This window comes from Photorhabdus noenieputensis, from assembly GCF_018448935.1.
GTDB classification, from domain to species: domain Bacteria; phylum Pseudomonadota; class Gammaproteobacteria; order Enterobacterales; family Enterobacteriaceae; genus Photorhabdus; species Photorhabdus noenieputensis.
In genome coordinates, this window is the sequence record NZ_RCWC01000040.1 from 1 (window position 1) to 54400 (window position 54400).

The following is a 54400-nucleotide window of genomic DNA, read 5'->3' on the forward strand; positions in this document are numbered from 1 at the left end:
ACCGCAGTCAACTCGGTTTTTTATTGGAAATCGTCGCTGGCCTAATTGCTTATACATTCCAACCTAAAAAACCGAGCTTGAATTTACGGGATTGTGATATCGCTATTTTTAAACGAAGCTGAGGTTAGTTATTGTCAACTCATTGACAATTATCACTTTGCAAGTCCCAATTTTAATTTTATTAAGAAATTTTACACCAAGAATAAAAATATTAATTGGTATCGTGTTAATTGCCATAGCTCAAATCATTTTTGCATTCTCACCTATTAATACAGTTTATTATCTCTGTGTCGCAACTGTCATTCTGAGTTTTGGGGAAATAATTGCCATACCTACGTTTAATGTCGAAGTTGATAGGCTCACCCCTCACCATTTAAGAGGAGCTTTTTTTGGTGCTTCCAATATGTCAAGTATCGGAGCAGCTTTAGCACCTATTTACGGAGGGATCATGCTTGATTTATTTAATGCTACTCTGCTGTTTTCATTATTATCCCTAATTAGCTTGATAACTCTATTGATTTATTATACTTTTTTAATCAAAAAAAATAATTAATGGTGGATGTATGAATTGCAATTTTGATGTTGTATTCGATCGTTCTGTTTTTTCATCCACTCAATGGATATACCCTCAAGACCCACTGTATACCGATAACAAGCCAACACCATTATGGGTAGTAGCTTATCAACATTAAATGCGATTACAGACTGGCCAAAAAACAGGTATGACTGGACAATTGAACCTGACTGGATTGTTCAGATCACACATATGGTTGCCAGTAAGAACATGAGGCAAATCGCTCTTACGGGCAAATTTTATTGTCTCTCTGCACCAGTCACAATGCCTGAGCACATGCCCAAGCGGAGCTCCATGCCCACTGGAAGTTATAGCCACCAAGCCAGCCGGTGACGTCTACTACTTCGCCAATAAAATAGAGTCCTTTTACTTGGTTAGCTTCCATCGTTTTGGATGAAAGCTGGTGAGTATCAATACCTCCCATCGTCACTTCGGCGGTGCGATAGCCCTCCGTACCGTTGGGTTGTACCCGCCATGATTGGAGGTTAGCGGCCAACTGTTTTTGCTGATTTGGGTTCAGTTGTTTAAGAGCAATATCTGGGATTTGGCCGAGTGTTTGCAGGCTCTCTGTCAGCCGCTTTGGTAATAATTTTGCCAAAGCATTTTTTACGCTTTGGTTTGGGTGAGAACTCTGTTCCTGCTCCAGAAAAGCTTCCAAATCACTATCTGGAAGTAAGTTAATACTTACAAACTCTCCTGGTTGCCAGTAACTGGAAATTTGTAAAATTGCTGGGCCAGAAAGTCCTCGGTGGGTAAACAGAATATTTTCTTTGAACAGAGTACCGTTTTCGGCGGTGACAATAGCGGGAACGGATACACCAGAGAGCACATGAAGTTGCTCCAGTAGCGGTTTATGCAGAGTAAACGGTACAAGGGCGGCGCGGGTTGGCAAAACTTTCAAGCCAAACTGTTCTGCAATCCGATAACCAAAAGGAGTTGCTCCAAGACCAGGCATAGATAATCCACCGGAAGCGATAACAAGTGAGCGTGTACTTACTTCTTTTCCGTTAACGATGATAACGAAACCCTGCCCATTTTTTTCTACCTGGCTAACTTCACTGCGCAGGCGAATAGTAACCTGACCGGTTTCACACTCTTTCAGCAACATATCAACTATCTGTTGGGCGGAATCATCACAGAAAAGCTGCCCCAGTGTTTTTTCATGGTAAGCAATGCCATGACGTTGAACCAGTTCGATAAAATCCCATTGTGTATAACGGGCCAGAGCAGACTTGCAAAAATGAGGGTTAGTAGAAAGATAAGCTGATGGTTCTGTGTACATATTAGTGAAGTTGCAACTCCCACCACCGGACATCAAAATCTTACGCCCGGCTTTTTTACCGTTATCCAGAACAAGTATCCGTAAACCGAGCTGTCCCGCCTGAGCTGCACAGAACAAACCCGCTGCACCGGCACCAATAATCACTGCATCAAATTTTTCCACTGTTTTTCTCTTTATGACCAAATAATTTAGTGGGGAATTGCCCCTAATATGTTGCATTTTTGATAAGTTTGTGGGGGAAAAAGCCCCTTATAACTTAAAATTGTCAATTTTTTAAAAGATATGTAATTTAATGATATATAAGGAGTATTCCTATTTCTTATTGTTATCTAGTTGTCATGAAATCAAAAAAAGTTCATATTTCACTTCCCCCGCTAGCATTTGTCACTGATAATGCGCCGCGTTCATGTCCAACTAACTGGCTTAACGTTTATGCTACATCTTTTTACTGGCCTGGATTTTCACACCAGCCTAATGTTAGTACTGGCACTACTGTTTGTGCTATTTTATGAAGCCATTAATGGCTTTCATGATACCGCGAATGCGGTAGCAACAGTTATTTATACCCGTGCTATGCGAGCACAGTTCGCCGTCGTGATGGCTGGGGTATTTAACTTCTTTGGTGTTCTTCTTGGTGGATTAAGTGTCGCTTACGCGATTGTACATTTGCTTCCAACCGATCTTCTTCTCAATGTCAGTTCTGCTCATGGCCTTGCTATGGTGTTTTCCATGTTGCTGGCTGCGATTGTCTGGAACCTTGGGACTTGGTATTTCGGTTTACCTGCATCCAGTTCTCATACCCTGATTGGTTCTATCATTGGTATCGGTTTGACCAATGCCATCGTAACCGGTTCTTCTGTGGTTGATGCGTTGAATGTGCCGAAGATGATACAGATTTTCCTGTCGTTGATCCTCTCTCCTTTAATCGGGTTGATCATCGCCGGGGCAATTGTGTTTCTGTTGCGCCGTTACTGGAGTAGTACCAAGAAGCGTAAGCGTATTCATCTGACTCCCGCTGAACGTGAAAAGAAGGATGGTAAGCGTAAGCCCCCTTTCTGGACACGTACAGCGCTGATTTTGTCTGCGGTAGGCGTAAGCTTCTCTCATGGGGCGAATGATGGTCAGAAGGGTATCGGTTTGATTATGTTGGTGCTAATTGGTGTAGCTCCAGCGGGATTTGTCGTAAATATGAATGCCAATGGCTATGACATTGCCCGTACCTACGACGCCATTACTCACCTGCAACAATATTATCGGCAGCATGGTTCAGCGTTATCCCATGCAATTGAGCTGGCACCATCAATTGCTGTTTCGGAAGATGAACCGGAAGGGCGATTCCATTGTGATATTACGCGTGCTGTTGTTGTTCTTAATCAGACAGAAAGCTTATTAAAAGGCATTCAGAGCTACAGTGAGCTGAATGCTGAACAGCGTAACAATATGCGCCGTATGTTGATGTGTATTGCTGATACGGCGGAGTCTCTGGCTAAACTGCCGGAAACCCGTGCGGAAGATGCCCGTTTCCTGAATAAATTGCGGAAAGACTTATTACACACCGTTGAGTATGCACCTGTCTGGATTATCATTGCGGTCGCACTGGCTCTGTCTTTGGGAACTCTGGTTGGCTGGAAACGTGTTGCTGTCACTATTGGTGAGAAGATTGGCAAAAAAGGTATGACCTACGCGCAGGGTGTTTCAGCTCAGATGACGGCTGCTGTTTCAATTGGTGTTGCGAGTTATACCGGCATGCCGGTCTCTACGACGCAGGTGCTTTCTTCCGCGGTGGCTGGAACGATGTTGGTCGATGGTGGCGGAGTTCAAGGTAAAACCATCCAGAATATCATGCTGGCTTGGATACTGACGTTGCCGGTTTCAATCGGGTTGTCCGGTACGCTTTACTGGTTCGCTTTGAAACTAATTTAATGATTTTAATGGATAATTTGAAGGCGGTATGGGTCAACTATACCGCCTTTTTCTTTAATACCAAATCAATATAGAAATCAGGCAAATAACAACTAGTCCACTCAATGCACTGGTCAAAATAAATTGTCTTCTCAACCTTTCACAACGAAGAACAACTTCTGGATCATGATGATCAAGGTAACGTTGTGAATTGATATAGTTCACTAGCCGTATTTGCTTATTAAGTTGCCCATGAGTAGTGAAAAAGCCGTTACCGTCTACTGATTGATAAAGCAAGGGATCAGACTGACGAAGAATGGACAGCAATGCTCGTAGTGAAGAGAAGTAGCGCATCATATTGATAATGCAGACAAGACACAGGGCCCAAAACAGTGCGATTGTACTGAACATAATCCCCTCCTTAGAATGGTTAGCCAGAGCTGTCACAAAAAAGAAAAAATCAAAATTGCAGGTGGTAACACCTTTATATTTATTGTAGGAAAGATAGCCAGATAGTACAAAAAACCTGTTCTGTGTAAGTTGGGACAAAACGAGCAGAAAAACGTCATAAACACTCATCTAGTCAGTTCTATCCAACCATGCAACCCCAGAGAGATTGGTTAGCTGTTCACGTAAATATATTGGGTATCAAGAAAGGCCATAAATTCAGAGTAGGATTTTGTTATTCATCAAGTGGCAGGGAGAGCAATTGTGGTATATGTTGTTTGTTTGGTGGATGTTCTTTGTTCAGTCGCTAAATACGATAAGCTGTGATCGAAACCGTATTTGAAGAACATTCTTAGTAGTAATAAACACAGGATAGTGGCAATTTGCCCTGCCAACTCACTAACTCGGCATTATGGAAGGAGTTCGCTTATGGCTTACAAACATATTCTTGTTGCGGTTGATTTATCCCCGGAAAGTCAGGTTTTGGTGAGAAAAGCTGTTTCTATGGCTAAACCAGACAATGCCAAAGTTTCCCTGATCCATGTTGATGTTAACTATTCCGATCTCTATACCGGTTTGATTGATGTTAATCTCGGTGATATGCAGCAACGTATTTCTGACGAGACCCGCAGTGCGCTGAAAGCTCTCTCCGCAGATTCAGACTATGACATTCAGGAGACCCTGAGTGGTAGCGGTGATCTGGGGCAAGTACTCGTTGATGCAATTAAGAAATATGGCATAGATATGGTTGTTTGTGGTCATCATCAGGATTTCTGGAGCAAATTGATGTCTTCTGCTCGTCAGTTAATTAACACGGTTCATGTTGATATGCTGATTGTTCCTCTGCGTGATGATGAATGACAACAGATTGAAAAGTTATTCGATAAAATCGCCTGCTTATGCAGGCGTTTTTTTGGGTGAAATGGAGTGCTATTTGGTTTACGTCCGGTGCAATCAAGAAATTTTTTTTACCTTTCTGCGAAAAAACTTCTTGAAAGATGAATATAGAACAGTGATATATTCAAAGGGCAAACACAACTTACCTCACATTTTCGACAAAAATAATTATTAGAAAATGACTGGGGTCCATCACAACCGAAGTAGAAATAAGGAATAACTAAATGAGCTGTTTACTATCTTTGTCTTCATTTCTTGGATCGATTCAACGCAGGGATGAATATCAACCAGAATATCTCCAGGCTGTTCGGGAAGTATTCACCTCTCTTTGGCCGTTTCTTGAACAAAACCCGAAATACCGTGAACATAGCCTACTGGAGCGTATGGTGGAGCCAGAAAGGGTTATCCAGTTTCGGGTTTGTTGGGTAGACGATCAGGGTAAAGTTCAGGTAAACCGTGCGTGGCGAGTGCAGTTCAACTCAGCTATTGGGCCATATAAAGGTGGTATGCGTTTTCATCCATCGGTGAACCTCTCTATTCTGAAATTCCTGGGCTTTGAACAAACCTTGAAAAATGCACTGACAACCTTACCAATGGGTGGTGGTAAAGGAGGTTCAGATTTTGATCCTAAAGGAAAAAGCCAGGGCGAAATTATGCGTTTTTGTCAGGCATTAATGACAGAATTGTACCGCCATTTGGGGCCAGATACTGATGTTCCAGCAGGTGATATTGGTGTGGGTGGTCGTGAAGTGGCTTTCATGTCAGGGATGATGAAAAAGCTTTCTAATAACACGGCTTGTGTATTTACTGGCAAAGGTCTCTCTTTTGGCGGTAGTTTGATTCGCCCGGAAGCGACTGGTTATGGTCTGGTCTATTTCGTCAATGCCATGTTGAAACGTCATGGCATGGGTTTTGAAGGTATGCGCGTATCGGTTTCCGGTGCTGGTAATGTCGCGCAATATACGATTGAAAAATGCATGGCATTGGGAGCGAAAGTGGTGACTGCTTCGGATTCCGGCGGTACCTTAGTCGATGAGGATGGGTTCACACCGGAGAAGCTGGCTCATTTTGAAGAGATAAAAAACCAACGCTATGGCCGAGTGGAAGAATATGCCAGAGAGCGGGGGCTGACTTTCTTGAAAGGGTTACAACCGTGGTCTGTGCCGGTTGATATCGCTTTGCCATGTGCCACCCAGAATGAGCTGGATTTGGATGCGGCTAAAGTCCTTATCAAGAATGGCGTTAAAGCTGTTGCTGAGGGGGCGAATATGCCAGCAACGATTTCAGCGACGGAAGCCTTTATTGAAGCAGGTGTGCTATTTGCACCAGGTAAAGCAGCCAATGCTGGTGGTGTGGCAACATCTGGTCTGGAAATGGCACAAAATGCGGCCCGTTTAGGCTGGAAGGCTGAAAAAGTGGATGCGCGTTTGCACCACATCATGCTAGATATTCACCACGCTTGTGTTGAGTATGGTGGCGAGGGCAAACAGATCAATTATGTTCAGGGGGCGAATATTGCTGGATTTGTAAAAGTTGCCGACGCTATGCTTGCTCAAGGTATTCTGTAGGTTAAAAGATATCAGCCGCAATATACGGCTGATTTTTTTAACAAGGATAAATGTCAAAACGGTGATTTTTCGTGGTGATAGCCGCTGATGCAGCGACTCCAGCTAAGGGTTCTGCATAATCTGGCCGCTTTACCACGACGCGGCGTTTTGCCAAAGCGCGTGCGGGGGCTAGCAAATTATCAGCGTCTTCATCAGCGCCAACCAGAGATTGGAACACTCGCATCTCTTTTTTCACCAGTGCACTTTTCTGCTTATGTGGATACATAGGATCAAGATAAACGACATCGGGCTGCGGCGTAATATCGGCCAGCGCTGTAATGCTGGAGACATGGAGCAGCGTCATGCGCTCTTGCAACCAGCCACCAATTTCTTCATCCTGATAACCCCGTTGTAGTCCATCATCCAGCAATGCCGCGACTACCGGATGGCGTTCCAGCATTCTTACATGACAACCCAGTGATGCCAGCACAAAGGCATCGCGCCCCAGTCCGGCGGTAGCATCCACGACTGTCGGCAGATAATCTTTTTTGATCCCTATGGCCTTAGCGACTGCTTCGCCGCGTCCGCCGCCAAAGCGGCGACGATGTGCCATTGTACCTGATACAAAATCGACATAGATGCCGCCTAACTTTGGCTCATCCCGTTTGCGAAGTTCAAGGCGTTGAGGGGTAAGGACCAACGCCATAATCGCGCTTTCGTCATGGACCAACCCCCAGCGCTCCGCAAGTTGAGATAAGGCGCTGTTATCAGCGCCTTGTTCACAGATTAAACAGATTCCCACCTTAAATTACCCTTTAATACCGGCCTTGCGCAGCATTGCATCCAGTTTTGGTTCACGGCCACGGAAGCGTTTGAACAGCTCCATTGGCTCTTCGGAACCACCACGGGACAGAATGTTATCAAGGAAAGATTGCCCGGTTTCGCGGTTAAAAATGCCTTCCTCTTCGAAACGGGAGTAAGCATCGGCTGCCAACACATCAGCCCACAGATAACTGTAGTAGCCAGCGGCATAACCGCCGGAGAAGATGTGGGTGAATGAATGTGGGAAACGGCCCCATTCAGGTGAAGGCACTACGGAGACCAATTTCTTCACTTCATTTAAGGTCTTCATGGTTTGAGCGCCTTTCTTTGGATCGTAGTTAACATGCAGACGGAAATCGAACTGACCAAACTCAAGTTGACGCAAGATCTTCATGGCAGCCTGATAGTTTTTGGCTGCTAACAGATTATCCAACATGGCTTGTGGTAGAGGTTCTTTAGTCTCGTAGTGACCAGAGATGAATGCCAGTGCTTCTGGCTCCCAGCACCAGTTTTCCATGAATTGGCTTGGCATTTCGACCGCATCCCACGGTACGCCATTGGTACCGGAGACACCGGCAGTTTCAATCTTAGTCAGCATCAGGTGTAGACAGTGACCAAACTCGTGGAACAGCGTATTGACTTCATTGTGGGTGAATAGCGCTGGTTTATTGCCAACGGGTTTGTTGAAGTTGCAGTTCAAATAAGCGACAGGTTTCTGCAGCTCGCCGTTGGAACGACGCATTTTGCTGATACACTCATCCATCCAGGCACCGCCACGTTTATTCTCGCGTGCGTACAGATCCATGTAGAAACTACCGTGCAGCTCATTGGTGTCATCGTACAGATCAAAGAAACGGACATCCGAATGCCAGGTTTCTACATCATGGCGTTCTTTGACCGTAATACCATAGATACGGCGAACAACTTCAAATAGCCCTTCAACAGCCTTTTGTTCAGGGAAATAAGGACGTAACTGCTCATCATTGATAGAGAACTCGTACTGTTTTTGTTTCTCGCCATAGTACGTCATATCCCAAGCTTCCAGCTTGTGGGCGCAATGATGCCATTTAGCAAAACCTTTTAACTCATCTACTTCCTCTTCGCCCTGTGGGTGCGCACGTTTTGTCAAATCATTCAGAAAATCCAATACTTCCTTAGGGGTTTTTGCCATCTTGGTTGCAAGGGATTGTTCTGCATAATTTTTGAAACCAAGCAATTGAGCTTGTTCGTGGCGTAGCGCAAGGATTTCGGCGATCACTTCGCTGTTATCCCATTTACCTGCATTTGGTCCCTGATCGGATGCGCGGGTATTGTAGGCGTGATAAATCTCCCGACGCAGTTCACGGTTATCTGCATAGGTGATAACCGGCTGGTAACTTGGTGCTTCTAAAGTCAGTAGCCAGCCTTTTTGTCCTTTAGCTTCTGCTTGAGCTTTAGCGGCGGCAATCGCGCTTTCAGGCAGACCAGCCAGATCTTTCACGTCAGTAATTAATTTGGTCCAGCCCATAGTGGCATCAAGCACATTATTATTGAATTGCGAGCTTAAATCTGACAAACGTGCACTGATCTCGCCATAGCGTTTCTGTTTCTCTTCAGGCAGACCAATACCTGATAGTTTAAAATCACGCAGAGCATTCTCGACAACTTTGCGCTGAGGCACAGAGAGCTTCTCAAACTCAGCACTTTCACGTAATGACTTATAGGCTTGATATAGTCCTTTGTGTTGACCTAACCAGGTACTGAATTCAGACAGTAATGGCAAACTTTCTTCATAGACGGCGCGTAATTCTGGGCTGTTTTTAACCGAATTCAAATGATTGACGGGTGACCATGCACGGGACTGTTTATCGTTTGCTTCGGCCAGTGGTTGACACAAATTATCCCAAGTAAAAACGGTATTCTCGGCCAATATTTTTTCGATGGTTTGGCGATAATTGGCAATGACTTCTTTTACAGCGGGAACAACATGTTCTGGTTTAATAGAAGAAAATTTGGGTAAACCTGATGGAACGAGTAACGGATTAGTCATATAAAGCGTCCTTTTTATGTGTTGGATACATTGCTGAGCGGAGCAACCTTGTATCGTAATGGGTATCGGCTAATAAGATGTAGGTAAAATTCGACAAACTCAACGCGAATGTTGAGTTTATGAACAACAAAATTTAATGCTTTTTAGGAAATTGAGAATGATTTCAGCAAACGGATTCAGAAGCCAGATAATATGCGCTATGATTAGCTCCTTTTCATAATTCTTTGTATTTATATGGAAGATCATCGTCCCCGGAGGGGCGGCTGGACTTCAAATCCAGATGGGGCCGCCAGCGGTCTCTGGCAGGTTCGACTCCTGTGATCTTCCGCCATCCGCACTCGTCCCAGAAAAAGTCATCAAGATTAGTATGGTAAAAACGAGAGTGATCATAAATTTTATGCTCTCCTAAGACATTTTGGTTTCACTTTTTGCAATCAGCCGAGCGCCGAAGCTTTTTAATGCCTGTAGTTGTTTTGGGGTTCTGGAGACGCACCGGCTATACGTTTTGATGCTTATCCATTTTACCGGCATTTTGTACATTAGAATTACTCTTAATGCACAGCCGGGTTGGGAACTGTTGGTGAGGCAGCAGGTTTCTTTGCTCTTATTACGACTTATTGGCTGAAAAAATTATAGGAACAGCTTTGTGTCGCAGCACCAGTGTCAGGAACTCTAGCCATCCCTTCCATTTTTGCCATTTTGACCACCATTAGGACCTCCTTCTCCTCCTGCTCCACCTTTCCCTCCATCGCCACCATTGCCTCCATTACCACTTCCTGAACCATTCCCTCCTCTTCCTCCATTTCCACCGTTAGGTCCTCCTTTTCCACCATCCCCTCCTTTTCCATTATTTTTACCGGCTATACCATCGCCGCCGTTGCCGCCATTTTTACAATTAGGGGTACCATTCTTACCATTCTCACCTTTTTTTCCATCAAGAACAGAGCATTTAATGACCTCATTTATTTGTGTTGAATAGCTTGCTGTAGAAAATAGTAGAGGGATAGTTAAACTGAATAAAAAAAATAAATTTTTATTAATCATATAAATACCTTATAAAAATCCTTTATTTAGAAAAAGCGTCAGCCTCAAAAAACAAAGAATGTGAAAGTTAGCTTTTACCTTTACTGCTATTTACCCTTAATTTCCACTTCCGCCATTACCGCCATTACCGCCGTTACCACCAGGTCCTCCATTTGAACTATACAATTTCAAATCAAAATCTAAATTTGTTGAATTTTGATTTTCTAAATTGAATTGATTTTTTAGGGAGGTGGTTTCTGCTGAGGCTATTGGTGTGATTGAAAGGAAAGAAACAGTCAATAATGAACTTGTTAAAAATAAGGATGTTTTTTTCATAAATGCTCCATTTACTATATGACTATATGACTATATGACTATATGACTATATGACTATATGACTATATGACTATATGACTATATGACTATATGACTATATGACTATATGACTATATGACTATATGACTATATGACTATATGGAACAATATTAATAACCTTCACTAAATATAATTTGAGTGAATTTAACTTTCAACAATAATGTCACTGGCGAGCATAAAAAAGTGCGGGGCACCTATGCGGCAACAGCTTCTGCCAAGTCGTGACTTGCTCTGTTTGGGCATTGAGGCAACCCGAGCGACCATTTCATCATTAGAAATTATGTGTGCTGATATTGCTGAATTTTAGTTAGTCAAAGCAGTAGAAGATCAGAATGGGCGGAAGGTTGAATTGCCGCTGGCAATTTTTGATCCCATGAAGCCGGAACTGGCGAAGATGTCGGTAGCAGGCAACTAATTGGTTTGAGTATTTTAACATTTATTCTTCCAGATATATTAGTACCATTGGTTTTTCACCTACTTGAGATAACGGTCAGTAAAGCGGAGGTAATTGATGAGTGATAATCTTCCTGAAGCACCACATGGCGAATTTATTTTGTTCCGAAGTGACGATGGTCAGACACACGTCGAATGTCGTTTTGAATCCGATACGCTGTGGTTGTCACAAGCGGAGATAGCCAATCTTTATCAGGTGACGCCTCAGGCGATCACACAGCATGTTAAGGCTATCTATGATGAGGGTGAACTTGTACAAAATTCAACTTGTCAGTCTTATCATAGGATTTATATTCACGAAAAAAGTGGTTTTCAAGGTTAATCGTTCGATAGCAACAATACGCCATACCAGTAAAAGAAATGAAAACTAACAACAACATCAATACCCGGCACTTGATTCCTGTCGCCATAAATGTGCGGCTAATAGGGCTTTCCAGGGGGCGAAATCCGCCAACCATTTTTCTGCTTGTTCTGCGGAAACTTTTTCATTTTGATTAAACAGTCTTTGCATATTACGTCTTACTGCGACGTCGCCATGCAATGAGCCATTTAAATAGTTGAATCCTCGTAACAGGGAATAGTTAATTGTCCACATACCAATGCCTTTTATAGTGAGTAGATTATCTGTTAATTGCTGAATATCTTGCTCATCATTAGAGATGGCTAATGTTAATTCACCAGATTCAATTAATTGGCTTAAACGGAGTAATGCTTTGGCTTTGCTGACAGAAAAGCCGTATTGGCGTAATTCATCTTCTGAATGATTGATGATTTGTCTGGCGGTTGGAAAGCACCATAGCCCGGAGGAATGCTGAACTCCCATTGCTTGAATAAATCTCCGGCGAATAGAGATGGCCGCACTGACGCTGATCTGTTGGCCGATAATCGCCCAACTTAATGCTTCAAACGGTGTGGCCGATTGATAGATTCTTAAACCTGATTGTCTGGCAATAAGTGAACCAATAATCGGATGTTCTTTATATAAACACTCAAATAGATGAACAGGTTGTAGAAGCCCTAGCATATGCGATGCTAAAGCAGATAAGCGCTCATCAGGGCCTGTTGTGTCACCATCAACCTTAAGTTGTATATGTGCGGTTTTTGCATTAATAGCAATGGTTAATTCCGCAGGTTTGTCATCCCACATCATCCCTTTTTGAACTTTATTCTGTTCCACAATTTCAGCGATATTCTGTTTATCTCTTTGATGAAGTGCGAAAAAATCGTGGGTATGATAATTATCGGGTAATGCGATTTTGGTGGATAAAGTGGTTTGCATTTCTTCTCTCCAAATATATGGGTGTTTTAGTGATTATAGTTATACCCGTTATCTTTCAAGTTGCCTCTTTGTTGGCTGCACTCACTCACCCCGGTCACATAGTTATCTATGCTCCCGGGGATTCGCTCCCTTGCCGTCGCGATCCATCTTGAAATCCATTGGGTATAGCATGCTGGATAAAAAACTCTGAAACTTGTTCGCAAATTTTAAAAATTTTTCTGACAGGAACAATATCGTCAATTTGTGGTCTTTGTATATATCAATTAAAGGAGAGATTAATGAAAGCATATCGTTTTAATCTACGACAGAAAATTCTAACATCTGTTCTGCTTTTTTCATGTTGTATAGGTTTCGCTTACTCAAATACAAATACCCATAAACAGTTTTTCCGTCATGATGGTAGTGAAATAACTTACTATCTTAAGCAAAGAGGCGGTAAAAATCTATTAGTGCTGATACAAGGCTCTGATTGTAATAGTATCGCCAATAATAAGTTTGTGAATAACACGTTCAGTGATATTTATCCCGATAGTGATGTTCTGACTGTGGAAAAGTATGGCATTGATGCATCACTCCTTTGGTCTGATGTTGTTGAACGTTCAGATTGTCCTAAGGATTATATTAGGTTGGATACGCCAGAGCAGCGGGTTAAGGATTATATTCAGATCATTGGTGATCTTAAGTATCAGAATAAATATAACAAGATAATTATATTGGGTGGAAGTGAAGGAGCAGTGGTTGCTAATTTAGTTACATCACAAGTCAATTATATTGATAGAACCGTGTCATTGAATGGTGGAGGTCGGTATTTCGCTGATGATGTTATTCATAGTATAAAGAGTGAGGTGCCACCAGAATATCTCAATGAAGAGATTAAAGGGTTTAGGGATTTTCAGAAAAAAATAGCTGCCGGGGATAATATGAGTCATATAGAGATGAGTAATCACGGTGCTAATTGGTGGAGAGTCTCACTTAGTATTGACCAATATAAAGTGTTAAGCCAGACTAAAAGCCCTATATTGATTATTCAAACACTAAATGATAATTCAGTTAGTCCTGATTCAGCGATAAAAATGGAAGAGCAATTAAAGAAGGAGAATATTACCTTTTATCAATATCCTGGCCTGGGTCATGGATTTAGAAATAGTGAGGGTGTTTTGCAGATTACTCCTATTGTTGAAGATATAAAGAATTGGTTATCCAAGGATTATGGATAAAAGTCTGTTATCTAAAGTAGTATTAATTCGTCGGTAATTTTTCTATATTGGAAAGTAATATTAAATTTGGAAATAAAACGTGGTATAGTCAAAATTGACACCACGTTTTTTCTAGGATTATTTTCGCATAGTAATTGTTGTTAATTTCATATCTCATTTGGCAATAAATATATATATAAATAACAAGTTGATGATTAATGATTTGTAATAAATTTAATAATAATATAATTGCTTGAGATTTATTTTATATTCTTGTTATTATAATAGATGAATGAGATAAAATTATAATATTTACTATAAATCATCACTTGATTAATATACCGCTTGTTATTTCCAGGAAGTATAGTAATAAAACGTTATGAATTATTTTTTGCTTCTGAGATGATTTTTCTGGTTTACCTTTTGTAACATAGAAGGGAAATAGCGGCTTATTTCTCATTATCATTTATCGCTGTCATTATATTTGCTAGGAAAAACTACTGAAAATATCCTGTTCATTACATGATGTAATATCTTTTTTATTTTTTATTGGGTAATAAAATATTGATTTTAAATTAATTAAATTTATTTTCTTATTTTGTTGACAATACATTAATCGCATCTATAGTTATATGTATTAGATAAATCGTCAATATGGCATCAGAAATGCTGTATATGTTATCTAAATGCTGGATAAATTCCTGATAAACACCTTGTTTTCTAGTGAAAATGGTTAAAATTTCATATGGGCAAGATGAATAGCTTATTGTACGTATTCTTGAGTAATATAAGTTATTTATCAATTGGTTAGATTAAATTTTGGAGTTTATATCATGATAATTAAGAAAGATATTTTGTTAAATGAAGAACTGATTGTCGATGATGAGCTTAAAGTGGGTAAAGTAGAGAAGGTCAATATTGATATTCTGTCACCCAGTTCAGTTATTGTTAGTCTGAATATTTTAGGCGTAGTTGATGATTTTCATCTATTACTAGTTGACGGTGATAAAGATAAAGACAAGATTGTGCTGCTCTATCTTTCTCTTTTACGTGTTCTTCATGAAAAATTAGAAGTGAAAGTAAAAGTCGCAAAAAGTAATCTTACTAAGCTAAAATATATAGTAGGTGTTGAAATTTAAGAAGTATTTGTTAAATTTCTAAATGAGTGCGTAGAATAGTTGAATTTAGTTTGAGTGATATAATCAGTTGCCAAATATAGCATTATTGCTAATTGAAATTAAGTGTAGTATTTCTTCATAGAATGGGACTGGTTTTATTAAAAACATAAATATGTTTTCTACCAAATGCACCTAACTGTAGGAAGAACGTGAATATCCGCGTTCTTCCTGTCTTTATTTAAACTAATTATTATAAAATTAAGAAATAAACAAATGGTAGTTTGTTTATTTGTAGTGATATTTTTTTATAAAAATAATGACATTGGAAATAATAACAAGGATTTTGTTTTATACACGGTTAATTTAATTTCATAACGGAAGTATGTTATTACAGTTTATCTGTTATTTTTTTGATAACACTTTTGCACTTACTATTTTAAATATGGAGATAAATAGATCTATTATTTAAATTTATTGTTTTTATATGTGATTTTTTCGAACGAAAAATTTACTGAGATATTATTTTTTCTCATATAAAACACCCATATAACTTATTTTTTTATATTAAAGATTTTATTATAAATTAATTATATTAAATTTTTAAATTTAATTTGACAATGCATTAATGGCATCTATATTTATAAGTGTTAGGTAAGATGTTAATGCAGTATCAAAAATGATAACTATCTTATCTGACTCGTAGATAATCTTTTAATGCATATTGATTTTGTAGTAGAAGTACAAACTATCTTATATTTCTCAAGTGAACGATTTGTTGTGCTGTATTTTGAGCCAATATAATTATATTTATAAATTAATTACATTAAGTTATGAGGTTTATATTATGAGTGAGAAATTAAATGAAATAAATCTGGATTCAGATATAAAGTATCAACTTGGTACTGTAACTGAAATTGATCTTGATATTAGCGAAAAGGTTAAAGTAATTAACGTTACTATGGATATCAATAATGTAGCTAGCGTTTATTTTTTAGATTTGTCATTACCTCATGTCAATATAAATAGGGCTATGGCTTTACTTGTTACTCTTGTAAATTCGTTTTATCAAAAGAAACCTATAAATGTAGGACTTCAGGCAGATATACAAGGGAATTATAGCTATATTATGGCTTCTAAAGTAGAGGAAAGTAAATCCAGTTAAGATAAGTGCTTGCTAAGCATACCTAACCGTAGGAAGGACGTGAATATTTACGTCCTTCTTGTTCCTATTTAAATGAATTGTTATGAAATTAAAGATGCTATATCTTATAAATAAATTGTGATTTATTTTAGGTAATGTTTTAACGGTAATAATGATGTTGCAAATAATCACATTAACTCTATTTTACAATCCTTAAATTTAATTCCTTTACAAATTTAAATGTCCATATATTATTGCTCGCAGACAGATTTATATTCTTATTTTAGGGTTATAAAATTACAGTGAAACTATAAAGTTGTTTTGTATATTATTAACTTGGTTGAACGTTTTATAACGGAAAAATAAATTTTTTGACAGTTTTTTACTGTTTTAAATAACCAATATTATGATTTGTTGTTGGATTTATTAGGTCTAAAAAATTATAGTTAATTTGATTTTTTAAACTGAAAGAGATGTAAATCCATAATGTTATATATGATGACATATTGAAATTGAATTTTTTCTAAGAGGTTTATATTGATGGGAATAGGGTCGCAATTAATACAGTTGTTATAGTTTTAAAGCGACATAATATTAAAATATCAGGAGACGACATGCTTGATTCAAATTTAACAGATTGTAATAGTAAGAATTCATCCCCAGTTTGTTCTTTTAATGAGTGGGACCCACTTGAGGAGGTTATTGTCGGTGTAGTTGATGGTGCTAGATTTCCCGGTTGGCATATGGCGATAGAGCCGATATTGCCACCGAATCAAGTTACTAATTTTTATCGGTATGCAGGTCGGTCATTCCCGCAAGAGCAAATTGATGCAGCATCTAGAGAATTAGAAGAGTTTGTCCATATTCTTGAAGGTGAAGGTGTGACAGTACGTCGTCCAGATCCGCAAGACCAATCTCAGGTATTTGGTGCACCAGGCTGGAGTAGTACCGGGTTTTATTGTGCAATGCCTCGCGATGTGCTGTTAGTTATTGGAAATGATATTATTGAATGCCCGCTAGCATGGCGTTCCCGTTATTTTGAGACAGCGGCATACAAGACTTTACTTAAAGATTACTTTAAGAAAGGTGCAAAATGGAGCGCCGGGCCAAAGCCACAGTTGACCGAGGAACAATATAATTTCGAATGGCATCAGCCTAATAGCAATGAACGTGTTCCCCTTGCGATAACTGAATTTGAACCGACTTTTGATGCTGCGGATTTTATTCGGTGTGGGCGAGACATCATTGCTCAAAAGAGCCATGTCACAAACGAATTTGGTATTGAATGGCTTCGTCGTCATATAGGTGATGAATATCGTATTCATGTTTTTGAATTTAACGATGATAGTCCTATGCACATTGATGCCACTTTTGTTCCTATGGCACCAGGAAAACTGTTAATTCACCCAGAAAAAGTATTAAAAATTCCTGAATTATTTAGGAACTGGGATGTATTACATGCGCCGAAACCGGTTATTCCTGATGACCATCCTCTGTATACCACCAGTAAATGGATCAACATGAATATTCTGATGTTGGATGAGCAGCGGGTGATTGTTGAAAAACAGGATGAGCCAATGATCGCTGCGATGAAACGTTGGGGCTTTACGCCAATTCCATGTAATTTCAGGAATTTTAATACGTTCGGTGGTTCCTTCCATTGTGCAACCGTGGATGTAAGACGGCGCGGAACTTTACAGTCTTATCTTGACTAGGAATGAATAATGATGGCTATCTAGAGATATTCCCTTTGGGATGCAGCAATGTTTGCATTAAGTATCTGGTATATGGTAGCCATTGTTGCGCGAGTTGTATATTGGGGTATAAAAGTGATTATAGTATTGAAAATTGCCCCAATATTTGGCCATGCCCAATATACCTCTACATTATATGCCTCTGCATTTTGTTTGTATTTCTCCCTCCTCCTTCTCATCATTTCTATAATTATGAATAGTAACAGATTATTTAATTCTGAATTTAAGTATGAGTTCTGAAATAATTGCTGGTAGTGAATCGCTGCTAGCATGAATTCAAATGGCCGTAGTCACTTTCTGTTTCTCTTTATATATTAAATGATAATAGTTATTACTTGGATGTTGGTTATTTCCGTCTTACAGTACTTCCCATATATATATATTGCTATCAGGCTGCATATATATGTCTTGTTTTATAATTTCATATAAGGAAATTCATGATGAAATCGATGATATCTAAAGATAATATTCAGTTGTTTATCAATAAAATAGATGAATTGGTTAATGTTGAAAATGAAAAAAAAGGTGGGGCGCTCGCAGTTGCTATTATCCACGATGATAAGATAATTTATCAGCGTCATATCGGGCAAGCTAGCATAGAACATGCTGTTGCGATACAGTCTAATACTAAATTCTATTTAGCGAGTGCTTCAAAACAATTCACGGCTTTTTGCATAGCTTTGCTGGAGAAAGAAGGAAAGCTTAACGTCAAGGATAAAGTCAGACAATATTTGGATTATTTACCCGCACATTTCTCTGATATTACCATTGAGCATCTTATTCATCACACCAGTGGGTTACGGGATGTATTTTTACTTTATAGTCTGGCAGGTAAAAACTCAAGTTTTGACTACTGCCATGCTGATTTAGTGAAAAAACTGATCCAACGACAACAGACACTTAACGCCCCCATTGGGGAATATAATATTTATAGTAATACAGGCTATTATTTGCTAGGGGAAATCGTCAGCGTAGTTTCAGGTAAATCGTTAAAAGAATATGCAGAGGAAAATGTTTTCGCTCCATTAGAGATGAAAGATACCATCATCTGTGATGATATAACCGAGATTATCTCTAATCGTGCGATGGGTTACACTTATAATGAGAATTCGCAACAGTGGATAAGAAGTGATATCAATAATTCTGTGGTGGGCAGTGCAGCGGTTCACTCCACTGTGAATGATTTATGTCGTTGGGCTAAAGCGTTTTATTCGCCATCTATTGTTCAGGAGCTACTGCCTGAATTATCCCGTACACCAGATTTAACTAATGGTAATCGTAACAATTATGCTTACGGTTTGATTATCGACCAACGTGCAGGGCAAACGATAATACAACACAGTGGTACCTATGCTGGCTTTAGAGCTAGTATTTGTATTTTGCCAAACGCTAAATTAGGTATCGCGATGACTGCTGCAAGTGATGTTGATGTTGGTAAATGGACGGATCAGTATATTGATATATTGTTTAATACCGATGTTGAGCCAGAAAAACCACATTGCCTAACCAGTGATATTGATATCACCGGTATTTTCCGAGGGTTAGAGCCTTACCCTTATATTATTACCAAAGAAGATGTTTATTTTTTAGGTAATTTATTTACAAAAGGTAACCCGATTATTTTTAACTCTGATGGTACATTCCAAGAACAAAGAAGTAGAGTCCAGTTCAGACCCGTCATTGAAAATGACAGTGTTATCGCATTGGAACATATTGATGAAATTGGTAATGTTTTTTATTTGAAAAAGATGAACGATGAAGGTAGTGTCGATATTAATCTATTGTCAGGTCGCTATTATAGTCACGAAACAGAGGCGATAGTTAATATTATATCATCTGGCGATAATCTTTATATTGATGGGATTATCCATCCTGTAAAAAAAGAGGCTTTGCGACATATTTATGGGAATAGCTATTTCTCACCTAGTGCTGAGTTTGTTGTTGATTTTAAATTTGATCCTGATACCAATAAACCTCGTCTCTATGTCGGTAATGCGCGTTGCTTGAATGTAGAATTCGTTGCAGTTTAATTGTCAGATTAGTAAATATAAATTTAGAACAGCATTTCATTAGCAGGATAGAGTTAATGTTATTGATGGCCTAAAGATACTTTCTATTAGATGTACTTTGTTCCAGACAGAATTATTATATTTATGTTCTGTCTGTTTTTTATAAATAAGGTTTCATAATAGTGCTATACTCATTTTTTTCGGGGTGATAACCCGTTTTTGTTGTCCTTTGAAACACCAGTCCGCGCCGATTTTCGGGTTTAAATTAATATCCACCTCATCTTCATAGAAAACGGAATGTTTTTCTGAAATATTCGCTTTGGCTTCCGTGATCTTTGCCATTTTCTCATCATATTCAGGATCGGGTTGTTTTACCGTGGGTGCCGTCTGCGCCAGACAATCCCCGCTTGAGCAAAGTAACGATAGAGGACATTTTGTGTCAGAGAGAGGTTGAGTCATTCATCAAGGGTATGAGTCATGAGCTTAAGGCTCCAGCGAGAGCGAAGATAGCCGAACTCTTGGGGAGATTGCTGTAATAAGCAAAGCAATAGGTTATAGAGGGGAGAGATCCCAGACAGCAGGTCGGCCAGCCGGTAAATTTTTCAGCCCTTCTAGCCCATATAATGTAAACCACTCAACCCAACGATTGATGGAAGAACGTGCGGCATGAAGGGTTTTGGCGACATAAGTCACTGTCAATTTCTCATTGAGCATCAATCATACCGTCAATCGACGGGAATAGTTTTTATCACGGGTTTTATAGATAAGTTTTCTCATTTTCTGGCATTCATTTTAAGGTATGGCTACTATGATAGGTATCACTCAGTTCGTGTTAGGGTTTGGGATTTTTCGCGATTGATCAGATCGCAAAAATCGGACTGAGTTCCCTTCCAATGATCTACTATTTTGAAAGTTTATTTATTAGGAGATTGATTATGAAACTGACAATATCCGCAGATAATATTAAACTATTTATTAAGAAAATAGACGAATTAGTTAATATTGAGAATAAAAAGAAGGGGGGCGCTCTCGCCGTTGCGATTACCCACGGCAATAAAATCATTTATCAGCGTCATATCGGACAAGCTAGCATTGAACATGCTGTGGTTGTAAGACCTAATACTCAATTCTATTTAGCGAGTGTTTCAAAACAATTCACGGCTTTTTGTATAGCTTTGCTGGAGAAAGAAGGAAAGATTAACGTCAAGGATAAAGTCAGACAATATTTGGATTATTTACCCGCGTATTTCTCTGATATTACTATTGAACATCTTATTCACCACACCAGTGGGTTGCGGGATATGTTTTTACTTTATGGTCTGGCAGGTAAAAACTCAGATTTTGACTACTGCCATGCTGACCTAGTGAAAAAGCTGATCCAACGACAACAGGCACTTAACGTCCCGTCTGGGGAATATTATCTTTATAGCAACACGGGTTATTATTTACTGGGGGAAATCGTTAGCCTGGTTTCAGGCCAGTCGTTGAAAAAATATGTAGAAGAAAATGTTTTCGTCCCGTTAAAGATGAAAAATACCTTTATCTGCGATGATGTAACCGAGATTATCTCTGACAGGGCGATGGGGTACGCTTATAATAAGGATTCACAACGGTGGATAAGAAGCGATATCAACAATTCTGTGGTGGGTAGTGCAGGGGTTCACTCCACCGTGAATGATTTGTGTCGTTGGATGAGAGCATTTTATTCACCATCGATTGTTCAGGATCTGTTGCCTCAATTATTCCGTACACCAGATTTAACCAATGGTAATCGTAACAATTATGCTTATGGTTTGATTATCAATCGACGTTCAGGGCAAACGATAATACAACACGGTGGTACTTATGCTGGCTTCAGAGCAATTATTTGTATTTTACCGGATGCGAAATTAGGTATCGTGATTACCACTGCAACAGGTGTTGATGTTGCTAAATGGGTGGATCGGTATATTAATATATTGCTTAACTCCGATGTTGAATCAGAGAAGTCGCATTATCTAACCAGTGATATTGATATCACCGGTATTTTCCGCGGGATAGCGTCTTATCCTTATATTATTACCAAAGAAGATGTTTATTTCTTAGGTAATGTATTTGATAAAGGTAATCCGATTACTTTTAACTCTGACGGTACATTCCAAGAACAAGGAGGTAAAACTCGATTCATGCCTATCATTGAAAATGACAATGTTATCGCACTGAAACAGATTGATGAAAATGGTAATATTTTTTATTTTAAAAAAATGAACGATGAAGGTAGTATCGATATTAAGCTATTGTCAGGGCGATATTATAGTTACGAAACAGAGGCGATAATTAATGTTATACTGTCTGGTAAAGATATTTATATTGATGGGATTATCCATCCTATGAAAGAAGAGGTCTTACGGCATATTTATGGGAATAGTTATTTGTCAACAGGAACTAATCTTATTATTGATTTTAAGTTTTATCCTGATGAAAATAAATGTCGCCTCTATGTCAGTAATTCGCGTTGCTTGAATTTGGAATTCATTGCAGTTTGATGGACACGTTAGTAAATACAGATTTAGAACAGCATTTAGCTAGCAAGATAGGATTGATGCTATTGTGAGAACTTGGAGATATTTTCTATTAGTGCACTTCATTCTAGGCAGAACGGTTATATTTATGTTCTGCCTGTTTTTGTAAACATTAGATCCAAAATGATTTCTGAAAGAAAATAATGGTTATAAAATTTAGTTAATTTTAATTTTCATCCGCAGTTACTTTATATTGCCATTCACACATTAAATGATAGTCATTATTACTTGGATATTTCTTGTTTACGTCTTACAGTACTGCCCATATATGTACTGCTATCAAGTCGTATATATATACCCGTTATCTTTCAAGTTGCCTCTTTGTTGGCGGCACTCGCTCACCCCGGTCACATAGTTATCTATGCTCCCGGGGATTCACTCCCTTACCGTCGCGATGCATCTTGAAATCCATAGAGTATATGTTCTGTTTTGTAACCTTAAATAGGAAATTCATGATGGAATCGATGATATCTAAAGATAATATTCAATTGTATATCAATAAAATAGATGAGTTGGTTAATATTGAAAATGAAAAAAAAGGTGGAGCTCTCGCCGTCGCTATTATCCACGATGATAAGATAATTTATCAGCGTCATATCGGGCAAGCTAGCATTGAGCATGATGTTGCTATACAGCCTAATACTAAATTCTATTTAGCGAGTTCTTCAAAACAATTCACGGCTTTTTGCATAGCTTTGCTGGAGAAAGAAGGAAAGCTCAATGTCAAGGATAAAATCAGACAATATTTGGATTATTTACCCGAACATTTCTCTGATATTACCATTGAGCATCTTATTCACCACACCAGTGGATTACGGGATGTATTTTTACTTTATAGTTTGGTAGGTAAAAACTCAAGTTTTGACTACTGCAATGCTGATTTGATGGAAAAACTGGTCCAACGACAACAGACATTTAACACTCCCACAGGGGAATATTATATTTATAGCAATACGGGCTATTATTTGTTGGGGGAAATTATCCATGTGGTTTCAGGTAAGTCGTTAAAAGAATATGCAGAAGAAAATATTTTCGTTCCATTAAAGATGAAAGATACCATTATTTGTGATGATATAACCGAGATTATCTCTAATCGGGCGATGGGTTACACTTATAATGAGAATTCGCAACAGTGGATAAGAAGCGATATCAACAATTCTGTGATGGGCAGTGCAGCGGTTCACTCCACCGTGAATGATTTATGTCGTTGGGCTAGAGCGTTTTATTCGCCATCTATTGTTCAGGATCTACTGCCTCAATTATCCCGTACACCAGATTTAACCAATGGCAATCGTAACAATTATGCTTACGGTTTGATTGTCGAACAACGTGAAGGGCAAAGGATAATACAACACAATGGTACCTTTGCTGGCTTCCGAGCTAATGTTTGTATTTTGCCGGATGCTAAATTAGGTATGGCGATGACTTCTGCAAGCGATGCTGATGTTGATCAATGGACGGATAACTATATGGATATCTTGTTTAACACCCATATTGAACCGGAAAAACCATATTGCCTAACCAGTGATATTGATATCACCGGTATTTTCCGCGGGATAGAGCCTTATCCTTATATTATTACCAAAGAAGATGTTTATTTTTTAGGTAATTTATTCGAAAAAGGTAACCAGATTATTTTTAACTCTGACTGTACATTCCAGGAGCAAGGAAGTAAAAGTAAGTTCAGACCCGTCATTGAAAATGACAGTGTTATTGCACTGGAGTATATTGATGAAAATGATAATGTTTTTTATTTTAAAAAGATGAACAATGAAGATAGTGTCGATATTCAGTTATTATCAGGGCGATATTATAGTCACGAAACAGAGGCGATAATTAATATTATATCATCTGGTGATGATATTTATATTGATGGGATTATCCATCCTGTAAAAAAAGAGGCTCTGCGACATATTTACGGCAACAGTTATTTCTCACCCAGTACTGAGTCTGTTATTGATTTTGCATTTGATCCTGATACTAATAAATATCGTCTTTATATTGGTAATTCACGTTGCTTGAATGTGGAATTTGTTGCGGTTTAATTGGCTAGTTAATAAATATAAATTTAGAATAGAGTTTCACTAGCAGTAATACCATTAATGCTATTGAGGGCTTAAAGATATTTTCTATTAGATGCACTTTGTTCCAGACAGAACTATTATATTTATGTTCTGTCTGTTTTTTTAAATATCAGCTTCGGTAGTTACTTTATATTGTCCTCCATATATTAAATGATAATCATTATCGCTTGGATGTTTTCTGTTTACATCTTACAGTACTGCCTACATATGTATTGCTATTAGATTGAATATATATGTTCTGTTTTATACCCTTAAATTAAATAAGGAAATTAATGATGGAGTTCACTATATCTACAGATAAGATTAAATTGTTTCTCAAGAAAATAGACGAATTAGTTAATGTTGAAAATAAAAAAAGAGGTGGAGCTATTGCCATTGCTGTGACCCAAGGCAATAAAACCATTTATCAGCGTCATATCGGGCAAGCTAGCATTGAACACGCTGTAGCGGTAAAACCTAATACTAAATTTTATTTAGCAAGTGTTTCAAAACAATTCCCGGCTTTTTGCATAGCCTTATTAGAAAAAGAAGGAAAGCTTAGCGTCAAGGATAGCGTCGGGAAATATTTGGATTACTTCCCCGCAGAGTTCTCTAACATTACCATTGAGCATCTTATTCACCATTCCAGTGGGTTACGGGATAAATTTTTACTTTATCAACTGGCAGGTAAAAATTCAGATTTTGATCACCGCCATATTGATTTGGTGAGAAAACTGGCCCAACGGCAACAGGCACTTAATTTCACGCCTGGGGAACATTATCTCTATAGCAACACGGGCTATAGTTTACTGGCGGAAATAGTCAGAGTAATTTCAGGTAAATCGTTGAGGAAATATGCGGAAGAAAATATTTTCGTCCCATTAAAGATGAAAGAGACCTTTTTCTATGATGACATAACCGAGATTATTTCTGATCGGGCGATGGGTTATGCTTATAACGAGAAATTACACCAGTGGGTAAGAGATGATATCAATAATTCTACTGTGGGTGATGGTGGGGCTTACTCTACCGTGAATGATTTGTGTCGTTGGATCAGAGCATTTTATTCACCATCGATTGTTCAGGATTTGCTGCCTCAATTATCTCGTACACCAAATTTAACTAATGGTAATCGCAATAATTATGCTTACGGTTTTATTATCAGTCAACGTGAAGGGCAAAAGATAATACAACATGGTGGTGCTTATGCTGGCTTTAGGTCTTACGTTTATATTTTACCGGATGCTAAATTAGGTATCGCAATTACCGCTGCAACAGGTGTTAATGTTTCTGCATGGGTGGAACAGAATATTGATATATTGTTTAGCACCCATATTGAACTGGAAAAACCGCATTGCTTAACCAGTGATATTGATATCACCGGTATTTTCCGAGGGGAAGAACCTTATCCTTATATTATTACCAAGGAGGATTGCTATTTATTAGGTAATGTATTCGAAAAAGGCAATCCGATTACTTTTAACTCTGACGGTACGTTCCAAGAGGAAGGGGGTAAAATCCGATTCAGACCCATCGTTAAAAATGGCAGTGTTATCGCATTGGAACAGATTAATGAAAATGGCAATGTTTTTTATCTTGAAAAGAGGATTGATAAAGGTGGTATCGATATTCATAAATTATCAGGGCGTTATTATAACTGTGAAACAGAAGCAACGATGATTGTTTCCGCTTCTAGCAGTGGGATTTATATCGATGGGGTTGTTTATATTGGTAAAAAGGAAGTCTTACGTCGGATTTACGGGAATAGCTATTTCTCTCCCAGTACTGAACTGATTATTGATTTTAAATTAGATCCTAATACCAATAAACCTCATTTGTATATCAGTAACTCACGTTGTTGGAAGGTAGAATTCGTTGCAGTTTAATTTATAAAGTGATAAATCAGAATGAATAATGGCATTGTTATAGCCGGATAGAATTAATGCTATTAAGGGCTTAAAGATATTTCCTATTAGATACACTTTGTGCCAGGCAGAACTATTATATTTATGTTCTGTCTGTTTTTTTCAAACATCAGCTTCCGTAGTTACTTTATATTGCTCTTCATATATTAATTGATGATCATTATCACTTGGATATTTCCTGTTTACGTCTTACAGTACTGCTCACGTATGTATTGCTATTAGGCTGAATATATATGTCCTGTCTTATAACCTTAAATAAGGAAATTCATGATGGAATCAACGATATCTGCAAATAACATTAACTCTTTTATCAAGAAAATAGACGAACTGGTTAATATTGAAAATAAAAAAAAGGGGGGCGCACTTGCTGTTGCTGTTACTCACGGTAATAAAACAATTTATCAGCGCCAGATCGGAAAGGCTAACATTGAACATACTATTGCTGTAAAGCCTAATACTAAATTCTATTTGGCGAGTGTTTCAAAACAATTCACCGCTTTTTGCATAGCCTTGTTGGAGAAAGAAGGAAAACTTTGTATCAAGGATAAAGTTAGACAATATTTGGATTATTTCCCGGCACATTTCTCTGATATTACCATTGAACATCTTATTCATCACACCAGTGGATTACGGGATCAATTTGGACTTTATAATCTGGCAGGTAAAAACTCGGACTTTGACCACCGTCATGTTGATTTAGTGAGAAAATTGTCTCAACGGCAACAAATGCTTAATTTTACACCTGGAGAATATTATCTCTATAACAACACGGGCTATAATTTACTAGCGGAAATAGTCAGAGTGGTTTCAGGTAAATCGCTGAGAGAATATGCAGAAGAAAATGTTTTCGCCCCATTAAAGATGAAAGATACCTTTTTCTATGATGACATAACCGAGATTATCTCTGATCGGGCAATGGGTTACATTTATAACGAGGCATTGCACCAGTGGAGAAGAAATGATCTCAACGATGCGGTGGTTGGTGGTTCAGGGCTTTATTCTACAGTAAGTGATTTGTGTCGTTGGATTAGAGCGTTTTATTCGCCGTCGATTGTTCAGGAGCTATTGCCTCAGTTATCCCGTATGCCAGATTTAACCAATGGCGATCGTAACAATTATGCCTACGGTTTGATTATTAGCCAACGTGAAGGTCAAAAGATAATGCGACACGGTGGTTTTTATGGTGGCTTTAGATCGGACGTGTGCATTTTGCCTGATGCCAAATTAGGTATTGCTATTACCTCCGCAACAAGTACGGATGTTGATAAATTTATCAAGCAGGGTCTTGATGCATTGTTTAATACCGGTATTACTGAGCCAGGCAAACAGCCTTGCCGAATCAGTGATATTGATATTACCGGTATTTTCAAAGGAGTAGATCCTTTTCCTTATATTATTACTAAAGAAGAGTGTTATTTATTAGGCAATTTATTCGAAAAAGGCAATCCGATTATTTTTAACTCTGATGGAACCTTTCAAGAGGAAAATGGGCAAATCCTGTTCAGACCTATCATTGAAAATGACAGCGTTATCGCATTGGAACAGATTAATGAAAGTGGCAATGTTTCTTATTTGAAAAAGATGATTGATAAAGGTGATATCGATATTCAGCGATTCTTAGGTCGCTATTATAATCACGAAACAGAATCGATTATCAATATTGAAGCATCCAGTGATGATCTTTATATTGATGCGATTATCTTGCCTGGAAAAAAACAGCTCTTAAGATGGATTTACGAGAATAGTTATTTCTTGCCTGGTACTGAAATTATTATTGATTTTGAATTGGATCATGATACGAATGAGCCTTATCTCTATCTCAACGATGGACGTTGTTGGAAGATAGAATTCGTCCCGGTTTAATTTAATTAATAGGGTTGTGAACACGAATTGAGAACAGTGTTTCTCTGGTAGGATGGGTTGAATTATATTGGATTATCATTATTTTAGGCAGAATTTTCATATTCGTGTTCTGCCTTATTACACCGTAATATCAGATTGTATACCCTATGTATTCTGTTTATATAATCTTAAATAAGGAAATTAATGATGGAATTGACGATATCTAGAGATAACATTAAGTCTCTTGTTAATAAAATAGACAATTTAATTGATATTGAAAATAAGAAAAATGGCGGTGCCCTCGCGGTTGCGGTTACCCACGGAAATGAAACCATTTATAAACGCTATATCGGGCAAGCCAGCATTGAACATGCAGTTGCCATAACCCCTAATACGAAATTCTATTTGGCGAGCGTTTCAAAACAATTCACGGCTTTTTGCATTGCTTTGTTGGAGAAAGAAGGAAAGCTTTGCGTTAAGGATAAAGTTGGACAATATGTGGATTATTTCCCCGCAGAATTCTCTGATATTACCATTGAGCATCTTATTCACCATACCAGTGGATTACGTGATCAATTTTTACTTTATAGCCTGGCAGGTAAAAATTCAGCCTTTGACCACCGTCATATTGATTTGGTGCGAAAACTGACGCAACGGCAACAAGCGCTTAATTTTACGCCTGGAGAATATTATCTCTATAGCAACACGGGTTATAATTTAATGGCGGAAATAGTCAGAGTAGTTTCAGGCCAGTCGCTGAGAGAATATGCAGAAGAAAATATTTTCGTCCCATTAAAGATGAAAGATACCTTTTTCTATGATGATGTTACCGAGATTATTTTTGACCGAGCAATGGGGTACTCCTATAACGAGGACTCGAACCGATGGATAAGAGAAGATCTCAATGATGCGGCGGTAGGAGGTTCGGGGCTATATTCTACAGTGAATGATTTGTGTCGCTGGATGAGAGCGTTTTATTCGCCATCGATTGTTCAGGATCTATTGCCTCAATTATCTCGTACGCCAGATTTAACTAATGGCAATCGTAACGATTATGCTTACGGTTTTGCGATCAGCCAACGTGAAGGGCAAAAGATAATACGACATGATGGTGGTTATGGTGGCTTCAGATCAGTAGTTTGTATTTTGCCTGATGCTGAATTAGGTATTGCTGTTACTTCTGCAATGAATACTAATGTCTCTAAGCTTGTTCGACAATGTGTTGACGTATTGTTTAATCCCAATGGTACTAAACTAGAAAAACAGCCTTGTCGGACTGGTGATATTGATATTACGGGTATATTCAAAGGAATACAACCTTATCCTTATATTATTACCAAAGAAGATTGCTATTTATTAGGTAATTTATTCGAGAAAGGCAACCCGATCATCTTTAATTCTGATGGAACATTCCAAGAGGTGGATGGGAAAATTAGGTTCAGACCTATCATTGAAAATGACAGTATTATTGCATTGGAGCAGATTAATGAAAATGGCAATGTTTTTTATCTAGATAAGATGATTGATGATGGTGGTACCGATATTCAGCTACTATTAGGATATTATTATAACCACGAAACAGAATCTGTGCTCACTGTTGCAGCTTCTGAAGATGAGCTTTATATCGATGCCATTATTTCTTCTGAAAGAAAAGAGGTCTTACATCGGGTTTATGGGAACAGTTATTTTTCTCCTAGCACAGAGATTATTATTGATTTTGAATTAAACTCTGACACGAATGAACCTTATCTTTATCTCAGTAATGGTCGTTGCTGGAATATAGAATTCGTCCCAGTTTAATTGATAGTGTTGTGAACACGAGTTGAGAATAGTGTTTTTCTGGTAGAATTGATTGAATTATATTAGGCAGAATTTCCATATTATTATTCTGCCTTATCACACTGTATATATGTTATTTTTATATAACCTTAAATAAGGAAATTAATGATGGAATTGACGATATTTAGAGATAATATTAAGTCTCTTGTTAAGAAAATAGACAATTTAATTGATATTGAAAATAAGAAAAATGGCGGTGCCCTCGCGGTTGCTGTTACCCACGGAAATGAAACCATTTATAAGCGCCATATCGGGCAGGCTAGTATTGAACATGCTGCTGTCATAACCCCAAATACGAAATTCTATATGGCGAGTGTTTCAAAACAATTCACCGCTTTTTGTATTGCTTTGTTGGAAAAAGAAGGAAAGATCAACGTCAAGGATAAAGTTGGAAAATATGTGGATTATTTCCCGGCACATTTCTCTGATATTACCATTGAGCATCTTATTCATCATACCAGTGGGTTACGGGATAAATATGCCCCTTATGGCTTGGCGGGTAAAAACTCAGATTTTGACCACCGCAGTATAGATTTATTAAGAAAATTGATTCAACGGCAACAAAAGCTTAATTTCATGCCTGGGGAATATTTTCGCTATACCAATATGGGTTATAATTTGTTGGCAGAAATCATCAAAGTGGTTTCGGGTAAATCGTTAAGAGAATATGCGAAAGAAAATATCTTTATTCCATTAAAGATGAATAATACCTCTTTCTATGATGATGTTACTGAGGTTATCTCTGACCGGGCGATAGGTTATGTCTATAACGCAGATTCAAATCAATGGATAAGATCGGATCACAACGATTCAACTATAGGTAGTGCGGGGCTTCGTTCTACAGTGAGTGATTTATGCCGCTGGATGAAAGCATTTTATTCACCATCGATTGTTCGGGATATGTTGCCTCATTTATCTCGTATGCCAAATTTAGCCAATGGCAATCGGAACAATTATGCTTACGGTTTGATGATCAGCCAACGTGAAGGGCAAAAGATAATACGGCACGATGGTGCCTATGGTGGTTTTAAAGCTGAGGTTTGTATTTTACCTGATGCTAAATTAGGTATTGTGATTACTGCTGCAACAGGTATTAATAGTGTTGAGTTTACTAATCAATGCCTTAATGTATTATTTAACACTGATGTGACTGAGCCAGAGCATTGCCGAACCAGTAATATTGATATTACCGGTATGTTCAAGGGGGCTGATCCCTATCCTTATATTATTACCAAGGAAGATTGCTATTTATTAGGTAATTTATTCGAGAAAGGTAATCCGATTATCTTTAACGCTGATGGAACATTCCAAGAGAAGGGTGGAGACATTCGGTTCAGGCCGATCATTGAAAATAACCGTGTTATCGCACTGGAACAGATTGATGAAAATGATAATGTTTTTTATTTGAAAAAGATGACTGGCAAAGGTGATATTAATATTCAGCGATTATCAGGTCGTTATTATAATCACGAGACAGAATCAATTGTCAATATTGAAGCATCCGGTCATGATCTTTATATTGATGCGGTTATCTTGCCTGGAAAAAAAGAGGTCTTGAAGTGGGCTTACGAGAATAGTTATTTATTACCCAGTATTCAGTTTATTATTGATTTTGAATTGGACCCTGATACGAAGGAGCCTCGTCTCTATTTCAATGATGCACGTTGTTGGAAGATAGAATTCGTCCCGGTTTAATTGATAGGGTTGTAAATATGAATTAAGAGCTATGTTTTTCTGGAAGGATGAGAAAATTAGATTGAGATCATAAAGATATTTTCTATCTAATCTATTTATTTTCAGGCAGAACTATTATGACGATGTTCTGCCTGTTCGGCATGATTACGATATTTTAATTGCTTCATAGATTGTTTTTGGTTTATATTCTCATCGTCCTTGATAGGTTAAGGATAAATCTTCCCTCTAATTAGATATATAATTTAGTCTTTATTATAATAGAAGGGAGGTAAATTTATGAAAAAGGGTAAATTATGTGATGTTAATTCATATTTCCTAACCTAGTGTTAGAGGAATAGTTTAAATCAGAATGTACAGGGTATAGTAAATAAAAAATCTATATTTAGCTACGAAATTATATTTGTTTGAATGTTATTGTCCATTTTTTATAAATGTAATTAACGGCTATTTAAAATAGAGTAAAATGATAATAGGCAGAAATATTTAACATGGTTAATATAAATAAAACATATCTATCTGAGGATGATCAGATATCTTGTGATTTTGATTCTGAGGTCGTTATTGGGTTAGTTGGTGCTGTAGGAACGGATCTGGAAATAATTAAAGACTCTATAACACAGAAACTTAATGCGTTCAGGTATGATGTACAGGAGGTAAGAATATCTTCTGAAATTATTTCAGTATTAAGAGATATTCCCTCAACAAAGGATAATTATGAAAGGATAAGTTGTTTAATGTCGGAGGGTAATTACTTAAGAGAGGCTAGTCAGGATAATTCTATATTGGCGTTAGCCGCAGCAGCAAAAATAAATAAAGGAAGAGATAAAAGATCTTGTTTTTCAACGCCATCTTATAGAAAAGCATATATTATAAATTCTCTTAAACACCCGGATGAGGTCAATGCGTTAAGGGATATTTATGCAAATGGTTTTTTCCTGATAGGTGTATATACTGGCGAATCGCAAAGATTAAAAAATCTTATTGTTGATAAATGTATTGATGAGGTAAAGGCTAAAAAGTTGATCGATCGTGATTCCAATGAGGGGAATAAGTGGGGACAGCATACCAGAGATACCTATGAGTTATCAGATTTCTTTATACATTATGATGGAAATAAAAATAGGACCGACAATAATATATGGAGAATATTAGATCTTATTTTTGGTAATCCATATGTCACACCAACCTTTGATGAATACGCAATGTTTATGGCTTTTTCTGCTTCTTTACGGTCAGGGGATCTTTCCCGTCAGGTTGGTGCTGTATTAACGAAAGAGAAGAATATAATCTCAACTGGAGCTAATGATGTACCACGATTCGGCGGAGGATTATATTGGCCTGATTATGTAGGGGATGCAATTGAAGATGCTGAAAATGGTAGAGATTATAAGGTAGGTGAGGATTCAAACGCGAAACAGAAAAGATTAATTATTGAGGATGTACTTAAAGATATTGTAGATGAACAAAAGGAAGTATTTAAGGAATATCTCCTAAAAAGTAAAATAAAAGATATTACCGAATATGGAAGAGTTGTGCATGCTGAAATGGAGGCAATCTTGGCATGTGCAAGAAGTAATATTAGTACTCATAATGGGATATTGTATTGTACTACATTCCCTTGCCATAATTGTGCAAAACATATCGTTGCCAGTGGTATAAAACGAGTTGTCTATATTGAACCTTATCCTAAAAGCAAAGCTTTTGATTTTCATCCTGATTCTATTTCAATACCTGAAGAAGATATTTCTGATAGTAAAGTGATTTTTGAGCCATTCGTGGGAATTGGGCCTCGCTGTTTCTTTAACTTGTTCTCAACAAATCTAGGGATAGGATATAAAGTAAGAAGAAAAGATAAAAATGGTAAAGCTGTTAAATGGTATAGAAAAGATGGCAGACTTAGGATGCAGATGCTACCATTATCTTATGTAGAAAAAGAGTCACAATCAGTAATTAACGTAGATAACTTAATAAAGGAGTTAAAAAAATGACTGAGAAAGAAGAGTTTTTGGCTTATATAGCGGAGATGAGAAAAATAGTTGAGCAATGGCCAGATTGGAAAAAAGTTGGATTGAGAACTCCTCGTAACCCGTATATATCCGGTAGAGATAATATTGCGTTAAAACCTGGAGATCATGAGGCTGTCACTAAAAATAAATTGGTATAACTTATTTTTACTTATTGAAAAGCAGAGTACTTGATGAGGTCTTTTTATTTTCTGTTGTTAGAAAACTAATTAAAATAATAGAGTAAGATTTTATTTCAACACCTTGATAGCCACATCGATGTGGGAAAACATAAAAAGTAACCCTTTTTAGGGTTACTAGTAAATATAGTGAATAACGTAAACTCATTATTTATTTTCAAAAAACGCTCGCCTTAAACCTAATTCCAGACCGCGAATTTCTGCCAGACCTTTTAATCGGCCGATACAGGAATAGCCGGGATTAGTCTGTTTTTTCAGGTCATCAATTATTTGATGGCCGTGATCAGGGCGCATAGGTATCAAACGGTTATCTCCAGCCTTCTTACGGCGATATTCTTCACGCAGGATTTCCATAACGACATTATACATATCCACATCACCTGCCAGATGAGCGGCTTCATGGAAAGTTTTGCTGTTTTCTTCCCGTTGGGTGGAGCGCAAGTGAGTGAAATAGATTCGGTTGCCATAGCGTTTAATCATCTCAACCAAATCATTATCACCGCGAACGCCATAGGAGCCGGTACACATCGTAATTCCATTAGCCGGGCTTGGTTCAATGGTGGTCAGCCATTCAATATCTTCAATGGTGGAAATAATACGTGGTAAGCCCAGAATAGGACGTGGCGGATCATCCGGGTGAATTGCCAGACGTAAACCGTATTCTTCACATACGGGAATAATCTGATGCAGGAAATAAGCCAAATGTTCACGCAGTTTATCGCGGGTAATATCTTTGTAGCGATCTAATTGCGCCTGAAATTCTGCTAACGTATAGCCCTCTTCGGCCCCCGGCAGACCGGTAATAATATTAGTGGTGAGTTTCCTAATATCAGCCGCAGACATGTTGTCGTAATAGACTTTTGCCTGAGCTTGTTCTCCGACGGTGTAATCAGCCTCTGCATTTGGTCGTTTGAGTATATAGATTTCAAATGCGGCAAAGGCAATTTGATCAAAACGTAGGGCTTTAGAACCATCAGGGAGTGCGTATTCAAGATCGGTGCGTGTCCAGTCTAGCACAGGCATAAAGTTATAGCAGACGGTATCGATGCCACATTCCGCCAAATTTTTCAGTGAAGTTTTGTAGTTATTAATCCATTGCTGATAGTGACCGGTCTGGGTTTTAATCTCTTCATGGACAGGTACACTTTCAACCACTGACCAGATAAGCCCTTTATTTTCGATGAGGGTTTTACGGGCCAAGATTTCGTCTTTGTTCCAAATATGTCCGTTAGGAATATGGTGTAATGCGGTAACGATGCCGGTTGCGCCAGCCTGACGGATATCATCTAAAGAAACAGGATCATTTGGGCCGAACCAACGCCAAGTTTGTTCCATTGTTATTTACCTTATATACAAACGCCAGAATAAAAACTTATTTACAGGGATACGAGTTAAAGAGATAGCCGTCGAAATAGGGATCGTCAACATCAGACAATTCCAGTAAACGTAATTTCACATTCTCCAAATGTTGCCACATTGCTTGTTTGGCTGCCGCCGGATCTTTCTTGATCATAGCAGATAAAATGATCTGATGGTCATGCAGCCATTCTTTACGATAATCTTTATCGGTAATTCGAGTATGCAATTTCTGCCACATAGGATTATTTTCCCGCCATGCCCAAGATTGTTTAAGCAGTTCAACTAACATGCTGTTATGGGTTGCTTCCGCAATCGCCAGATGGAACTCTCTGTCGCCGGATTCATCTTCACCGGAGGCTAAATCTTCGGATTCCTTTTGCAATGCTCGACGCATATTAGCAATGTTATTTGGTGTCACTTGCAGGGCGGCAAATTCGGCAATATTACTTTCCAGTAATTGGCGAGCTTGTAATAGCTCAAAAGGTCCCGCTGCGTTAACTGAACATGAAGAGGAAGTTGACAGGTGAGGGCGGTTAATAATATAGATCCCGGAACCTTTGCGGACTTCAATAAGGCTTTCTAGTTCGAGCATAATTAATGCTTCACGCACAACGGTTCTGGAAACTCTTAATAATTCAGCAAGCTCTCGTTCTGGAGGTAAGCGATCCCCAATACAATATTTCTGGTTGGCAATCATCTCTCTTAATGAGATGCCGACTTCTTGATAAGGACGTTTTGGCTCAAATAAGTGCTTCATGGTGTCACTATTGTTGTCATGATTATTGATGATATTGTATGGATAATAGTCAAAAATAGAAATTGGTCAACCAAAAATGCCACTTAAAGATGAAGGCCAAATGGCCTTCACCGATGATTATCTGACTGCGCGGATACGTTCTACCATACGGTAAAGCATTGGATCGCTTTTCTTAATATCGTCGTACATAGGTTTGACCGCTTCTTCAAACGATTTTTGATCCACATCGACGAATTGGACTCCAATTTTCTCTGCATTTTGGCGCTCTTTCTCCTCTGATTTTTCCCATAGTTTGGTCATATATTCCGAAGAGTGGGTTGCTGCATTGATGAGGATTTTTTGTTGTTCTGATGACAGCTTATTTAGCGATTTAGTAGAAATAACAAGAACGTCTGGCACCATAGTATGTTTATCCAGTGAGAAGTATCTGGCAACTTCACTGTGACGGCTCAGGCTAAAAGAGGGAATATTATTTTCTGCGGCATCGACGACACCCTGTTGTAGAGCAGTATACAGTTCGCCGTAAGCCAGCGGAGTTGGGTTACCACCTAAATTTTTCACCATTGAAATGGCGGTTGGGCTAGGTTGAACCCGAATTTTCATGCCTTTTAAATCATCAGGCGTGCGAATCGGTTTTTTGGCGTAGAAGCTACGCGCTCCGGCTTCATAGTAGGTTATGCCAATAAAGCCGCGGTTTTTGCTGGATGCCAGAATCTCTTTGCCAATCTCGCCGTTTTTAATTTTTTCGTAGTGGGCTTTATCTCGGAATAGATAAGGTAAGTTAAAAGCAGAATAAGCGGGCGAAAAAGCTTCCAGCTCTGCGGCATTGGATTTGACTAAATCCAGGGCACCATTTTGCATCAGTTCCATCGATTCCCGTTGGTTACCCAATTGTGCGTCTGGATAGATCCGAATACGAACATCACCATTCGTTTTTTGGCGAACTTCATCAGCAAACTGAGTCATTGCCTTGTGTACTGCATGATCGCGGTTATGGTTATGGCTGAGTTTTAATGTTGTTACTGCCATAACTTGTGACGCGCCTAAGGCAAATATCGCTCCGATTACAGTAGATAAAATACGCTTAGAATTGCTCATTGTTCGTTCTCCAATTGTTGTAAATAGGTTACGGGCACAACTGAACTGACGGTCAAACCATAAGCATCACTTTGGATTTCGTCAAAAAGTAAAAGCAATTTGGTTGACCAATATCACAAAATAATCGGCATAATTGGTGAACCAGTCAGATTGTGATCCCGCTCACTGGATGTTTTTTTGACCTGGATCTTATAATCCAAGCAACGTAAAGCTTCCTTTACTGATTTTGGTCAGACAGTTTGCCTATTTGGTCAATCAAATAGGGCATACGTTGAGGCCAATAAGGACAAAGCCCCGTGAAAAACCTTGTGTGTTGCCTCAATAAAGGTTTGGCATTTTTTACCGTCAGCCTTTCCGTTTTTTTGGTGTTTTGTGTCACATGGCAGGTGGTTTCCCGCTATGTGTTTGGTACGCCAAGTACGGTGACCGATGAACTCGCTCGTTATCTGTTTATGTGGGTTGCCATGATTGGCGCGGCATATACCACAGGTCAACATCGCCATTTAGCTATCGACCTGTTAACGATGAAACTTAAGGGAGTAGGCAAAAATAGTGTGGGTTTAGTGATCCAGGCCGCGATCGCCCTATTTGCTTCGATCGTGCTGGTGTATGGCGGATCGATGCTGGTGATCTCAACCCTTGAAACCGGGCAGATCACTCCTGCGCTAGGATTACCGATGGGATATGTCTATTTATGTCTGCCAATTAGCGGTGTTCTGATGGTTTGCTATGTGCTGGTAGACATTGTTGCGCTTATTCAGAATTTTTCAGGTAAAGACGCGGTTATTTCTGAAAATCAATAAAGTCACCAGGCAGAAGAGGATGGGCTTATGGATTGGCAAGTGGTTTTAGCGTTGTTCGGTAGTTTTGCCGTGTTGTTGGTACTGGGTATACCGGTATCCTTTGCGATTGGCTTGTCATCATTACTGGCAATTATGATGACTTTGCCACTGGAGGCGGCGATTACCGTGGTTGCGCAACGTATGGCAGTAGGTGTTGATAATTTCTCTTTACTGGCTATTCCATTCTTTATTCTGGCGGGAAATATTATGAATCAGGGAGGAATCGCTGCCCGCCTGATTAATCTGGCAAAAGTTATGGGCGGCCGTTTGCCCGGCTCTCTGGTGCACGTCAATATTATGGCGAATATGTTTTTCGGCGCGATTTCAGGTTCAGCGGTGGCATCGGCTGCGGCGGTCGGCGGAACGATGGCACCAATGCAGAAAAAAGAGGGTTACGAGCCGGAATACTCCGCCGCGGTAAACATTGCTTCCTGCCCTGCCGGTTTGTTGATCCCGCCAAGTAACACTTTGATTGTTTACTCACTGGTTTCTGGTGGTACATCAATTGCCGCACTGTTTTTGGCGGGTTATATTCCCGGCATTTTGATGGGCGTATCCTTGATGGTTGTGGCGGCAATTATTGCCAAACGCCGAGGTTATCCGGTATCTCCGAAGCCGACATGGAACGAGTTTTTTACCACATTGGTTCGCGCATTACCTTCTCTGATGCTGGTTGTGGTCATTATGGGGGGGATTATTGCCGGTATTTTTACCGCCACAGAAGCCTCGGCGATTGCTGTGCTATACAGCTTTGTATTGGCAGTATTGATTTATCGTGAAGTCAGTATCGCCAAGCTACCAAAAATCATTCTCGATTCTGCGGTAACCACTTCCATTGTTTTGTTGCTGGTTGGTGCATCAATGGGAATGTCTTGGGCAATGGCGAATGCGGATCTGCCCTATTTGATCGCTGATGCGCTAATGGCGGTTTCTGAAAACCCACTGGTTATTCTGCTGGTCATTAATATCATTCTGTTGCTGGTCGGAACTTTTATGGATATGACACCGGCGATTCTGATTTTTACGCCGATTTTCCTGCCAGTAGCGCAGAATATGGGCGTTGATCCGGTACATTTCGGTATCATTATGACCTTCAACCTGGCTATTGGTATTTGTACACCGCCGGTAGGGAGTGCGCTGTTTGTGGGTTGTTCTATCGGTGAGGTTAGCATTAATAAGGTATTGAAACCTTTAGTGCCCATGTATTGCGCTTTGGTTATCGCGTTGATGTTGGTGACCTTTATACCGCAACTGAGCTTGTGGTTGCCTCAAATGTTACTGAATTACTAAGCATTTAAGTAATCTGCGCCATTAGAAAGGAACTATTTTATGCTCCGTAATATAGCCAACAGCAAAATTAATCCCGCTATTTCTCTGCCTTTTTATGATCGTCAGAAGTTGGTTGCCCGTATTGTCCATCTGGGATGTGGTGCTTTTCACCGGGCACATCAGGCGGTTTTTACTCATCATATGTTGGAAAAAACGGGCAGTGATTGGGGAATTTGTGAAGTCAGTTTATTCTCCGGTCATCGGTTGATTCAGCAACTTAAAGGGCAGGAGTGCTTGTGTACCATTGCGGAGACAGGGGCAGAAAAAACCGAGTTAAAAATTATCGGCTCTATGATTGATGCCTTGCACCCTGAGTTTGTGGGTCAGCAAGGTATTCTGGAAACGATAGCGCAGCCGCAAGTGGCGATTATTTCTCTGACGATTACCGAAAAAGGGTATTGCATCGATGCAGCCAGCGGCAAGCTGGATGTGAATAATGCATTGATTCAACGGGATTTAGCTAACCCAACCGAACCAACATCTGCTATTGGTTACATTGTCGAGGCGCTCCGTCTGCGTTATGAACGTAATTTGCCGCCATTGACGGTGATGTCCTGCGATAATGTCAGAAAAAATGGCAAAGTTGCCCGTGAAGCGGTGGTGAGTTTTGCCCGTTTGCGTGATGAAAAGTTAGCCCAATGGATTGAACTGAATGTGACTTTTCCATGCACAATGGTTGACCGTATTGTTCCTGCGGCCACGCCAGAATCGTTGGAAGAGATAGCTGAACAGTTGGGGGTATATGATCCCTGTGCAGTCACCTGTGAGCCTTTCCGTCAGTGGGTGATTGAAGATAATTTTGCCAATGGCCGCCCAGACTGGGATATGGCAGGAGCCCAATTTGTTCAAGATGTGGTGCCTTTTGAAACCATGAAATTACGTATGCTAAACGGTAGCCACTCATTTCTAGCCTATCTGGGCTATTTGGCAGGATATGCGCATATTGCTGACGCAATGGCGAACTCCGATTATCGGCAAGCCGTCTTGGATTTGATGTTAAAAGAGCAGGTACCAACTCTGACAATGCCGACAGGCACCGATCTTTTTCAATATGCTCACCGGCTAATTGAGCGTTTCAGTAATCCTGGTCTTAAGCACCAGACTTGGCAGATAGCAATGGATGGCAGCCAGAAACTACCACAACGCATGTTTGATTCTGTCACTTATCATCTGGCAAACGGCAGCAATTATCACCGTTTGGCCTTGGGTATCGCCGGGTGGATGCGTTATGTCAGCGGAAAAGATGAACAAGGTAAATTAATTGATGTGCGCGATCCGCTAGTTGAACAATTTAAATCTATTTACCAGCAATATGGGTTATCTGTTGATGTAGTACCTGCGTTGTTGGCGATTTTTGGCAACCCATTATTAGCTGATTCACATTTTGTCCGGGCTGTCACCGAAGCTTATCAATTATTATTGGATTGCGGCGCTTGTCATGCGGTGGCTGCACTCGATTTAGCTGGCAGGAAAATGATATGAAAAATTTTATGGGTGACGATTTTCTGCTGAACAATGAAACTGCCCGTCAGCTATATCATGAACATGCCGCAAATATGCCGATTTATGATTATCACTGTCATCTTAATCCGCGTGAAATTGCTGAAAATCGCCAGTTTGATAACCTTGGTCAGATTTGGTTAGCAGGGGATCACTATAAATGGCGGGCTATGCGCTGTGCGGGTATTGATGAATCGCTGATCACAGGTAAGCAAGCCTGTGATTATGAAAAATATCAGGCATGGGCAAAAACAGTACCGTTGACGTTAGGCAATCCGCTTTATCACTGGACACATTTAGAATTACGTCGTCCATTTGGTATTACTGGGAAACTGTTCGGGTCGCAAACCGCTGATGAAATCTGGCATCAATGCAACGAAAAGCTGGCAACGCCGGCGTTTTCAGCTCGTAGCATTATGCAGCAAATGAATGTGCGTATGGTTGGAACCACGGATGATCCAGTGGATTCTCTGCAATATCACCGCCAAATTGCAACAGATAAGAGTTTCGATATTGAAGTATTACCAAGCTGGCGTCCTGATCGGGTATTTAAAATTGAGCTGGTGGGTTTCGTTGACTATATCAAACAGCTTGAGGCTGTAGCTGATGTATCGATCATTGCTTTTGCTGATGTGTTGAACGCGTTGGAGCGTCGCCTTGAGCATTTTGCCGCTCATGGCTGTCGGGCTGCTGATCACGGCATAGAAAATCTGCGCTATGCTCCTATTCCTAATGAAGCGGTATTAGATAGTATCCTGCAAAAACGGCTGGCAGGTGGCACTCTCTCTGAGCTTGAAATTGCGCAGTACACTACGGCGATTCTGGTATGGCTTGGCCGGCAATATGCCGCTCGTGGTTGGGTGATGCAAATGCATATCGGCGCTATTCGCAACAATAATAGCCGTATGTTCCGCTTACTCGGCGCGGATAGCGGTTTTGATTCCATTGGTGATAACAACATCGCTTGGCCGTTATCTCGCTTGTTGGACAGTATGGATGTAACGAATGAGTTGCCGAAAACGATTCTATACTGTCTGAATCCACGAGATAACGAAGTGATTGCTACGATGGCCGGTAACTTTCAAGGTGGCGGTATCGCCGGTAAAGTTCAGTTTGGTTCGGGCTGGTGGTTCAATGATCAGAAAGATGGCATGTTGCGTCAGCTTGAACAACTTTCCCAACTGGGGCTGCTGAGTCAATTTGTTGGTATGTTGACCGATTCTCGCAGCTTTCTTTCATACACCCGACATGAATATTTTCGTCGTATTCTGTGTAATTTGTTAGGGCAATGGGCAGAAAAGGGAGAAATTCCTAATGACAAAGCCATGTTAGGGCAGATGGTTGAAGATATTTGCTTTAATAACGCTCGCCGTTATTTTGCCTTGCCGGGAGAAAATCCATGAAGCAGATTGCACTCCTTGGTGAATGTATGATTGAACTTAATGGCCCCCCTTTCGCTGCCATGCATCAGGCTTTTGGTGGTGATGCCCTGAATAGTGCGGTTTATTTAGCACGCGCAAGCCGACAGAAGATTGCTGTTCATTTTGTGACTGCGTTGGGGATGGATTCCCTCAGTGAAGGAATGATTAAACGTTGGCAAGACGAGGGTATTCATACCCGTCTGGTTTTGCGTGATCCAGCTCATCAGCCGGGGTTGTATTTGATTCAACTTGATGAACAGGGAGAACGGACCTTTCTGTATTGGCGTAATGATTCCGCTGCCCGTTATATGGTGCGCCATCCTGATTTTTCTTTTGTCACTCAAGCGTTGCAACAAATGGATGCTGTTTACCTCAGTGGTATCAGCCTGGCTATCTTGCCTGTCGATGATCGAGAAAAATTACTAAACTTGCTGGCTGAACTGGCGGCACAAGGAAAAATCATCGTTTTCGACAGTAATTACCGCCCGGCATTGTGGGAAAGTGTGGCGGAAACCCAGAGCTGTTATCAGAAATTACTCGCCTTTACCTCACTGGCACTGGTGACCGATGACGATGAATGCAAGCTGTGGGGTGATAAATCGGTTACAGCAACCATGATTCGCCTTAAACAAGCAGGAGTTAAAGAAGCCGTGATTAAAGCAGGGGCTGCCGGTTGTTGTTATCAGCATTTGGTACAGGATACTCCGATTGAGCTGATCCCAACGACACCGGTTATTAACGTGGTCGATACTACGGCGGCGGGAGACGCCTTTAATGCCGGGTTTTTGGCAGGATTTCTGACAGATTACCCGATACAACAAGCGGCAATCATGGGGCATCGTCTGGCTGGTAGCGTTATTCAGCATAAAGGGGCGATTATTCCAATCAGTGCAACTCAAGCAGTGACTGACGGTTTCTTTTAACAGCAGAGGAAAAATCGATGAAACAGATGATTGAGCAGTTACGCCAGTTAAAAATTGTACCTGTGATTACGGTTGAGCGTACGGAAGACATTATTCCGCTAGGCAAGGTACTCGCTGATAATGGCTTGCCGGTAGCGGAAATTACTTTCCGTTCCTCGGTAGCGGCAGAAGCGATTCGTCTACTAAAAGAGACTCTGCCGGATATGCTGATTGGCGCAGGAACCGTCCTGAATCGTGAACAGGTGGTTGCTGCAAAACAGGCTGGTGCCGATTTTATGGTTTCACCGGGTTTTAATCCAAATACGGTCAAAGCCTGTCAACAATTGAATATTCCTATTATTCCGGGTGTGAATAATCCGAGTGCGATTGAAGGTGCAATGGAGTTGGGGTTAAAACTACTGAAATTCTTTCCGGCAGAACCTTCCGGCGGTTTGCCAATGATTAAAGCGATATTAGCACCTTATACTGAATTGCAAATTATGCCGACTGGGGGAATCGGACCAAACAATATCCGCGATTATCTTGCTGTACCGCGCATTGTAGCGTGTGGTGGTTCATGGATGGTCAGTAAAACGCTGGTGGATAGCCGAAATTGGCAGGAAATTGGTCGTTTGACTCGCGAGGCGGTGGATTTGGTGAATACTTAAGGAATAGTGGTTCTTGTATTGGGATAAAATATTATTCCGACAATAATACCAAAGGGAAGAAAGGGTTTAGTAAAAATTCTTTTTGGTATTTAATAGTTTTCAACTTTAATTAAATAATGGTATTTGAACTTCTAATGACCTGTTATTTAATTATTTGGTAAACTTTATCGGGTAGAAACAGGGCAAGCGAGTAGTAAGGAAATCATTTGATGAGTGTAATTTTGCAGAAACTACTTGATCTTCAGACATTGGTAGAAACTAGTGAAGTTGAATTTAAACTGGCCAATGGCAGGGATGGTAAAGGTGAATTACCTCGTGATTTTTGGCCAAGTTACAGCGCTATGGCAAACAGCGGTGGAGGTTGGGTTATTCTAGGTGTGAAAGAAAAAAAGGGTAAATTCACTCCAGTTGGTATTGAAAATATAGAAAAAATAAAATCTGATTTGTTTAATACTGTCAATAACCCATCTATGGTTAGTATTAACTTGCTAACTGACAGTAGTGTCCAATCCATAAAACTGCAAGGAAAAGATGTTGTCGCTGTTCGCATTCCTGCTGCACTGCGTAAACAAAAACCCGTGTTCATAAAAGGTGATCCCTTAAAAGGCACTTATCAGAGAAGAAATGAGAGTGATCAGCTTTGTGATGCTGAAACTGTAAAACGTTGGTTGGCAGAGCAGGTTGAAGATGAGCGTGATGCTCGTATTTTAACGGGTTTCGATATAACCGACCTTAGTATGGATAGCCTAAAGACTTTCCGACAGTTACTTGCTAGCGCAAAACCAAATCATCCTTATTTGGAACATGAGCTCCCTGAATTTCTGCGTTTAATACGAGCATGGCGTAAAGATCGAGTAACCGGACAAGAGGGGTTAACACTTGCTGGGATTCTGATGTTTGGTAACTGGGATGCCATTATGGAAGCGGCTCCACATTACTTCGTGGATTATCAGGAGCGGCCAGAAGCTAAAACTGAGTTACGTTGGATTGATCGTATCTATCCGGATGGCACATGGTCTGGGAATTTGTTTGATTTTTATCGTAAGGTTTACTGGAAACTGATAACTGACCTTAAAATTCCTTTTGGAGTCCAGCATGGTCAGCGTCAAGATGATACTCTGGTTCATATCGCGTTACGTGAGGCATTGGTCAACACATTAGTGCATGCAGATTTTACAGGAAGAGTATCTATATTAGTTGTAAAACGACCGGATATGTTTGGATTCCGTAATCCAGGGTTAATGAGAGTGCCAGTTGAATCTGCAATTAAAGGTGGAGATAGTGATTGCCGGAACAGGATCATGCATCAAATGTTTTTGCTAATTGGATTAGGAGAAAGGGCGGGGTCAGGGTTACCCAAAATATATAGTGGCTGGTCTTCTGCTGACTGGCGTCGGCCTAATTTACATGAACGTCAGATACCAGAGCAAACTTTACTAGAGTTACCAACTGTTAGTTTGATACCTGAAAATATCTTAATGCAATTGAAACTTAAGTTTGGGGCTAAATTTGAACAACTAGAAAACCTTGATCGAATGATTTTAGCCACAGTGGCTGTAGAAGGATGGATTAATCATCAGCGGGCTTGTGAACTAACAACGTTACATTCCCGAGAAGTTACTTTGGCTTTGCCCCGTCTTGAGCATAAAGGATTTTTAGTTTCATCAGGTGAAAAACGGAATAAATCTTACACGTTACCGGGTATGTCGTTACCGGATCCAGAAGAGCTTTTCTCCGTTGGGGCAGTGAATAGTATTAGTAACATGGACTTACCTCATAAGGAGACTAGCTTGCCTCATAAGGAATCTAGCTTGCCTCATAAGGAGACTAGCTTGCCTCATAAGGAATCTAGCTTGCCTCATAAGGAGACTAGCTTGCCTCATAAGGAATCTAGCTTGCCTCATAAGGAGACTAGCTTGCCTCATACAGTTCCAGAAACTCAAACCCATCGGGATACGTTAGGGCGTCTTACTCCTTTATCGTTCAGCTTGCCGTTTATTGATGGCTTAGAGTACATCACTCTGGATTTGAGAAAGAAATTGGAGGAAATTGCTAAACCGGCTTATGAAAATCGACGATTAGAGCCAGAGAAGATGCAACTAATTATCATGAAACTTTGCCAGTTCCATTATATCCGTATTGATGTGTTAAGCATTCTATTAAATCGTTCAGCAAAGAATCTCAGGCAACGCCATATAAGACCATTGCTTGATAAGCAATCCTTGATGATGGCATTTCCGCAAACACCAAGTCATCCCAATCAAGGATATACTGTCAGAACTCTATCGCAGGATTGATACCTTATTACCAGGGATTTGGTAAGGACGAAAAAATATAATAAGGATGAATATATCTATGTCACTCTTTCTCTTATTAGAAGATAAGAATGAATCTGAGTCATGTACAGAAAAACCATGATATTTTAAGAAGTTAATGATATTAAAAAAAGCACTTTTGATTGTCCGATGATTTGAGCTGTTAATATAAGAATCATCATATACTATAGATAATATGTTGCCTTTCATTGAATTATCCTTGCTTAAATAGAGTGTTATCCAATAATAATATATTGGCGTATACATAAACGTAGTCATATTTTAAGAAATTAACTAATAATCATCCCGATAAACATTGCTACACCAAATAATAATAATGATGCACTAGTTACAGATTCAACAATTAATTGTGCGTTTTTATTAAATAAAACATACTGTATATAAGACAATCCATAAATAAATACCACCCACCAAAGTATACCAATCAATATATCTATTAATCTCAGGATGATAACTTGATTTAAAGCTGGGTGTGATGGATCAATGAATTGAGGAAGAATACTTATAAAGAAAATAGCCACTTTGGGATTAAATATATTGGCTAAAAGCCCGGTAATAAATAGATTGCTATTCTTTTGTATTATATTTACGCTTTGATTTCCAATGATTTGTTTTTTTTGACTGTTAAAAGCGTCTTTTAATCCGGAATAACTTAAATATATTAAATATAAGGCACCGAGGGTTTGTAACATATTAAATGCAGTTTTTGATGTTGCTAGAATTAAAGTTGCGCCTAATGATCCTAGGATCAAATGAAAAACAAGACCTGCTTGTACGCCAATTGCCGTTACTATCCCATTTTTTCTGCACTTAAATGTCCCTTTGCTGATAATAGCCCAGTCTGGGCCTGGTGTTATATAGGATAAAACAACCAGAAGAAGATAGAAATAAAGTAGGTCGAGGTTCATGGTTTTATACTCTGCAATGAGTCGTTACTTGGACAAAATCAGCAGATTCACCGATCTTTATTTCAACATTTACGTCTTTGACTTCATTAATATTATTTATATGCGTACCTCCGCATGGAATAGTGACTACTCTAGAGTCAATTGTAGATTTCCATAATCTGGTGTCATTAATCCCTTTTGATTTATATTCAATAGTTATTTCCGCACCCTGAGATAACCAATTGTTGAGTGTGTTATTAACTTCTCTATTAATTTTATCCAGATTTTCAATTAGTATATTTTTATCAAATCCTTTCTTTTTGATCGATTTACCAAAGCGATAAATATCAACGGATTTAAGTTCTGTAATAGAAGATTGGTAAATGGCAGCTTTATCTAAATTATAATTTCCTAAATCATCGGTATCGTATACTTTGGACCATATATGATGAGTTGCTTTATTTAAAGCAAGGGACATAAAGTGGGCCATAGAGTGTGCAGCACTTACCTTATACCTTATTTCATCGTTCACAGATAGAGTTACCGTTTTCCCTACGAGATCTCTTTCAGAAATTCCGTGTAAATCAGGTAAGTAGTGTGCTGGCATAATTTTATCTGGCGACGTTGTTTGTTTCGTTATTTCTTGATCTATATATACATGACCATCAATAAGACCAGCGGTGTAAACTTTTGTCACAGCAAGTTCTTTATCGCCTATTGAAATTATTCCATTATCATGTAGTTGGTCTGGCCACTTATAGTTCTTTGGGTAGAATGGACTATCTTGGGTTATCAAAAGGGTGCCATCTTCGTATCTCATAACCGCGATAATGTTGGATTCTAACGTCAGGGTCCCCAGCATAAATGAAGCTTCTGCTTTTAATAGTTGATCAATATTTATATCAGTGGTCATGTAATATCTCGCTAATTATAATTTTTTGATACCTATTACTACAGGGTATTTTGTTAATGTAATTTTTGCCAATCAAAACACCCTATAATCTTATATCATATTACTATTCGTTTTAAACGTTATAGGTAATCTTTCTTGCTGACTATCAGAATTGGATAAATAAGATCAATATGTGTATAGTCAACTTATTTATAGGATACTTAGAGCATCGTTGCAAGTAGAAAAGTTGGAATGTTTTTATGTTTTACCTACATAATCAATGGCGATTTTAAGGATAAAATCTGTTTTTTAACTGTCGCGGTAATTTTTTTAGTTTAAAAATAGATAGTTAAGCTGATAAAGTATATGGGACAGGAGGAAATAAAGTATGGTTGCTATGGTAGAAATTAATATAAATTTACGGGAAGAAACGATTAAAAAGATTGAAATTGTAGAGAAATGTTCTCCTGATAAGTCACGTGCTACACAGAGCCGAAGAGAGATAGATACTTATCTTGATGCTAATATTCCAGAACGGAATAATAGCGTTTTTGGTTTATGGGGGGATAAAAAGTTGGATGGATTGGAATATCAAGGTAAGTTACGCGAAGAATGGTAATGATTGTTTTATTTTTATTTTTTTCTTTAATGACAAAAATATAATTTATTAGTAATAAAGTTCCTATTTTGTTTTTAGTAAATGATTGGGGGTATTTAAATAACAAAATTATATTTATCTATCTGATATCTGTAATTACAATTAAGTTGAGCGTAAATAGGTAAAAAAATAGGCACAATATGTAATTTTGCGCCTAAGTTTATATTAACTATCTTTATGTTGATTTAATCTTAACTCACAATGGCTTAGCATTCTCCGCCAACCATGCTGCAATGCGTTGCTTCTGTTCTTCTTTCAGCCACATACCCAATTTGGTACGGCGCCAGATTGCGTCATCCAGTTCAACAACCCATTCATTATCGACCAGATAACGAAGCTCTGCTTCATACAGGCCGTGACCGAAGGATTCACCTAGATCGGTCAGATTATTAGCACCTTGCAAAATCAGTTCGCTGTTGCTGCCGTAAGTACGCGCATAACGTACAGCAACACCTTCCGGCAACCAGTTGTAACGTTTACGCAGTAAACGGGCATAACCATCACGATCGCACCCTTCCAGATTACCCCCCGGTAACTGACCATTTTTGGTCCAGGCTTTTCCGGCATTGGGATAGTATTGCATGAGCTTCTCGGTTGCGTGTTCTGCCAGCTTACGGTAAGTGGTTAACTTACCACCAAACACAGACAGTAATGGCGCTTTGCCGTGTTCATCATGAATATCAAGGGTATAGTCGCGCGTAATGGCTTGAGGTGAGTCGGATTCATCATCGCACAGTGGACGTACGCCAGAATAGGTCCAGACGATATCGTCACGGCTAAGTTGTTTCTTGAAGTGATCGTTATAAACTCTCAGCAGATAATTAATCTCCTGATCGTCAATCTTCGCTTCTTTTGGATCACCTTGATATTCCACATCGGTGGTTCCAATAATGGAAAATTCGTCCATCCAAGGAATAACAAATACGATACGATGATCTTCATTTTGCAGAATATAAGCTTGCGGCTCATCATGCACTCTTGGTACTACAATATGGCTGCCTTTGATCAGGCGAATACCATAAGGTGATTTCAATTTCAGACCATCGTCAAAGAATTCTTTAACCCAAGGGCCGGTAGCATTAACCAGACCTTTTGCACGCCAAGTATAGGTCTTACCTGTACGCAGATCTTCGGCTTCAACCATCCAACCATCTTGTTCGCGCCATGCTCGGGTCACTTTTGTTCGGGTACGGACTTCCCCGCCATGTTTTTTAACTTCCTGAGCGTTAAGGACAACTAAACGAGCATCATCAACCCAGCAATCAGAATATTCGAAGCCGCGGACCAATTCTGGTTTCAGAACAGAATTGGCACCGAATTTTAGCCCTTTACTGCTAGGCAGGCTGACACGTTTGCCCAAATTGTCATAGAGGAACAGGCCAATACGGATCATCCATGCTGGACGCAGATGTGGCTGATGTGGCAGGCGGAAACGCATCGGAAAAGCGATGTGTGGTGCGAGGTTCAGTAAAACTTCACGTTCTGCCAGCGCTTCGCTGACCAAACGGAATTCATAATGTTCCAGATAGCGTAAGCCGCCGTGGATCAGTTTTGAACTAGCGGATGACGTGGCTTTGGCTAAATCTTGTGCTTCCAGCAACAGAACAGAGAGCCCCCGGCCAGCAGCATCTGCCGCAATCCCGGCACCGTTGATCCCGCCACCGATTACAATCAAGTCTTTAGTTTCCATGCATCCCCCTAAAATGTTCGAAACAGTTCTTTAATGCTCGTTTTCGCTCACAATTGTAATCAGAAATCGATCAATAGCCAACTATTTGTTAAGAAAAAACATGTTCACGTGATATAGATAACAAATGTTGTTATATCCATATAATTCACATGGTATTAATAAAGAAGCTTAATTGTGGCGCGATAAGAGGAGATAGGGGATAGTGCTATCCCCGAATATAGAGAAAATTCTTAGCAGAGTTCGAGCTGTACGCTATGTTGCTCAATGACTTTATGGATGCTTGGCGGGGGAAGTTGGTCAGTAAATAGGTGATCAATGAGGTTCATATTACCTAGATTGACCATAGCATTGCGGCCAAATTTAGAATGATCAGTGACTAACATAACGCAACGAGAGTTTTCGATAATTGCGCGTTTTATGCGTACTTCATGGTAATCAAATTCCAGTAGTGAGCCATCCATGTCAATGCCACTGATGCCGAGAATGCCGTAATCAAGCCGAAACTGGGAGATAAAATCCAGAGTGGCTTCACCGATAATTCCGCCGTCACGGGAACGAATCTCCCCTCCCGCCAGGATTAAACGGAAGTCTTCTTTTGTCATCAACAGGGTAGCGACATTGAGGTTGTTAGTAACAATCCGCAAATCTTTATGATTTAGCAGTGCGTGAGCGACAGCCTCTGGTGTCGTGCCAATATCAATAAACAGCGTTGCGCCATCCGGGATATGGCTAGCAACACGTTGCGCAATACGTGCTTTCTCTTCTGACCACATGATCTTGCGGTCATGATAGGCAGTATTAACCGAACTTGATGGCAATGCGGCTCCGCCGTGATGCCGCTGTATTTTGTTTTTATCTGCCAAGTCGTTCAAATCACGGCGGATAGTCTGGGGGCTGACATTAAAGTGTTCAACCAACTCTTCAGTGCTGACGTAGCCCTGAAGGCGTACCAGCTCAACTATTGCATCATGCCGTTGAGTTTGCTTCACGATAGTCCTCTAAGTGTCTAAAAATGTCGGTTATTATTTTTGAATGTGTGACGGTTATCCCACAACGCCATTAGTAAACCGATAATTAAACCGGAGAAATGGGCGGCGTTGGCAATGGCTAGTCCGAATGCATCGAAGTATCCAACAATCAGCCAGAAAATCGAAAAAGCCATCAAACCACGGGGAATGCCAATACCCTGTTCGGGTGCTCGCTCACCGGTTAGCCAGACATAACCAATTAAAGCGTAAACAACCCCAGAAAGGCCGCCAAAATGAGAACCACTGAATAATGATTGTCCCCAACCGCTAAAAACAGCGGAAACAATCATAATAACAAATAGTTTTCCTGTACCGAGGTGCTTTTCTGTTTGCCCGCCAAGATACCACCACCACATGAGATTAAAGATGATATGCAATAGTGAGAAGTGCAGTAAGCCGTGGGTGACCCAACGCCATAGCTCCATATGTTGGCTATCGTCAGGCCAGGCCAGCCAGGACATCACCTGATAATCGCCGGCAAATTGCATCCAGAGATAAACCACGATATTTAGGAGCAAAACCGTAATAGTTAACGGGCCAGCCTGACGACTTAAATATTGCCAATTCAGATTATTGTGGTACTTCAATGGGTGATTCACATCGCCAGATTGCCAACTGGCCGCTTGATAACGTTCATTTAGCGGATCGCGAGTAAATTGCTCCAGCTCTTGCTGGACCATAGTCAGTTTAGTGTCATCTTCTAGCCATAGTTCGACGTGTTGCCCATCGTGACCGGGGCGCATCGTGAGATGGACCTGATGGGTTGCCATATAATCGATAAAGGCTTGCGCTAGACGCGGGTTTGAAATAGCGATTACGCGGATCATGAGATGTGTTATGCCGGATTATGTAAGGAGTCAACAGCGTGAGGATAGTCTCTGCGCCAGGCTTCAAAGCCGCCATTAATGCTGTAGACAGTTTCAAAACCGATATTTAATAAATACTGAGCGGCACTCTGGCTGCTATGACCGTGATAACACATGACCATAACCGGCTGCTCAAAATTGGCCTGTGACATAAATTCATTCAACGTGTCATTAGTCAAATGAAAAGAGCCACACGCATGACCTGTCCGGAAACTCTGTGGATCACGGATATCCACCATAGTAGCGGATTTATTCTGCCAGTGTTGATAAGCCTGCTCAGGGCTGATAGTTTGAAAATGTTCCATATATATTTTGACTTGCTCTTTAGAACTTAGAGATTATCCAATTAGGTTATTATTGTAATAATGTTTTCCCGACGATTATCCGAGCGGGAAAATTTGTTATCAGTAATACGTTATTAGTAATACATTATTAGTAATAAGAGTGTTCACCGCGCTGGTGTTCAGTTAAGTCTTTCACCCCTTTTAGTTCTGGGAACATGTTCAGCAACTCTTTTTCAATCCCTTCTTTCAGAGTGACATCAACCATTGAACAGCCATTACAACCGCCGCCGAATTGAAGGATAGCGAAACCATTATCAGTGATTTCCATCAGGCTGACGCGGCCGCCGTGACCGGCTAGTTGTGGATTAATTTGTGATTGCAAAACATATTCCACACGTTCGACAAGTGGGGCGTCGTCAGAAACTTTACGCATTTTGGCGTTAGGGGCTTTTAATGTTAGCTGAGAGCCTAACTGATCGGTGACAAAATCAATTTCAGCTTCTTCAAGGAAGGGGGCGCTTAGTTCATCGATGTAAGCTGACAGTTGATCAAATTTCAGTTCAGTATCTGTTGCTTCAACAGCATCTGGCGGGCAGTAAGATACGCCACACTCAGCGGTAGGTGTACCTGGATTGATGACAAATACGCGAATTTGTGTACCTGGTTCTTGGTTTGCCAGTAATTTGGTAAAATGAGCTTGCGCTGCTTCAGTAATATTAATCATATCATTTGCTCAATAGTTGACTGCTGTAGTTGGTTATAATACGCCCATTTTCGTATTGACTACAAGGTTCGGCAGATCGCCCAAACCTGCACTGAACGGGCACCAGCACGAATTAACAAACGGGAAATTTCAGTCATGGTCGCACCAGTGGTAATCACATCATCAAGTATGGCGATATGTTGCCCTGCGACTGGGCCACAAAGCTGAAATGCTTTCCTGAGATTAATTTTACGCCGTGCTGCCGATAAATTTCTTTGTGGTAGTGTAGCATGCGTCCGCTGTAGAAAGCTTTGCTGGTAATCGCATTGTAGCCATTCTGATAACTGCTTTGCCATTAATACACTTTGATCAAATCCCCGTTTCCATCGCCGGTGACGGTGCAGTGGCACACTGAGTAGAATGTTGGGTTTATACCATCGCCCATCGCGGTAGCCCTGTTGCCAATGCAGTAGAAACAGACGCGCCAGAACTGACGCAAGTTGTGGGGTGCGGTGATATTTATAGCGACGAATCAGGCCGCTCAGTGGTGGGCAATAGTCGGTAATCGCTATCATATTCTCCCATAGAGGCGGTTTTTTGAGGCAGCGTCCACAAGGCAGTGAAGGGAATTCTGAGGGTAGAGCGCAGCACGGGCACATGTTTGTCAAACGTTTCAACCGCTTGTTGCAAAGGCTGCATATTCCATGATGCGGCAACCAAAGAGGCTGATGGCATAGCCAACAGTACCCAACCATTGTTAGCATAGATTTCTTCCTTGATGGCAAATAAAGTTGAGAATAACAATGGCTGATCTATTTTGGCAGACTTCTGATGAAGGTTCGCGTGATCTTGTGTTGCTGCACGGATGGGGGTTGAATGCGGAAGTTTGGCGTTCCATTGAAATGCGATGTGCTCCGCATTTTCGTTTACATCGCCAAAGAAGGCAAGACGATCTAATTAAAAAAACGACATATTTTTGCGTACTACATCGCCGTTAATGCAACAAGACTAGGCTGTGTCCCTTAATATCAATTAATAGTATTATTATCTGATTGATTTCGATGCAGGAACAAAATGGTGGCACGTTACGACATTTCTGATGATGCTTGGATATTGATAGAATCTTGTTTGCCCCCTGTACGTTCAGGGCAGGCAGGACGTCCACATGTTGAACACCGCAGTGTGATGAATGGGATGTTCTGGG

Annotated in this window: 43 protein-coding genes, 1 tRNA gene and 4 pseudogenes; 29 read left to right on the forward strand and 19 right to left on the reverse strand. The window is 39.7% G+C overall.

Annotation, left to right across the window (positions count from 1 at the left end; all coding sequences use genetic code 11):
- Nucleotides 1-122, forward strand: a pseudogene (locus EAE91_RS25095) (IS982 family transposase); the annotation flags it as partial.
- Nucleotides 123-130: 8 nt separating this feature from the next.
- Nucleotides 131-553, forward strand: coding sequence for an MFS transporter (locus tag EAE91_RS20355; RefSeq protein ID WP_312150061.1), 423 nt, complete (start codon nucleotides 131-133; stop codon nucleotides 551-553).
- Nucleotides 554-833: 280 nt separating this feature from the next.
- Here EAE91_RS20355 and EAE91_RS20360 read toward each other — a convergent pair whose 3' ends face one another.
- Entirely contained in the window at nucleotides 834-2018 is a 1185-nt protein-coding gene (locus EAE91_RS20360) for a BaiN/RdsA family NAD(P)/FAD-dependent oxidoreductase (protein WP_214090084.1), read from the reverse strand.
- A 270-nt stretch (nucleotides 2019-2288) separates the two neighbouring features.
- Here EAE91_RS20360 and pitA point away from each other — a divergent pair, with 270 nt between their 5' ends.
- Nucleotides 2289-3779 carry an inorganic phosphate transporter PitA gene (pitA, locus tag EAE91_RS20365; RefSeq protein ID WP_214090085.1) on the forward strand — a complete coding sequence of 497 codons (1491 nt, stop codon included), beginning with the start codon at nucleotides 2289-2291 and terminating at the stop codon, nucleotides 3777-3779.
- A gap of 54 nt (nucleotides 3780-3833) precedes the next feature.
- Here the strand turns inward: pitA and uspB are convergent, their stop codons facing one another.
- The gene (gene uspB / locus EAE91_RS20370) at nucleotides 3834-4169 is read right to left on the reverse strand and encodes a universal stress protein UspB (protein WP_214090086.1); all 336 of its coding nucleotides are present in this window, start codon (nucleotides 4167-4169) and stop codon (nucleotides 3834-3836) included.
- A gap of 465 nt (nucleotides 4170-4634) precedes the next feature.
- Between uspB and uspA the strand changes: the two genes are divergently transcribed.
- Together uspA and gdhA are read left to right on the forward strand one after the other, a co-directional pair.
- Complete coding sequence (gene uspA, locus EAE91_RS20375; protein ID WP_214090087.1) at nucleotides 4635-5066, forward strand: universal stress protein UspA; 432 nt, start codon at nucleotides 4635-4637, stop codon at nucleotides 5064-5066.
- 260 nt (nucleotides 5067-5326) lie between these two features.
- Nucleotides 5327-6670: an NADP-specific glutamate dehydrogenase gene (gene gdhA / locus EAE91_RS20380; RefSeq protein WP_214090088.1), complete on the forward strand. Its 1344-nt coding sequence runs from the start codon at nucleotides 5327-5329 to the stop codon at nucleotides 6668-6670.
- 37 nt (nucleotides 6671-6707) lie between these two features.
- Here the strand turns inward: gdhA and rsmJ are convergent, their stop codons facing one another.
- Nucleotides 6708-7451 (reverse strand): 16S rRNA (guanine(1516)-N(2))-methyltransferase RsmJ, encoded by a 744-nt coding sequence (gene rsmJ / locus EAE91_RS20385; protein WP_214090089.1) that lies wholly within the window; start codon nucleotides 7449-7451, stop codon nucleotides 6708-6710.
- A gap of 6 nt (nucleotides 7452-7457) precedes the next feature.
- Nucleotides 7458-9500 carry an oligopeptidase A gene (gene prlC, locus EAE91_RS20390; RefSeq protein ID WP_214090090.1) on the reverse strand — a complete coding sequence of 681 codons (2043 nt, stop codon included), beginning with the start codon at nucleotides 9498-9500 and terminating at the stop codon, nucleotides 7458-7460.
- Between the two features lie 236 nt (nucleotides 9501-9736).
- On the opposite strand from prlC, the gene EAE91_RS20395 reads away from it, so the two are divergent.
- A tRNA-Sec gene (locus EAE91_RS20395) sits at nucleotides 9737-9831 on the forward strand.
- 341 nt (nucleotides 9832-10172) lie between these two features.
- Here the strand turns inward: EAE91_RS20395 and EAE91_RS20400 are convergent.
- Nucleotides 10173-10544, reverse strand: a complete 372-nt coding sequence (locus EAE91_RS20400) for a hypothetical protein (protein WP_244868964.1) — start codon at nucleotides 10542-10544, stop codon at nucleotides 10173-10175.
- 96 nt (nucleotides 10545-10640) lie between these two features.
- Nucleotides 10641-10859: a hypothetical protein gene (locus EAE91_RS20405; protein ID WP_214090091.1), complete on the reverse strand. Its 219-nt coding sequence runs from the start codon at nucleotides 10857-10859 to the stop codon at nucleotides 10641-10643.
- A 550-nt stretch (nucleotides 10860-11409) separates the two neighbouring features.
- Here EAE91_RS20405 and EAE91_RS20410 point away from each other — a divergent pair.
- A pseudogene (locus tag EAE91_RS20410) lies at nucleotides 11410-11640 on the forward strand (virulence RhuM family protein); the annotation flags it as partial.
- Between the two features lie 90 nt (nucleotides 11641-11730).
- Here EAE91_RS20410 and EAE91_RS20415 read toward each other — a convergent pair.
- Nucleotides 11731-12630, reverse strand: coding sequence for a DNA-3-methyladenine glycosylase family protein (locus EAE91_RS20415; protein WP_214090093.1), 900 nt, complete (start codon nucleotides 12628-12630; stop codon nucleotides 11731-11733).
- Nucleotides 12631-12908: 278 nt separating this feature from the next.
- On the opposite strand from EAE91_RS20415, the gene EAE91_RS20420 reads away from it, so the two are divergent.
- The 5 genes from EAE91_RS20420 to EAE91_RS20440 all read left to right on the forward strand — a co-directional run bounded on the left by EAE91_RS20420 (nucleotide 12909) and on the right by EAE91_RS20440 (nucleotide 19869).
- Nucleotides 12909-13847, forward strand: a complete 939-nt coding sequence (locus EAE91_RS20420) for an alpha/beta hydrolase family protein (RefSeq protein WP_214090094.1) — start codon at nucleotides 12909-12911, stop codon at nucleotides 13845-13847.
- Between the two features lie 812 nt (nucleotides 13848-14659).
- Nucleotides 14660-14965, forward strand: a complete 306-nt coding sequence (locus EAE91_RS20425) for a hypothetical protein (RefSeq protein WP_036778983.1) — start codon at nucleotides 14660-14662, stop codon at nucleotides 14963-14965.
- Nucleotides 14966-15788: 823 nt separating this feature from the next.
- The gene (locus tag EAE91_RS20430) at nucleotides 15789-16106 is read left to right on the forward strand and encodes a hypothetical protein (RefSeq protein ID WP_214090095.1); all 318 of its coding nucleotides are present in this window, start codon (nucleotides 15789-15791) and stop codon (nucleotides 16104-16106) included.
- A 593-nt stretch (nucleotides 16107-16699) separates the two neighbouring features.
- The gene (locus EAE91_RS20435; RefSeq protein ID WP_214090096.1) at nucleotides 16700-17800 is read left to right on the forward strand and encodes an amidinotransferase; all 1101 of its coding nucleotides are present in this window, start codon (nucleotides 16700-16702) and stop codon (nucleotides 17798-17800) included.
- Nucleotides 17801-18276: 476 nt separating this feature from the next.
- Nucleotides 18277-19869: a serine hydrolase domain-containing protein gene (locus EAE91_RS20440; protein ID WP_214090097.1), complete on the forward strand. Its 1593-nt coding sequence runs from the start codon at nucleotides 18277-18279 to the stop codon at nucleotides 19867-19869.
- A gap of 174 nt (nucleotides 19870-20043) precedes the next feature.
- Here the strand turns inward: EAE91_RS20440 and EAE91_RS20445 are convergent.
- A pseudogene (locus EAE91_RS20445) lies at nucleotides 20044-20625 on the reverse strand (IS630 family transposase); the annotation flags it as partial.
- Between the two features lie 158 nt (nucleotides 20626-20783).
- Between EAE91_RS20445 and EAE91_RS20450 the strand changes: the two are divergent.
- From EAE91_RS20450 to EAE91_RS20485, 8 genes are all read left to right on the forward strand, one after another.
- Complete coding sequence (locus EAE91_RS20450) at nucleotides 20784-22373, forward strand: serine hydrolase domain-containing protein (RefSeq protein WP_214090098.1); 1590 nt, start codon at nucleotides 20784-20786, stop codon at nucleotides 22371-22373.
- Between the two features lie 488 nt (nucleotides 22374-22861).
- A complete protein-coding gene (locus EAE91_RS20455) occupies nucleotides 22862-24454 on the forward strand; it encodes a serine hydrolase domain-containing protein (protein ID WP_214090099.1) in 1593 nt (530 codons plus the stop codon).
- Between the two features lie 311 nt (nucleotides 24455-24765).
- Nucleotides 24766-26358: a serine hydrolase domain-containing protein gene (locus EAE91_RS20460; protein WP_214090100.1), complete on the forward strand. Its 1593-nt coding sequence runs from the start codon at nucleotides 24766-24768 to the stop codon at nucleotides 26356-26358.
- Between the two features lie 306 nt (nucleotides 26359-26664).
- A complete protein-coding gene (locus EAE91_RS20465; protein ID WP_214090101.1) occupies nucleotides 26665-28260 on the forward strand; it encodes a serine hydrolase domain-containing protein in 1596 nt (531 codons plus the stop codon).
- A 183-nt stretch (nucleotides 28261-28443) separates the two neighbouring features.
- Nucleotides 28444-30039, forward strand: coding sequence for a serine hydrolase domain-containing protein (locus EAE91_RS20470; RefSeq protein ID WP_214090102.1), 1596 nt, complete (start codon nucleotides 28444-28446; stop codon nucleotides 30037-30039).
- 144 nt (nucleotides 30040-30183) lie between these two features.
- The gene (locus EAE91_RS20475; RefSeq protein ID WP_214090103.1) at nucleotides 30184-31773 is read left to right on the forward strand and encodes a serine hydrolase domain-containing protein; all 1590 of its coding nucleotides are present in this window, start codon (nucleotides 30184-30186) and stop codon (nucleotides 31771-31773) included.
- A gap of 488 nt (nucleotides 31774-32261) precedes the next feature.
- Nucleotides 32262-33761 carry an anti-phage dCTP deaminase gene (locus tag EAE91_RS20480; protein ID WP_214090104.1) on the forward strand — a complete coding sequence of 500 codons (1500 nt, stop codon included), beginning with the start codon at nucleotides 32262-32264 and terminating at the stop codon, nucleotides 33759-33761.
- Nucleotides 33758-33937: a hypothetical protein gene (locus tag EAE91_RS20485; RefSeq protein ID WP_214090105.1), complete on the forward strand. Its 180-nt coding sequence runs from the start codon at nucleotides 33758-33760 to the stop codon at nucleotides 33935-33937. The genes EAE91_RS20480 and EAE91_RS20485 overlap by 4 nt, the downstream gene beginning before the upstream one ends.
- A 186-nt stretch (nucleotides 33938-34123) precedes the next feature.
- On the opposite strand, the gene uxuA is transcribed toward EAE91_RS20485, so the two are convergent.
- The 3 genes from uxuA to EAE91_RS20500 all read right to left on the reverse strand — a co-directional run bounded on the left by uxuA (nucleotide 34124) and on the right by EAE91_RS20500 (nucleotide 37190).
- Nucleotides 34124-35311, reverse strand: coding sequence for a mannonate dehydratase (uxuA, locus tag EAE91_RS20490; RefSeq protein WP_214090106.1), 1188 nt, complete (start codon nucleotides 35309-35311; stop codon nucleotides 34124-34126).
- Nucleotides 35312-35348: 37 nt separating this feature from the next.
- Nucleotides 35349-36092, reverse strand: a complete 744-nt coding sequence (locus EAE91_RS20495) for an FCD domain-containing protein (protein WP_214090107.1) — start codon at nucleotides 36090-36092, stop codon at nucleotides 35349-35351.
- A 117-nt stretch (nucleotides 36093-36209) separates the two neighbouring features.
- Entirely contained in the window at nucleotides 36210-37190 is a 981-nt protein-coding gene (locus EAE91_RS20500) for a TRAP transporter substrate-binding protein (RefSeq protein ID WP_214090108.1), read from the reverse strand.
- Between the two features lie 296 nt (nucleotides 37191-37486).
- On the opposite strand from EAE91_RS20500, the gene EAE91_RS20505 reads away from it, so the two are divergent.
- The 7 genes from EAE91_RS20505 to EAE91_RS20535 all read left to right on the forward strand — a co-directional run bounded on the left by EAE91_RS20505 (nucleotide 37487) and on the right by EAE91_RS20535 (nucleotide 46149).
- Nucleotides 37487-37993, forward strand: coding sequence for a TRAP transporter small permease (locus tag EAE91_RS20505; RefSeq protein ID WP_214090109.1), 507 nt, complete (start codon nucleotides 37487-37489; stop codon nucleotides 37991-37993).
- 27 nt (nucleotides 37994-38020) lie between these two features.
- Nucleotides 38021-39322 carry a TRAP transporter large permease gene (locus EAE91_RS20510; RefSeq protein ID WP_214090110.1) on the forward strand — a complete coding sequence of 434 codons (1302 nt, stop codon included), beginning with the start codon at nucleotides 38021-38023 and terminating at the stop codon, nucleotides 39320-39322.
- A gap of 39 nt (nucleotides 39323-39361) precedes the next feature.
- Complete coding sequence (locus tag EAE91_RS20515; protein ID WP_214090111.1) at nucleotides 39362-40843, forward strand: fructuronate reductase; 1482 nt, start codon at nucleotides 39362-39364, stop codon at nucleotides 40841-40843.
- Entirely contained in the window at nucleotides 40840-42264 is a 1425-nt protein-coding gene (gene uxaC, locus EAE91_RS20520) for a glucuronate isomerase (RefSeq protein ID WP_214090112.1), read from the forward strand. The genes EAE91_RS20515 and uxaC overlap by 4 nt, the downstream gene beginning before the upstream one ends.
- Nucleotides 42261-43205 carry a sugar kinase gene (locus EAE91_RS20525; protein WP_214090113.1) on the forward strand — a complete coding sequence of 315 codons (945 nt, stop codon included), beginning with the start codon at nucleotides 42261-42263 and terminating at the stop codon, nucleotides 43203-43205. Before uxaC ends, EAE91_RS20525 begins: the two co-directional genes overlap by 4 nt.
- A 17-nt stretch (nucleotides 43206-43222) precedes the next feature.
- Complete coding sequence (locus tag EAE91_RS20530) at nucleotides 43223-43852, forward strand: bifunctional 4-hydroxy-2-oxoglutarate aldolase/2-dehydro-3-deoxy-phosphogluconate aldolase (RefSeq protein ID WP_214090114.1); 630 nt, start codon at nucleotides 43223-43225, stop codon at nucleotides 43850-43852.
- Between the two features lie 209 nt (nucleotides 43853-44061).
- Entirely contained in the window at nucleotides 44062-46149 is a 2088-nt protein-coding gene (locus EAE91_RS20535; RefSeq protein WP_214090115.1) for an RNA-binding domain-containing protein, read from the forward strand.
- Between the two features lie 308 nt (nucleotides 46150-46457).
- Here EAE91_RS20535 and EAE91_RS20540 read toward each other — a convergent pair whose 3' ends face one another.
- Both EAE91_RS20540 and EAE91_RS20545 read right to left on the reverse strand, forming a co-directional pair.
- Entirely contained in the window at nucleotides 46458-47096 is a 639-nt protein-coding gene (locus EAE91_RS20540) for a LysE family translocator (RefSeq protein WP_214090116.1), read from the reverse strand.
- 4 nt (nucleotides 47097-47100) lie between these two features.
- Nucleotides 47101-47988, reverse strand: a complete 888-nt coding sequence (locus EAE91_RS20545) for an alanyl-tRNA editing protein (RefSeq protein WP_214090117.1) — start codon at nucleotides 47986-47988, stop codon at nucleotides 47101-47103.
- 367 nt (nucleotides 47989-48355) lie between these two features.
- On the opposite strand from EAE91_RS20545, the gene EAE91_RS20550 reads away from it, so the two are divergent.
- Nucleotides 48356-48586 carry a hypothetical protein gene (locus EAE91_RS20550; protein WP_214052130.1) on the forward strand — a complete coding sequence of 77 codons (231 nt, stop codon included), beginning with the start codon at nucleotides 48356-48358 and terminating at the stop codon, nucleotides 48584-48586.
- Nucleotides 48587-48821: 235 nt separating this feature from the next.
- On the opposite strand, the gene glpD is transcribed toward EAE91_RS20550, so the two are convergent.
- The 6 genes from glpD to gntX form a co-directional block, all read right to left on the reverse strand.
- Nucleotides 48822-50315: a glycerol-3-phosphate dehydrogenase gene (glpD, locus tag EAE91_RS20555; protein ID WP_214090118.1), complete on the reverse strand. Its 1494-nt coding sequence runs from the start codon at nucleotides 50313-50315 to the stop codon at nucleotides 48822-48824.
- Nucleotides 50316-50545: 230 nt separating this feature from the next.
- Nucleotides 50546-51304 carry a DeoR/GlpR family transcriptional regulator gene (locus EAE91_RS20560; protein WP_214090119.1) on the reverse strand — a complete coding sequence of 253 codons (759 nt, stop codon included), beginning with the start codon at nucleotides 51302-51304 and terminating at the stop codon, nucleotides 50546-50548.
- A 17-nt stretch (nucleotides 51305-51321) separates the two neighbouring features.
- The gene (gene glpG, locus EAE91_RS20565; protein ID WP_214090120.1) at nucleotides 51322-52170 is read right to left on the reverse strand and encodes a rhomboid family intramembrane serine protease GlpG; all 849 of its coding nucleotides are present in this window, start codon (nucleotides 52168-52170) and stop codon (nucleotides 51322-51324) included.
- Between the two features lie 8 nt (nucleotides 52171-52178).
- Complete coding sequence (gene glpE / locus EAE91_RS20570; protein WP_214090121.1) at nucleotides 52179-52514, reverse strand: thiosulfate sulfurtransferase GlpE; 336 nt, start codon at nucleotides 52512-52514, stop codon at nucleotides 52179-52181.
- 127 nt (nucleotides 52515-52641) lie between these two features.
- A complete protein-coding gene (nfuA, locus tag EAE91_RS20575) occupies nucleotides 52642-53217 on the reverse strand; it encodes a Fe-S biogenesis protein NfuA (protein ID WP_214090122.1) in 576 nt (191 codons plus the stop codon).
- A 59-nt stretch (nucleotides 53218-53276) separates the two neighbouring features.
- The gene (gene gntX, locus EAE91_RS20580) at nucleotides 53277-53960 is read right to left on the reverse strand and encodes a DNA utilization protein GntX (protein WP_214090123.1); all 684 of its coding nucleotides are present in this window, start codon (nucleotides 53958-53960) and stop codon (nucleotides 53277-53279) included.
- Nucleotides 53961-53999: 39 nt separating this feature from the next.
- On the opposite strand from gntX, the pseudogene EAE91_RS24365 reads away from it, so the two are divergent.
- Nucleotides 54000-54128: pseudogene (locus tag EAE91_RS24365) on the forward strand (pimeloyl-ACP methyl ester esterase BioH); the annotation flags it as partial.
- Between the last annotated feature and the right edge of the window lie 272 nt (nucleotides 54129-54400).

What these genes read in the sequence shown, in the direction of transcription:
- EAE91_RS20550 (WP_214052130.1), top strand. Translation starts at nt 48,356, where the DNA reads ATGGTTGCTATGGTAGAAATTAATATAAATTTACGGGAAGAAACGATT.
- prlC (WP_214090090.1), bottom strand. Translation starts at nt 9,500, where the DNA reads ATGACTAATCCGTTACTCGTTCCATCAGGTTTACCCAAATTTTCTTCT.
- uxaC (WP_214090112.1), top strand. Translation starts at nt 40,840, where the DNA reads ATGAAAAATTTTATGGGTGACGATTTTCTGCTGAACAATGAAACTGCC.
- EAE91_RS20485 (WP_214090105.1), top strand. Translation starts at nt 33,758, where the DNA reads ATGACTGAGAAAGAAGAGTTTTTGGCTTATATAGCGGAGATGAGAAAA.
- EAE91_RS20475 (WP_214090103.1), top strand. Translation starts at nt 30,184, where the DNA reads ATGATGGAATTGACGATATTTAGAGATAATATTAAGTCTCTTGTTAAG.
- gdhA (WP_214090088.1), top strand. Translation starts at nt 5,327, where the DNA reads ATGAGCTGTTTACTATCTTTGTCTTCATTTCTTGGATCGATTCAACGC.
- EAE91_RS20450 (WP_214090098.1), top strand. Translation starts at nt 20,784, where the DNA reads ATGAAACTGACAATATCCGCAGATAATATTAAACTATTTATTAAGAAA.
- nfuA (WP_214090122.1), bottom strand. Translation starts at nt 53,217, where the DNA reads ATGATTAATATTACTGAAGCAGCGCAAGCTCATTTTACCAAATTACTG.
- EAE91_RS20515 (WP_214090111.1), top strand. Translation starts at nt 39,362, where the DNA reads ATGCTCCGTAATATAGCCAACAGCAAAATTAATCCCGCTATTTCTCTG.
- EAE91_RS20510 (WP_214090110.1), top strand. Translation starts at nt 38,021, where the DNA reads ATGGATTGGCAAGTGGTTTTAGCGTTGTTCGGTAGTTTTGCCGTGTTG.
- glpD (WP_214090118.1), bottom strand. Translation starts at nt 50,315, where the DNA reads ATGGAAACTAAAGACTTGATTGTAATCGGTGGCGGGATCAACGGTGCC.
- EAE91_RS20435 (WP_214090096.1), top strand. Translation starts at nt 16,700, where the DNA reads ATGCTTGATTCAAATTTAACAGATTGTAATAGTAAGAATTCATCCCCA.
- EAE91_RS20540 (WP_214090116.1), bottom strand. Translation starts at nt 47,096, where the DNA reads ATGAACCTCGACCTACTTTATTTCTATCTTCTTCTGGTTGTTTTATCC.
- EAE91_RS20400 (WP_244868964.1), bottom strand. Translation starts at nt 10,544, where the DNA reads ATGATTAATAAAAATTTATTTTTTTTATTCAGTTTAACTATCCCTCTA.
- EAE91_RS20440 (WP_214090097.1), top strand. Translation starts at nt 18,277, where the DNA reads ATGATGAAATCGATGATATCTAAAGATAATATTCAGTTGTTTATCAAT.
- EAE91_RS20545 (WP_214090117.1), bottom strand. Translation starts at nt 47,988, where the DNA reads ATGACCACTGATATAAATATTGATCAACTATTAAAAGCAGAAGCTTCA.
- EAE91_RS20530 (WP_214090114.1), top strand. Translation starts at nt 43,223, where the DNA reads ATGAAACAGATGATTGAGCAGTTACGCCAGTTAAAAATTGTACCTGTG.
- EAE91_RS20425 (WP_036778983.1), top strand. Translation starts at nt 14,660, where the DNA reads ATGATAATTAAGAAAGATATTTTGTTAAATGAAGAACTGATTGTCGAT.
- uspA (WP_214090087.1), top strand. Translation starts at nt 4,635, where the DNA reads ATGGCTTACAAACATATTCTTGTTGCGGTTGATTTATCCCCGGAAAGT.
- EAE91_RS20480 (WP_214090104.1), top strand. Translation starts at nt 32,262, where the DNA reads ATGGTTAATATAAATAAAACATATCTATCTGAGGATGATCAGATATCT.
- EAE91_RS20525 (WP_214090113.1), top strand. Translation starts at nt 42,261, where the DNA reads ATGAAGCAGATTGCACTCCTTGGTGAATGTATGATTGAACTTAATGGC.
- EAE91_RS20535 (WP_214090115.1), top strand. Translation starts at nt 44,062, where the DNA reads ATGAGTGTAATTTTGCAGAAACTACTTGATCTTCAGACATTGGTAGAA.
- EAE91_RS20430 (WP_214090095.1), top strand. Translation starts at nt 15,789, where the DNA reads ATGAGTGAGAAATTAAATGAAATAAATCTGGATTCAGATATAAAGTAT.
- EAE91_RS20455 (WP_214090099.1), top strand. Translation starts at nt 22,862, where the DNA reads ATGATGGAATCGATGATATCTAAAGATAATATTCAATTGTATATCAAT.
- EAE91_RS20415 (WP_214090093.1), bottom strand. Translation starts at nt 12,630, where the DNA reads ATGCAAACCACTTTATCCACCAAAATCGCATTACCCGATAATTATCAT.
- gntX (WP_214090123.1), bottom strand. Translation starts at nt 53,960, where the DNA reads ATGCTAACAATGGTTGGGTACTGTTGGCTATGCCATCAGCCTCTTTGG.
- pitA (WP_214090085.1), top strand. Translation starts at nt 2,289, where the DNA reads ATGCTACATCTTTTTACTGGCCTGGATTTTCACACCAGCCTAATGTTA.
- EAE91_RS20405 (WP_214090091.1), bottom strand. Translation starts at nt 10,859, where the DNA reads ATGAAAAAAACATCCTTATTTTTAACAAGTTCATTATTGACTGTTTCT.
- uxuA (WP_214090106.1), bottom strand. Translation starts at nt 35,311, where the DNA reads ATGGAACAAACTTGGCGTTGGTTCGGCCCAAATGATCCTGTTTCTTTA.
- EAE91_RS20420 (WP_214090094.1), top strand. Translation starts at nt 12,909, where the DNA reads ATGAAAGCATATCGTTTTAATCTACGACAGAAAATTCTAACATCTGTT.
- glpE (WP_214090121.1), bottom strand. Translation starts at nt 52,514, where the DNA reads ATGGAACATTTTCAAACTATCAGCCCTGAGCAGGCTTATCAACACTGG.
- glpG (WP_214090120.1), bottom strand. Translation starts at nt 52,170, where the DNA reads ATGATCCGCGTAATCGCTATTTCAAACCCGCGTCTAGCGCAAGCCTTT.
- EAE91_RS20470 (WP_214090102.1), top strand. Translation starts at nt 28,444, where the DNA reads ATGATGGAATTGACGATATCTAGAGATAACATTAAGTCTCTTGTTAAT.
- EAE91_RS20500 (WP_214090108.1), bottom strand. Translation starts at nt 37,190, where the DNA reads ATGAGCAATTCTAAGCGTATTTTATCTACTGTAATCGGAGCGATATTT.
- EAE91_RS20495 (WP_214090107.1), bottom strand. Translation starts at nt 36,092, where the DNA reads ATGAAGCACTTATTTGAGCCAAAACGTCCTTATCAAGAAGTCGGCATC.
- EAE91_RS20460 (WP_214090100.1), top strand. Translation starts at nt 24,766, where the DNA reads ATGATGGAGTTCACTATATCTACAGATAAGATTAAATTGTTTCTCAAG.
- uspB (WP_214090086.1), bottom strand. Translation starts at nt 4,169, where the DNA reads ATGTTCAGTACAATCGCACTGTTTTGGGCCCTGTGTCTTGTCTGCATT.
- EAE91_RS20465 (WP_214090101.1), top strand. Translation starts at nt 26,665, where the DNA reads ATGATGGAATCAACGATATCTGCAAATAACATTAACTCTTTTATCAAG.